Annotated in this window: 30 protein-coding genes (1 of these 30 cut by a window edge); 13 read left to right on the top strand and 17 right to left on the bottom strand. The window is 28.4% G+C overall.

The window, feature by feature from the left end; all coding sequences use genetic code 4:
* Positions 1-497 precede the first annotated feature (497 nt).
* The 3 genes from QJQ40_RS00705 (at position 498) to QJQ40_RS00695 (ending at position 7,183) form a co-directional block, all read left to right on the top strand.
* Positions 498-3,611 carry a P97 family adhesin gene (locus QJQ40_RS00705; protein WP_282861390.1) on the top strand — a complete coding sequence of 1,038 codons (3,114 nt, stop codon included), beginning with the start codon at positions 498-500 and terminating at the stop codon, positions 3,609-3,611.
* Positions 3,612-3,636: 25 nt separating this feature from the next.
* A complete protein-coding gene (locus QJQ40_RS00700) occupies positions 3,637-6,801 on the top strand; it encodes a P110/LppT family adhesin N-terminal domain (RefSeq protein ID WP_282861389.1) in 3,165 nt (1,054 codons plus the stop codon).
* A gap of 247 nt (positions 6,802-7,048) precedes the next feature.
* The gene (locus QJQ40_RS00695; protein WP_282861352.1) at positions 7,049-7,183 is read left to right on the top strand and encodes a hypothetical protein; all 135 of its coding nucleotides are present in this window, start codon (positions 7,049-7,051) and stop codon (positions 7,181-7,183) included.
* 171 nt (positions 7,184-7,354) lie between these two features.
* Here QJQ40_RS00695 and QJQ40_RS00690 read toward each other — a convergent pair whose 3' ends face one another.
* Positions 7,355-8,503, bottom strand: coding sequence for an amidohydrolase family protein (locus tag QJQ40_RS00690; protein WP_282861388.1), 1,149 nt, complete (start codon positions 8,501-8,503; stop codon positions 7,355-7,357).
* 955 nt (positions 8,504-9,458) lie between these two features.
* Between QJQ40_RS00690 and QJQ40_RS00685 the strand changes: the two genes are divergently transcribed.
* Genes QJQ40_RS00685 through QJQ40_RS00675 form a run of 3 tightly spaced genes read left to right on the top strand, consistent with a single transcriptional unit; the run spans position 9,459 to position 12,889 of the window.
* Positions 9,459-10,223 (top strand): glucosamine-6-phosphate deaminase, encoded by a 765-nt coding sequence (locus tag QJQ40_RS00685; protein ID WP_282861387.1) that lies wholly within the window; start codon positions 9,459-9,461, stop codon positions 10,221-10,223.
* Positions 10,224-10,241: 18 nt separating this feature from the next.
* Entirely contained in the window at positions 10,242-12,023 is a 1,782-nt protein-coding gene (locus tag QJQ40_RS00680) for a PTS transporter subunit EIIC (RefSeq protein ID WP_282861386.1), read from the top strand.
* A gap of 35 nt (positions 12,024-12,058) precedes the next feature.
* Positions 12,059-12,889: a class II fructose-bisphosphate aldolase gene (locus tag QJQ40_RS00675; RefSeq protein ID WP_282861384.1), complete on the top strand. Its 831-nt coding sequence runs from the start codon at positions 12,059-12,061 to the stop codon at positions 12,887-12,889.
* Between the two features lie 389 nt (positions 12,890-13,278).
* Here QJQ40_RS00675 and QJQ40_RS00670 read toward each other — a convergent pair whose 3' ends face one another.
* The 6 genes from QJQ40_RS00670 to QJQ40_RS00645 form a co-directional block, all read right to left on the bottom strand.
* Entirely contained in the window at positions 13,279-15,777 is a 2,499-nt protein-coding gene (locus QJQ40_RS00670; protein WP_282861383.1) for a DEAD/DEAH box helicase family protein, read from the bottom strand.
* Between the two features lie 4 nt (positions 15,778-15,781).
* Positions 15,782-17,134, bottom strand: coding sequence for a site-specific DNA-methyltransferase (locus QJQ40_RS00665; RefSeq protein WP_282861635.1), 1,353 nt, complete (start codon positions 17,132-17,134; stop codon positions 15,782-15,784).
* Positions 17,118-17,516, bottom strand: a complete 399-nt coding sequence (locus tag QJQ40_RS00660) for a type III restriction endonuclease subunit M (protein WP_282861382.1) — start codon at positions 17,514-17,516, stop codon at positions 17,118-17,120. The genes QJQ40_RS00665 and QJQ40_RS00660 overlap by 17 nt, the downstream gene beginning before the upstream one ends.
* A 282-nt stretch (positions 17,517-17,798) precedes the next feature.
* Positions 17,799-19,751: an ATP-binding cassette domain-containing protein gene (locus QJQ40_RS00655; protein ID WP_282861381.1), complete on the bottom strand. Its 1,953-nt coding sequence runs from the start codon at positions 19,749-19,751 to the stop codon at positions 17,799-17,801.
* Positions 19,752-19,841: 90 nt separating this feature from the next.
* Positions 19,842-22,160, bottom strand: coding sequence for an ATP-binding cassette domain-containing protein (locus QJQ40_RS00650; RefSeq protein ID WP_282861380.1), 2,319 nt, complete (start codon positions 22,158-22,160; stop codon positions 19,842-19,844).
* Positions 22,161-22,162: 2 nt separating this feature from the next.
* Positions 22,163-23,017, bottom strand: coding sequence for a hypothetical protein (locus QJQ40_RS00645; protein WP_282861379.1), 855 nt, complete (start codon positions 23,015-23,017; stop codon positions 22,163-22,165).
* Positions 23,018-23,433: 416 nt separating this feature from the next.
* Here QJQ40_RS00645 and QJQ40_RS00640 point away from each other — a divergent pair, with 416 nt between their 5' ends.
* From QJQ40_RS00640 to QJQ40_RS00620, 5 genes are all read left to right on the top strand, one after another.
* Positions 23,434-23,766, top strand: coding sequence for a glycine cleavage system protein H (locus QJQ40_RS00640; RefSeq protein ID WP_255030745.1), 333 nt, complete (start codon positions 23,434-23,436; stop codon positions 23,764-23,766).
* On the top strand, positions 23,747-24,610 hold the full coding sequence (locus tag QJQ40_RS00635; RefSeq protein WP_282861378.1) for a deacetylase SIR2: 864 nt from the start codon (positions 23,747-23,749) through the stop codon (positions 24,608-24,610). Before QJQ40_RS00640 ends, QJQ40_RS00635 begins: the two co-directional genes overlap by 20 nt.
* 2 nt (positions 24,611-24,612) lie before the next feature.
* Complete coding sequence (locus QJQ40_RS00630) at positions 24,613-25,644, top strand: lipoate--protein ligase (protein ID WP_282861376.1); 1,032 nt, start codon at positions 24,613-24,615, stop codon at positions 25,642-25,644.
* Positions 25,645-25,646: 2 nt separating this feature from the next.
* Positions 25,647-26,819 (top strand): NADH-dependent flavin oxidoreductase, encoded by a 1,173-nt coding sequence (locus QJQ40_RS00625; RefSeq protein WP_282861375.1) that lies wholly within the window; start codon positions 25,647-25,649, stop codon positions 26,817-26,819.
* Between the two features lie 681 nt (positions 26,820-27,500).
* Positions 27,501-28,010 (top strand): dUTP diphosphatase, encoded by a 510-nt coding sequence (locus QJQ40_RS00620; RefSeq protein ID WP_282861374.1) that lies wholly within the window; start codon positions 27,501-27,503, stop codon positions 28,008-28,010.
* A 34-nt stretch (positions 28,011-28,044) separates the two neighbouring features.
* Here QJQ40_RS00620 and nrdE read toward each other — a convergent pair whose 3' ends face one another.
* The 7 genes from nrdE to QJQ40_RS00585 all read right to left on the bottom strand — a co-directional run bounded on the left by nrdE (position 28,045) and on the right by QJQ40_RS00585 (position 46,671).
* Positions 28,045-30,207 carry a class 1b ribonucleoside-diphosphate reductase subunit alpha gene (gene nrdE / locus QJQ40_RS00615; protein ID WP_282861373.1) on the bottom strand — a complete coding sequence of 721 codons (2,163 nt, stop codon included), beginning with the start codon at positions 30,205-30,207 and terminating at the stop codon, positions 28,045-28,047.
* A complete protein-coding gene (gene nrdI / locus QJQ40_RS00610; RefSeq protein ID WP_282861372.1) occupies positions 30,208-30,663 on the bottom strand; it encodes a class Ib ribonucleoside-diphosphate reductase assembly flavoprotein NrdI in 456 nt (151 codons plus the stop codon).
* A gap of 1 nt (position 30,664) precedes the next feature.
* Positions 30,665-31,711, bottom strand: coding sequence for a class 1b ribonucleoside-diphosphate reductase subunit beta (nrdF, locus tag QJQ40_RS00605; protein WP_080719434.1), 1,047 nt, complete (start codon positions 31,709-31,711; stop codon positions 30,665-30,667).
* Between the two features lie 265 nt (positions 31,712-31,976).
* Positions 31,977-32,312, bottom strand: a complete 336-nt coding sequence (locus tag QJQ40_RS00600; RefSeq protein ID WP_282861370.1) for a hypothetical protein — start codon at positions 32,310-32,312, stop codon at positions 31,977-31,979.
* 120 nt (positions 32,313-32,432) lie between these two features.
* Positions 32,433-36,068 carry a P110/LppT family adhesin N-terminal domain gene (locus tag QJQ40_RS00595; RefSeq protein WP_282861369.1) on the bottom strand — a complete coding sequence of 1,212 codons (3,636 nt, stop codon included), beginning with the start codon at positions 36,066-36,068 and terminating at the stop codon, positions 32,433-32,435.
* Positions 36,069-36,098: 30 nt separating this feature from the next.
* Positions 36,099-39,608: a P97 family adhesin gene (locus QJQ40_RS00590; protein WP_282861367.1), complete on the bottom strand. Its 3,510-nt coding sequence runs from the start codon at positions 39,606-39,608 to the stop codon at positions 36,099-36,101.
* A gap of 1,129 nt (positions 39,609-40,737) precedes the next feature.
* Positions 40,738-46,671: an MGA_1079 family surface serine endopeptidase gene (locus tag QJQ40_RS00585; RefSeq protein ID WP_282861365.1), complete on the bottom strand. Its 5,934-nt coding sequence runs from the start codon at positions 46,669-46,671 to the stop codon at positions 40,738-40,740.
* A 757-nt stretch (positions 46,672-47,428) separates the two neighbouring features.
* Here QJQ40_RS00585 and QJQ40_RS00580 point away from each other — a divergent pair.
* Positions 47,429-49,711, top strand: a complete 2,283-nt coding sequence (locus QJQ40_RS00580; RefSeq protein ID WP_282861364.1) for an ATP-binding cassette domain-containing protein — start codon at positions 47,429-47,431, stop codon at positions 49,709-49,711.
* 77 nt (positions 49,712-49,788) lie between these two features.
* A complete protein-coding gene (locus QJQ40_RS00575; RefSeq protein ID WP_282861363.1) occupies positions 49,789-51,744 on the top strand; it encodes an ABC transporter ATP-binding protein in 1,956 nt (651 codons plus the stop codon).
* 832 nt (positions 51,745-52,576) lie between these two features.
* Here the strand turns inward: QJQ40_RS00575 and aspS are convergent.
* The 3 genes from aspS to secDF all read right to left on the bottom strand — a co-directional run.
* On the bottom strand, positions 52,577-54,289 hold the full coding sequence (gene aspS, locus QJQ40_RS00570) for an aspartate--tRNA ligase (protein ID WP_282861362.1): 1,713 nt from the start codon (positions 54,287-54,289) through the stop codon (positions 52,577-52,579).
* A complete protein-coding gene (gene hisS / locus QJQ40_RS00565) occupies positions 54,282-55,568 on the bottom strand; it encodes a histidine--tRNA ligase (protein ID WP_282861360.1) in 1,287 nt (428 codons plus the stop codon). Before hisS ends, aspS begins: the two co-directional genes overlap by 8 nt.
* A 97-nt stretch (positions 55,569-55,665) precedes the next feature.
* Positions 55,666-57,671, bottom strand: the 3' portion of a protein-coding gene (secDF, locus tag QJQ40_RS00560) for a protein translocase subunit SecDF (protein WP_282861359.1). The gene runs 589 nt beyond the window's last position; only the last 2,006 of its 2,595 coding nucleotides appear in the window; its start codon lies beyond the right edge, outside the window; it ends in the stop codon at positions 55,666-55,668.

The raw sequence follows: 57,671 nt of genomic DNA, 5'->3' as shown, positions 1-57,671 counted from the left end.
CCTAAAAAAACATATGAAGTTTTGAAAGAACAATAAACAAAAGCCATAAATTTATAGATTTCTAAACGGTTAAATTTAAGGCATTCCATCATATTTAAAAATGATGGATGATTTGCATTTTCTGATTTTTTAGACAAAAAACATAATTAATTCCCCCTTAATTCAATATCAAAATTTATTAATTCATTCTTAAGTGGTTTTAATTATACCCTAAAATTTTTTTAGACCAAGCTTTTTTTTTTTTTTTGCAAAAGGCTAATTTCAAAATAATAAAAATCAAGGTTTTAGGGCAAAAAACACTGATTTACCGGTATTTTTGCATATTTATATTCACTAAAAAGTGAATTTTCACCACCAAACTGACAAACTCAACTCTTTTTTTTTTTTTTTTTTTAATTGAAAATTAGTATAATTACTATGTATAATTATGAAAATAAAATTAGTTTATAATTTAAACTATTTATTTTTTTATTTTTAGTACAACATAGGAGGTTTCTATGAATAAATCATCAAAATCCAAAACCCTTTTGCTGGCGGGGGGGATTTCGGGACTTATCGGAGCTGGTATTGTCGGCCTTACAATCGGTCTTACAGTAAATATAAAATATAATTCTGAAAATCCAAGAACTCAAGTAAATCAGTTTGCATCTCGTGTTTCAAATTTGGCCTTTAATTTAAATGCTTTTAACGCTGATTCAGATTATAAAGACGTAAAAAGTGCGCTTTTAGATGAAAGCAATAAAATTAAAAATGCCGAAAATGCGCTTGAATCCTTTTCTTTCTTCGAGAAAAAGGGTGGGAATTTAGAAAAATTAGACTTTTCTGACTCAGAATTTTCTGATGCAAAAATTAGCTACCAAATTCTAGAAATTCTCCCAGATGATGCTAACCAAAATTTTAAAGTTAAATTTCAAGCTAGCCAAAAATTACAAAATGGCGATGTTGCCAAATCCGACATTTATGAACAAGTTGTTTCTTTTGTCAAAGAATCAACTATTTTAATTGCCGAATTTAATTTTTCCTTACAAAAAATTACCAGCAGACTTAATCAGCAAGTTCAAAATTTAATTTCTGCTAGAACCGCAAATTTCGCGGATCAAAATTCAGCAACTTCAAATCCAACAGATCCTAGCACAATTAGACCAGTTGATTTCCAACATGACCTAAATAAATCAAAAGACTCAAAAGAATTTAGTGAAAAAATTAGCTCATATTTTCCTTCACTTAAGAATTTATTAGCAAGCCTTAAAAACTCGCAGGAAAATAAACTTCCAAATTCAATGGATACAATTTTTAATTTCGATTTTGCCCGTGATAAGTCAACCGGTCAATTTGTTAGTCTTCAAAATCAAGTTCCTTCATTTTTCTTAGAGGCAAATCTTACTTCAACTGCTAGACAAATGCTTGACTCAAGTTCGAGTTTTGCTACTGTCGTAAATGCAATTAAATTAGAAAAAAACGATAAAAGTTCTTATTTTTTAAATTATTCAGATTTTTTTGATAATTTAAGTTTGAAAAATTTAGATAAAACAGACTTTAAATCAGAAATGGACGACAAATTGGCTGTTGAATTTTTAGCCCAAATTAAATCTGGATTTTTTAGCGACCCTGCTGAGCGCTCTGAAAGTCTAAAGTCAGAAATTTTAGATCTTTTAAAAGACAAAAAACTTGCTTTTAGTTTTGGTAATTTTGGCCAAAAGTTCAAAAACCACAATTCAAGCAAAACTCTTAAAGTTTCATTTGATCCTTTAGAAGCAAAAATTGATGCAACTGATAAAACTAAAGTTTTAATTCCTTATACAATTTCAGTTAATAGCCAATTTTTCATGCCAAGCAATTCTCCTTTGGAAATTAGTCAAAAAACTGGAACTCTTGAGATTAGCGGACTTAAACAATTAGAAAGCTTAGGTCAGTTAAATAGTGATATTTTTAAAACACGCTTTTTAGAAGGACTTGGAACAAATAATAAACAAAAACAGGCAGTTTTTGACCAATATGGGGCAGGAATCAAATCGTCTTCACGCAAGGTTGCAAAAGAAGAAATTGAAGCTCTTTTTGGAACCAGTCCAAAAACCAATGAAATTCGCAACATTATAGAAAATAATTACGATTTAGACCTTGGGCCTTATATTTCTTTATTAGACTCTTGAGTTGGAAAACTTAAACACCCAAGTTTGTCAGAGATTAAAAAAATGACTAAAGACGGGACTCAATCAACTAGAAATGCTGGAGTTTCAAGTATTGAATCTCGTAATTTTTTCCGTGATGGACACCAAGTTGCTAGTTATTTCCAAGATTTACTAACAAAAGACAGAAAAACTTTCCTTGAAACACTTTTTGAACTTACCAAAAAATGAGGGCTTATTGCTGAATCAAGTCAAATACCTCAAAGTCTTTTAGATTCTAAAGACAATATTTTTGAAGAAGCAAATAAAATTAGTTTGACTCAAGGCGAAATCAAAAAACTTTCATTCAATAATTTATGAAGAGATAGCGAAGGTATCGGGTTTTATGGAACTTTGGTTCTGCCAACAAGTATTAAAACTGAACTTGGAACTAAAAAAGGTGACTCATCAATTTTTGAGTATCTAAAAACTCAAAAAGTGACAACTAAAGAATCGAATGAGTCCGGAACTGAAACTGAAAATTATGCCAAATTTGAAAAATTTGGTGATGTTTTATCAGCATTTTTCCTAAAAGCTGGTCAGTTTGACAACTTTAAGTCTTGAGCAAAACTTGATGACAATTTAAAATATACACTTGAATTTGTCAAAGAAGATCAACAAGAAAAAGATGAAGTTTCTAAAAAAATTCAAGAAGTAGGCAAAGAACAGGAAACTGAAGAAGTTAAAAAAGTCGAGGGAGCACAGAACCAAGGCAAAAAAGCTGAAGGTGCTCAAAATCAGGGTAAAAAAGCAGAGGGTGCTCAAAACCAAGGCAAAAAAGAGAAAGTTTTGCCTGTTAAATTTAGCTTCAAACTCGAATCCAACGACGGAAGTATATTAAATGTTAAAACTCCAGAAATAAAAGCATTTATAGAACTCGAAGATGATGAAATCTATAAAAATAGAAAAGAAATTAACGAACTAGATAAAGCAGTTATTCAACTTCAAAGTCAATTTAGAGAGACCAGTCTTGACTCAAGTAAATATTCAGAATTAACTTTCCCTAAGAAAGTGGAAGGTTCTCAAAACCAAGGCAAAAAGGCTGAAGGAGCACAAAACCAAGGGAAAAAAGCTGAGGGAGCACAAAATCAAGGTAAAAAATCAGAAGGTACTCCAAATCAAGGCACAACTGACCAAAATAGCCTTACAAGTTACCTTCCTGAATTAGGAAAAAAAGTTGAAGAATATCTCGAAACTCATTTTAAAGATAAAAATTATAAAACCCTAGTTGAATCTATTTCTGACTCGTTTGACAAAACTACTAAAATTCTATTTTTTGTTTTAGTAAAAGATGACTCTAGTTCAGATTCAGGTTCATCTGGAACTTCAACAACACCCCCTCAAAAAAGATCTACTCTAAGAGTTAGAATTACTATTAATAAAACTGAAACAACAACAACAACCGGCTCAACCTCAACATCAGGGGAAGTCAGTAGCAGCAGCTAAATAATTTTCAAAATAGGAGAAAAAAATGAAACTATTAAAAAAGCCTTTTTGATTAGTATCAACAATTTTAGGATCAGCAATTGCACTAAGCGCTGTTATTGGGATCCCACTGGGTCTAAAAGCCTATAATAATTCTTATTATTCATTTTTAAATGAAATTCCAACAGAGCACGCCCTTGCAAATACAGGTAGTGTTTCAAGCGAACAATTTAGTACAATTGTCTCAAATTTAAAACTAAATCCAAATATTGCTAATATTTCAGCAAAAACTGCACTTGCAGCGGCCAAAAGTAGACTTTACCAATTTGATCTAAGTTCAGGTTTTGATTTTGGTGATCTAAAATCAAAAGACTATCAAATTAGTTTTAATTTTGAAAATGCTATTGCTGAAGATACTTCAATTAAAAATGTTGTAATTTTTGCCCGTTCAGAAAAAGAACAAATAACTTACTCAAAACAAATTGAACTCAAAGGTTTTGCAGCTAGTGATCAAGCCAGCGGTGATCTTGATAAATTTCAAGTTGATGAGTCAAAATCTTTTATTGATGTCTCAAGAAGCAATCTTTTACAAGCAGAATTTGAAAATAAATTAAAAACAAATTTCCAAAAATCAACAAGTATTATCAATAATTTTTCCAAACTTGAAAGCACACTGGCTACTTCTGGGGCTAGTCTTAGTCTTTATAATTCTTTAGATGAACCAATTTTCTTGGATAGTGATTATAGTCTTGAAGCTGTTGTTGACTCAAAAAACCAATTATCTTTTACAGAAAAAGATAAAAAATTATTTTTAGATGTTAATTTAGTTAATAAAAAAGATAACAAAACTAAAAAATTAAGTCTTGAAATTCGTGGTTTAATTGACCCTGATGAATTTAAATCAACACTTATGACATGACTTCAAGGTCATTTTAGTGGAAACATTAAAATGAAAGAAGCCCTTCAAGAAGCGCTAATCAAAGATAAAACCACATTAGTTGACTTTTTATACAATCAAAAATCAGGAACAAATACTGAAAAAATTATTACAAAACCAGTTAGTGAACTTTTTGAAATTGACTTAAGTCAATTAAGTCCAAGAACAAAATTTGGGACTTTTGATCTCAAAATTGAACCAAAACTTTTTGATGCAACCAAAATTAGCCAAGCTGATCAACAAAAACTTCTTAAAGACAAAAAAGTTCGCTTTGAATTTGATATTAACTTTAGCCGTCAAGACAGTCAGTTAGAACAAAAAATAACCGTTTATCTTGATGTATTTGTTGATTTAAATAAATACGAGCAAGCCCTAGGACAACTTCTTGGATCAGTAAATTCAGTTCAAGAATTTAGTCTTAAAGATCAAAGTGGACCAAGAACACTTTCAACTAATGAAATAAAAGAAACAGTTGACGAACTTTTTGAACTAGCAAAAACTGCTACTAATTTAGAAGAACCTAGTGATGAAGTTGTTTCAAGAGTATTTTTACTTGACAATGGTAGATACCCATCAACTAGGGAAATTACAAAATCTAAAAATGAACTTAAAAAAGTAATAGAAGAAGCTAAAGCAAAAGCTAGCTCAATTAGTTCACAATCTGTAAATGTTTCTAATTTTGCTGATGAAGAATCGGCTACAACTAGTGAAACAGGTACAACTGCTGATACAACTTCAGGTCCTGAATCAACTCCAGGCCAAACCCCAACCCCTGATTCATCCCCAAAAATTGGAACTAATGTTTGGACAACACTAAATACAGCTTCAATTTATAATCTTAGTGATGCAAAAGTTGAATACCAAATTGATGTTAAAGAAGATCACCAATTAGTTTTTGACTTTAAATTAGTTTCAACTAATGATGATTCAAAAGTTCTTGCTTCTTCCCAAATTGTTGTTAATAATGTTATTAACTCCGAAAAATCAGCTTATGATATTGTTAAAAAATATAATCCTTCCTTATTTTTAGATCCAATTAGTTTAGAAAATACTGATAAAGATGGAAAAGTTAGTTTATTTGACCCTGAAAACAAAAATTTAGCTTTCCAATCTGAACAAGCAAGAAGAACTGCTGATGGTCTTGAGCTTACAAAAGCTTTAAAATTTCAAAGTAATCGAGCCGAAACATCTAAAACTGAAGCAACTAAGCCCGAAGCTTCTAAAACAGAAGCCACAAAAACAGAGGCAGCAAAACCTGTAGCCGTAAAAACTGAGGCTACTAAAACTGAAACAGCAAAACCAAAAGTGCCTCCAAAACCATTTTCACGTGTTGATTCAGGTGCAGTTTATTTAGCTTTTAGTGCCAAAGGTATTTCTGATGGAAAACAGCACTATCTTTTGTCAGATAAAGACGGAAAGGGAATTTTTATCCAAAAACTTGAATCAAAAGAGGGTGAAAAACCGGTTTATGTCATTGGAATGGATTATAAACAGCTTGCAAATTATGTTTATTTAAGACAAGAGTTTGGGAGCAAAAAACTCGGAATTAGCGCCTATACTCAATTGTTCGGAGGTTCTACTGATTTATTAAGAGTTCTTGACAAACAACAAGTTCTAGTTACATCAGGAATTTCTAGAAAAAATACAACCCAAGGAAGTAACCGTTCTACTAATTCGCAACTAAAACCTTCTTTATACTTGCATAATTCATGAGACGGATTTGCTTTATTCCCTACTATTCCTCCAAAAATGTTGTATGAAAAAACCGAGATTTTTCTTGGCAAAACAACACCCAAACCAACAGTTCCAACAATAAATGACACTGCAAATAACGTCTATTATAGCCAATCTTTTTACTCACCAAAAGAAGAAACTGATGTTACAAAAAATAAAAATTTAATTGAAGAGGATGCAAATCTTTTATTAGAAATAATAAAAACTCCTTTTTCAATAACCCTAAGTTTATATTCTTCCAACGCTGAAGATCCTAAAAATTACAAAGAAGTTGGCGATGTTATTTATAATATCGACCCTTCAAAAACTTGAAATCCTTTCCCAAACTACTTTAATTTAGATTGAGACCAAATAGGTCCAGCTGAAGCAAAACCAGCTGAACCAGTGGCAGAACAAACTCCTGAATCTGGCAAATCCCAATCTACAATTACTTTAAAAGCTTTTGCCGTTTTTGATCATCCTGATTTTACAAATGGCAAAACTTCTCGTGCTCGTCAGGAAATAACTGAAGCATTTATTGATGCTTACATTAAAAAATAGTTTTTATTAAAGTTCACCAAAAAAACCTATGGATTCATAGGTTTTTTTTGATTTTTGAGAAAGAAAAAGTTAAAAAATTCTAAAATCAGACTCCCGAGTTTCCCAGTTTTAAGGCAAAAATTCACTTTTTAGTGAATATAAATATGAAAAAACACCCGTAAATCAGTGTTTTTTGAACGTAAAACCTTAATTTATATTAATGTCATTTAATTGCATTTTAAGTAATTTTATGGTATAATTATAAATTATGAAAAAACAAAATAAAGATGGTTTTATTGATGTAAACAAATTGTTTGGCAAAAAACCTAAATATTTTAAGGAAATTTCAAACATGAAATTTGAAAAAAGTTATTTGGAAACAATCAATAATTTGATATCTTAATAAATTACTAATAAAATTGTAATTAACTTTTACCAAAAAACTTAAAAAATTGCCTAAAACCAGATGCTTTTTTGAAATTACCTTATCAAACTGGGAAACTCAGGAAAAAGTTAAAAAATTCTAAAATCAGACTTAAGTTTTTTATTTCTAAATTTATTAACAAAAAATTTTTTAAAAATGGAGATAAATTTGCCCAAAAATTACTACCATTTTTAGATTAAAATCGTCATCAACAATAACAAAATTTGCCTTTTGGCCAACTTTTATTGTGCCAAAATAATCTAAAAGATTGTGGGCTTTTGCAACATTATACGAAGAGCAAAAAACAATCTCTTGTCATGAAAGTTTAAGGTTTTGCTTTAAATTTTTGAGAATACTAAGATAACTCATTCCACTTCCGGCGATTTGTTGTGAATTTTTCAAATAAAATAAATCGCCTTTTTTCTCAGTTTCTAAATCTCCTAAGTTATAAAATCCGTCTTTAAGCCCTTTTTGGGCAAGTGAATCTGAAACAGCAATTCAATTTTCTTTTTTGAGATTTTTTATTGTGAATTTTAATGTTGAATTTCTAATATGAAGTCCGTCGGTAATTAGCTCTACTAGAAAATTTCTAGGTAATTTTGATTCAAAAATTAGGTTAGTAAGTGATTGACTTCTATGATCAAAATTAGAACTGCCATTAAAAAAGTGAGTGAATCTACGATAGTTTTTTAATTCATGATCTTTTTCAAAGTCAAAAGAATTTGAATGACCAATTGCAAAATTAATTGATTTATGATAAAAATTAATTAATTTTGCTGAGTTTCTTTCAGGGGCAACTACAACTGTAATTTTCTTAGCAAATTTTTTTGCTAAAAATTCAAAATGAAAATTTTTAGCCGAAATAATTAAGTTTGCATCATGAGCACCCTTTTTTTCAACAGAAATAAAAGGTCCTTCTAAATACCAATTTAGGAAAAAATATGGATATTTTTTAAGTAAAAAACTAAAAAACTCAGAATTTTGTTGAATTTTAGACCAAGATTGAGTAACTGTTGTTCCAAAAATAGCCGCTACGCCTTCAAATTTATGTAATTTTTCCTTATACTCAAGAAAATTTTTTTCTCAATTTAGGATAGAAAAATCCTCAAATGAAAAACCATAACCACCATGAGTGTGCGAATCGATAAAAGCTGGCAACAAAATGTTATTTTTGCAATCAACACCTTCAAAATCGGTATTTCCACGTCCTAAATTGACAATAGTTCCGCTCTCATCTAACTCAATTCAGCCAAAAAATTCTTCTAAATGGCTTATAATTCTTAAATTTTTGTATAACATTTTTGAAATTTACCTTTATTTTTAAGCTATTTTTAAAAATACTTGAATTTTTAAATAATTGTATCATTATTTAAAAAAATAGTAGAAAAATTAACAAAACTGGTGCAATCAAAATCACTGATAAAAACTAGTTGTTTGACTTTTTTCTACTAATTTAATCTGGTTTTGGGCGCTTTTTTAACTTTTTTGGCAAAAGTTAATTACCTATTTTAAAACACTGGCAAAAATCAATTTATGGCTGAAATAACAAAAACCATAAAAAATACAACTACTATTTAAACTCAATGCAAATAGAAAACTCGTTTTTATTTGCATTGAGCCTAAAAAAACATATGAAGTTTTGAAAGAACAATAACAAAAAGCCCTAAATTTATAGATTTCTAAACGGTTAAATTTAAGGCATTCCATCATATCTAAAAATATAATGGATAATTCGCACTATCTGATTTTTTTATGACAAAACATCATTGATTCCTCCCTAATTCAATATCAAAATTTATTAATTCATTCTTAGCAACTGTATTATAACATAATTTTATTTTGAACCAAGCATTTTTTTTTTTTTTTTTGCAAAAGGTTAATTTCTAAATAATAAAAATTAAGATTTTAGGTCAAAAAAACCGGATTTATCGGTATTTTTTGCATATTTTGTGTTCAATAAAAGGCAAATTTTCGCCACCAAACTGTCAAACTCAGGAAATTCTTGCTAAAAACCTAAAGTTGCAATTTTTAACACTTTAAATTCAGCAATTTTGATGTATTTAAATTTGTCTTCAACACTAAATTTGTATTGTTTCATTTTGATACAGTTTTTTTTGAATATGTCTGAAATTAATATACTAACTTTTTTTACTTTCTTATACTTTTTTTTTTTTTTTGTCTGTTTTGATAAAATTATAATTGGGCAAATAATAATAACAACTTTTATTTGCACTTTAAATTGGAGAACATTAAAATGAAAATATTAATTTTTGAAAAATTAGCTGACCTGCACAAATATTGTGCAGACCTTTTTATTGAACAAATTAGAAGTAAACCTAATTCAGTTTTAGGTTTTGCAACCGGAGTTTCACCAATTGAAACTTATAAACTTTTAATTGAAGACCACCTGCAAAACGGGACTTCCTGGGATAAAATTACAACATTTAATCTTGATGAGTTTGTCGGAATTGACCAAGATCATCCAGAGGCATTTATCAAACAAATGAAAACTAATTTATTTGATCATGTCAATGTTCCAATCTCTCAGATTAATATTCCTAACTCAGAAGCAAGCGATTTGGAACAAGAAGTAAAACGTTATGAACAAAAAATCGCTGAAAATCCGATTGATTTACAATATATTAGCATCGGAGTCAACGGGCATATGGCCTATAATGAACCTGGAACACCTTTTGACTCAAGTACTCATGTTACTAATTTAACAGATGAGACAATTATTGATATGGTAAAAAAAGGGAAATTTTCCGACTTTGACCAGTGTCCAAAACAAGCAATGACAATGGGAGTTCAGACAATTTTAAAACACACAAAAAAAGCAATTATGGTTTCTTTTGGTTTACATAAAGCAAGCGTTACAAAACAAATGTTAGAAGAAAAACCTAATTCAGAAATTACTGCTTCTTTTTTACAGTTGCATCCAAATTGTATTTTTATTTTAGACAAAGAAGCTGCCTCTAAATTATCAAAAGAAACACTTGATAAAGCAATTTTTTACTAAAAAATTAAGAGGTGTTAAATGACCGTTAAATTTTCTGGTAAAATTAAAAAAATTACTCCAAAGCAAAAATCACATAAATCAGAAAATTCGGTTTTCAATCGGATTTTAAACCAATTACAACGACTTGGAAAATCACTTATGTTTCCAATTGCAGTTTTGCCAATCGCTGCACTTTTATTAAGAATTGGCGCATTAATTCAAGATCCTTCGGCAAATGGTTCTATCGGAATTTCTGAGGCACAAAAATTTATCGGGCGACTAATTTCAACTCCAGGTGGAATCGTTTTTGATAATTTGGCAATTATTTTTGCAATCGGAATCTCATTTGGTTTTGCCAAAGATAACCGCGGCGAAGCCGCGCTTGTTGGTGCTGTTGTCTGATACGGAATGACGGCGCTTTTAAAACAAAATCAACTTGCTGAGGCAATTTATTCAAAAGTTTTGGTGGCCGACTCAGGCGAACTTAAAGGTCTAACGCAACTTTTGTATTTCCTAAAAGCTGGCAAGCCCGTCTACCAGTTAGACTCAGGGGTTATTGGCGGTATTGTTGTCGGAATTGTTGTTGCGTTTTTGTATAATAAATACAAAAACGTTAAATTACCACAGACACTTTCTTTTTTTGGTGGTAGACGATTTGTACCAATGTTAGGAATTTTATCAATAATTCCGCTTGGTTTATTTTTTGCAATTATTTGACCTTGGGCTCAATACGGACTAATTAAAATTGGTTCAGCCCTTTCAGATCAGAGCGCGAATCGTTATGCCCGGGGATTTTATGTCTCAGTTTATGCATTTCTTAATCGACTTTTACAGCCTTTTGGACTTCATCATATTTTAAATACTTTTGTTTGATTCCAATTGCCAATTGAAGGTGTATTAATTAGTCCTGTTGTTGATTCAGTGGGAAAAACTATTGCAAATGCTGGCGATATTCACACTGTAAATGGAGATATAACTGCATTTAATACCGGAATTATTGGTTCTGGTGGATTTACAACCGGATTTTTTCCTTTATATTTAGGTGGACTTCCTGGTGCTGCTGTGGCAATGATTTTTGCCGCAAAACGGGAAAATCGCAAAACAATTACTACATTTTTGGCAGGCGCAACACTTGTAAGTTTTCTTACTGGAATTGATGAGCCTTTAATTTTTACTTTTATTTTTATTTCACCACTTTTATGACTTTTAAATGCTTTTCTTACTTCATTAATTTATATGTTCGTGACATGAACTGGAATGAGTATCGGAATTGGATTTAGTGCCGGATTTATTGACTATATTGTCTCTTTCCCACGTTCTTGAGCCTTTGCAAAAACTAGTGGAATTTTGGCAAATCCACTATGAATTTGGGCATTTTCAGCAATAATGTTTTTAATTCAAGGCTCAAGTTTTTACTTTTTCATTAAAAAGTTTGATATTAAAACCTTAGGTCGCGAAGACAAAATTGAAACCGAATTAAGTACTAATAATGAAAATTTAGAAACTCAAAGCACCAAAAAAATAGACCCGCATAATGAAAAAATAGCTAAAAACACTGATAAAATTAGTGACAAATATGAAAAAATGGCACTAGACTTTATTGAAATTATCGGCAAAGAAAACATTGAAGAAGTCTCAAATTGTGCATCAAGACTACGACTTATTGTTAAAGATAATAAAAAAGATGAACAGCTAGATGCAAAAATTCTTGCAGCTGGTGGTCGAGGAATCGTTCGTGTTGGCAATAAAGGTTTACAAATTATAGTTGGCACTGATGTTGAATTTGTTGCTGATCACGTTCGCAAAATAGTATGAAAATAATAGGAAAATAATAGGAAAATAATAATAGGAAAATAATGGCACTTATTGATCCAAGATCTGTATTTTTGAAACTAAATGCAGAAAATAAAGCAATTTTTGCTTTTAATGTTTTAAATTTAGAAACACTTTTGGCCGTAATTAAAGCAGGGGAAATTTCCCAAAAACCTTTAATTATTCAGCTAAGCCAAGGGGCGATAAAATATTCACGCATTGAAATTTTAGCACCTATGATTTTATCAGCGATTCAAAATTCCTCTGGTAAATTTATTTTTCACCTTGATCACTGTGATGACTTAAATCTTTTTGAAAAATACCTTGAATTTGGTTTTAATTCTGCAATGTTTGATGGTTCAAATTTTCCAATTGATGAAAATATCGAAAAATCACTAAAAGCTAAATCGATTGCTGATAAAAAAAATGTTTTCCTTGAGCTAGAAATAGGTCAAATTGGCGGTAAAGAAATTGGTCATCAAGAAAATACTGAACAAATTCTTGAAATTGACAGTGTTAAAAAATTCTACCAAAAAACAGAATCAGATCTTCTTGCAATTGCTTTTGGAACCGCGCACGGAATTTACAAAAAAAAGGCTAATTTAGATTGAGATTTAGTCAAAAACTTTAAAAAAGACTATAAAATCCCGCTTGTTATGCACGGAACCAGCGGCCTTTCTCTAGAAGAAATTAAAAAAGCAATCAATTTTGGAATTAACAAAATTAATGTTGGCACTGACCTTTTAGTTAATTTTTCTAACGAAGTTGAAAAATATTTCCAAGAAAATCCTAAAAGTTATGACATTAGAAAAATTAATCAAAAAGGAATTGAAAAAATGATCCAAAAAGTGCTTTTTTACCTTGAATTATCATAAAATCTTATGATTTTATATTTAATTTTTTCAATTTTAATTGCCATTTTCCTCTTTTTGATTGCTGTTTTTCTTTGATTTTATCAAAAGAAACGCAATCAAAACTGATCAGATTTTAAAAAAGAGATAATTAGACTTGTAATTTTTATATTTTTTGTGTTTGGTTTTATCTTTATAATTTCAGGTTTTTATCTTTTTTTTAAAAAATAACCTAAAAATAAATTTCTACACAAAGTTAAATAAATTTAGCCATTTTCAAGTTGGTTTCAAATTTGAAAATGGCTTTAATTAATAATTGAATAATAAAAATATTTAAGCTCTTTTATTCGAAAAACACAAAAAAACCTATGAATTATAGGTTTTTTTGTGTTTTTAAGAAAGATTATTTTTATTTAATTTATAAGTTTGGTTAAACGCATTGACGGAATAAGTTTTTTTCTTTTTTCTTCAAATTCTTCATTGCTAATGTTGTTGATATCGGTCTTTGTTATTTCATTAAAATCAATTTTATTTCGAATTTCATCTACATTAGAAGATCCTGCAAAATAAAGTTCTTCTTGTTCAACATCAACTCAACAAACAGCTACGATTAATTTTTTTTGATTTGTTTGATTTATTTGATTTTCTTCGAAATATTTATTATAACCACTTATTAATAATTGTGTTTTTTTAGAATCATAATCTTTATAATTTTTGATTTCAAAATAAAAATAATTCCCATTTTTGCTAACCAAAAAATCAGGATATGAATTTGCAATTTCATTTCCGTTAATGTATTGAAAGCCTAATTTAGTATGGGCTGGGTTTTTAGCTCAAAAACGAATATTTTTCTTTTTTTTACTAATTTTTATTAATTCTTGTGCAAAAAACTTTTCTGCTTTTGAATCTAACGGAAGATTATCTTTTGATGTTTTGTTATTTTTTGATTTTTTGTCATCAATTTTTTCATAAGCAAAAGAATCATTAGTTTTCACCGATTTATCTTTTTTAGTATTATTAAACTCAATTTCTTCAGGCAGGTGCTCTTTAAAAATAAGTTTATACTGAGCATTTTCAACTTGATCTTTAATTGTTTTTTTATAAATTCTAGCAAGTTCTCGCCCATATTTTAACAAAATAATTAAATCTAAGATTTGTTCTTCATTTGTTTTTTTGCCTGTTTGTTTATTTGTTTTTTTGTCATTTAAAAATTCTTGTTTCATTTGGTCAAAAAACTTTTCAATTTTACAAGTAAAATATTTTTTTAAATTGTTTTTAAGCCTAATAATTGCTAATTCTAATTCAACAATGTTGGAAATTTTGGATTTAATCAATCTTGCTGAACCATACTCTTCAGTATCAATAGAAATAAATTTATTGGCATTATAGTCGTCTTCATATTCTCCCAAGCGGTTTTCAAAAGTTTTTTTAACTTTTTTACGCATAGGGTCATTGTCAAATTCATTTTCAAAATTGTTATAATATTGATCTTCATTAATTATTTTACTTCTATTTTCAACAGGTGTTCCAGAAAATTCGATTTTGCCTGATATAAGTATGTCATTTTTATATTCATTCTTCAAAAAAAGTTTATGCACATTTTTTTTCACAGGATCAACATTACTATAAATAAAATATTTATGAGCAATGGAATCAAGTTTTAAATCATACTTAGGGCAAGGATTTCTTTTTATTCTGCCAATTGTTTGAACACCTAAATTAAAAGATGAAATATTTCTAAGTTGGACTAACATACATGCTCTTGGAATATCTCATCCTGTTGCTGGGCCAATTTTAAAAATTATTACATCAACTGAAGACATATCTTCAGAAATATCACGTAATGTGAAATTAGATTTTTGACGCAAATTACTTTCTTTTTTATTTTCAAAATATTTTACTCAACTAAGATTATATTTTTCGAGTATTTTAATTATTTTTTCTTCATTTTCATAAAATTTTTGCACATATTTTTTAGTTTTACTATCAATTTGGATTAGCATTGCGGGGTTAATACCGACTAAATCAGGCTCTTTAATATTATCATTATATTGTTTTTTAATTTCTTTAAATTTTTGACAAGCTATTTCCAAAATTTGTTCATTATCATAATCTTTACCACTTTCTAAGCCACAATTATGACGTTTTTTGGCTTTTAAAAGTGTAATCCTCTTAAGACCACTTAAATCTGTATCATTTATTAAATCTTCTTCAGATAATCGAACTAATGGGAAATCAGGTTTTGGGGTTGCTGTCATTTTCAATATAAATGTTGCATTTTGTTGCATTTCTTCTTCAAAAGATTTGCCATCTTTGTCTTCTTTGTCTTCTTTGTCTTCTTTGTCTTTTTTGCCTTTTTTTCCTTTTGAAGTTTTGTTAATATCACCAATATGGGCCTCATCTCTTATATAAATAAGAATTTGCCTTTTTTGTTTAATTTCAGACAAAAATGCTTCAATTGCTCCTTGCTCACGTAAAATAGAATTTGATTTAAAAGATGCTCCACCCATAATAAAAACTGAATCAGGCTTGGCAAAAAATTGATAGTTTTTATCAAATTCTGCCGTTCCATTCAAGTTTGAGGGACTTTCAATTCTCTCTATATTTAAATTTTTATTATCTATAAAAATTTTATATTTATTAAATCTTTCTTCCGTTTGTTTAGGTAATTCAGCACTTGATAATGTTACAAATACAAAAACTATTTCTTTACTACCAACTTTTTCTTTATTTCATTCAATTAATTTATCAATATAGTTTAGGATCATGAAAGTTTTTCCTGATCCTGTCGGGGCTTCAAAATAAATTCCTTTTTTTAATTTTGTCTTAATTTCTTCGCTACTAGTGAGATATGAAGTTGTTTTCTCAACTAATTGTTCAACCGCATTACTTTGAGATTTGGTTAATTCCATAATTTTATGAATCCTTTTCTTGTGGTTTAAGTGCTAAAAGATGATTTAAAAGTTCAATATACCTGGTATTTTTAGCATCTTTATGATTTGAGGTAACTTTAATATCAAAATCTTTAAAAAGTTTTAAAAGCGAATCAACCAAATCATCAAGTCCTTTTTCTGAACCAAAAATTTGAGTATTGTAATAAGAAATGTCAAAAACTTTCAGGTTTTGCAAATAAGGTTTGTTTTTTTTGGCTCAATCAAATTCTTGATTTTTAGTAGCTTTTCCATTTGAAATTCGGAAAAGTCTCTCATAGGTTACATCTGTTCCGATTTTTTTTTGATTATTGGTTTTCTCTTGATTATTGGTTTTCTCTTGTTTATTGATTATCTCTTGATTATTGGTTATCAAAGTAAAGGTTCGTTTTCCACCATCTTGGCGGTTTAAATCTCAAACGGAATGACCGGTTGTTCCACTTCCAGCAAAAAAATCAAGAATTTTTGCATTTTTATTGGGATGAATATTAATTAAATACTTAATTAATTCAATTGGTTTGGGATGTTCAAAGATCTTTGTTTGAAAAATATTTATATGTTCATTGGCTCCTTCAGTGCCTTGGGCGAATAATATTAAATTAGAAAATTTCGAAACTCTTACAGTCTTTTGGTTTTTGTTGTCAACAAATTGATACTGTTTTGCATAAACCCTATCATTTTTGAAAACAATAAAGCCATTTTTGATTCCTCAATCTACTTGTTTCCTAGATCAACGCCAGGTTCAATCTTTAACAGCGTGGTTTCCCTGATGCCTGGCCTGTCACTTTTCTTTGTATCTACCAGCATAATAAATTTTGCCATTATATTCAATCGGATAATCTAGTCCTTTAGATCATGTTAATGAAGAAAAATCAAGTTGGGTCAACTTATATTTTCCTCTTTCTTGAATATACTCATCAGAATATTTATATGATCCATCATCAATATTTTGGGGATGAGTATTTGTTGTTAAATGTTGAATGTTTTTTGAATAAGCTAATACATGTTCTGTTAGAACTTTTATAAATTTGGAATCTGCCGCTAATCCTTTATGTTTTTTTTGTCAAATAAAATTAGCAACAAAATTTTCCTCACCAAAAATTTCGTCCATTAAAACTTTTAGATAAGCGTGTTGATTATCATCAATTGAGATAAAAATTATTCCATCTTCTTTTAAAAGTTTTTTGGCTAATTTTAGCCGCTCATTTAGTAAGTTTAGTCAACCATTTCGAGAGTACTTATCTCGATAAATAAATTTTGAAGGTAAAATATTTTCTTTATCATTTGCGACCTGATTACCATCGTCAAAACTAGCCTGGGTATTATAAGGTGGATCAATGTAAATTACATCATACCCGGACGCGGTCTCTCTCTCTCTCTCTCTCTCTCTCTCTCTCGAGAACTACAAGATTTTTAAGAGCATCGTAATTTTCGCCGATTATTAAGGTATTTTCTTCAGATTGACTTTTGTCTAAAACAAAAGATAAATCTTCATTTTTTTGCAAAATTGCAACTCGGTCTGAATCAGATTCAGGAGCTGCATCAAAACGAAAGCCAGTTTTGATTCGTTGAGAAATAAACTGAAAAACGTATTCAAGTTTACTTGGTTCAAATTTTTCTAAAATTTGAATTGCTAAATTTTTTTGGTCTGGATTTAGTTCTTTTGAGGAGATTTCCTCAATTTGCTTTTTATATTTTTCTAAGAGATTATTTTGATTCATATTTTAGGCCTTTTTAGTTGTATTTTGTAATATTTTACCATTTTTCAGCTATTAAAGGAATCTAAACAGAATAAAACTAAAAAAAATGGGCCAATTTTTGCTTAAATTAATATATTGATTTAAAAAATTCAGACACTTTTTTGATTTACCTCAGCAAAATTAAGCCTTATGTTAAAATATGGCATTTTTGACTATGTTTGTCAGGGTGCTAAAAAAAATAAAATACCAAATATTTTGAAAAAAATATTTGGTAGCAAATTATCTATTTTTAAAAAGTAATCGTTAAAATTGATCGAATTTTAGCAATTTTGTGACAGGTTTTCTATAATTAATCCATGAAATCAATAAGTAAATAAACGAAATTATAAAAAACATTGCTATTCATATTATGAAAATTAAAATTACTATTTGTGAAGTCGAAGGATATATGGCATCTTCACCGAGTATTTGAATGTAAATTTTTGGAATTAAGGGGAGAGACACTGATAAGTTAATGACTAAAATTAGAAATGAAATTATAATTATATTTAATCAATGATAAAGAAAAATCTGCCATGTCTTAGCCCGAAGTGCCTTTAGGATTCCAATTAATTTTACTTTTGAATCAGTTAGATTTTTTGTATAAAAAATCGTTTGTATTAATAGAATTGCTATAAAAACAATTAAAATTGCTCCAACAATTATATTTATAAAATTTTGTAAATTATAAGTTAATTTTGATATGCCCTTTAATGAGGATTCAACATTATACTCTTTATTATTTTCAATAAAATTATCAATATTATTTTCCAAATTATCATTTTCAAAATACAACCTTAAAATAATTGGTTCTATTTTTTTGCCTTGACTGGCTTGTGAATTTTCTGGTTTGTTGTTTTTACTTTTCTGTAATTCGATATCTTCACCGAATTTATGATGCAAAAAACTTAGGTTTAAATTTTTTGCATTAAGCAAATTATTTATTCCAACAACTTTTAATGTTTTTTTATCTTTGGGACCAGTTAAGACAGCAATTTCTTGTTCTTTTGGTTCCTTGATATCTAATTCTGTAGCCACTTCTTTTGAAATTATAATTTCATCTACGTTTTCAATGTTTCTTCCTATTAAATTTTTTTGATCAAAATTGAACCTATTTTTAAAAAATTCACTTTCATCAATGTAATCAATATGTGCTCCAAGTTTTCTTTTGTCATTATATTCAAAACCTAATGATGGGAAAGTAAAGAAAGGAATAATTTTTTTTATTGATTTATTTTTTTCTCTGAGATTATTAATGTCATTATGTGTGAAAGTTGCCACATCTCTTTCTGATTTTTTGCTAATTAAAACAGAATCAAGTTGCAATTCATTAACTTTAAGAGAATTAGAAGCAAAAATATTTAAATTTAAAACACCAAATAATAATGTCCCAAAAATACTTGTTAGAAAAAGTATTACAAACAAAATAGTTGAAACTAATTTTGATTTATAATCTGACAGAGTAAGCAATAAACCTGTTTTTAATTCTTGCTTAATTTTCGCAATTTTTGAATAGGAGGAACTCTTAAAAGAAACTAATTGACTACTTTTTTCATTGTTAATTACTAAATTTTGCTCACTTTTGTCAATATTTTCTTCGGAAATTTTTCCTTTTTCAATACGAATGATCTTGTCGGCATATTTTTTTGCAAATTCTAAATTGTGACTGACCACTAATATTGTTTTATTTTTTGCAATATTTTTTAGATTTTCAAATACAGAAACACCGTTTTCAAAATCTAAATTTCCAGTTGGTTCATCAAGCAAAATAAAATCACTATCTCTTGAAAGTGAACGGAGAATTGCTATTCTTTGTTTTTCGCCACCAGATAAATTATTTACATTTTGCTTTAATTGCTGAGTTTCAATTGACACGTATTTAGACTGTTGTTCCAATTCTTTTGGGTCTAAAACTCTATTTATTACATTATTTGCAATTAAAATATTATTTTCTGATGAAATATTAGTGATTAAATTAAAGTCCTGGAAAACAACATCGACTAATGGTTTTTTAATTTCAGTGCCATTTTCATCCAAAAAAGAGATTTTTCCACTATCTTTTTTAGTAAAACCGGCAATTAAATTAATAAGAGTTGTTTTCCCAATCCCTGATTTACCAATTATAAACGTTATTTTTTTTGAAGGTATATCAAGATTTAGATTATCGAAAATGATTTTTTTATCAATCTTTTTCGTTAAATTTTCAATTTTTATCATTTTGCTCCAAGTTTGCTGTATTCTTCTTATTCAACATAATAAAATTAAGACTTTTGATAAAAAAAATATAGTTTTAATAATTTTTAAAAATTATTTTAATAATGTCACAATATCTTTTTTATAAGTTATATAAGAAATTAATGAATATATAATTGATAAAATAAGGAAACTAGCAAACCAGATAATTATAAAAATAACGCTAATTTGCTGATAATCAGGAAAAATTGAATTTTGATGTGAAATTGCACCATAAATTAAAGGCACAAAAGAAATTGAAAATATAATACCAAAAACGAAAACAAAAGCAGAAAGTATTACCAAATTTAATCAATGATACAAGAAAATTTGTGATGTTTTCCCACCAAGAGACTTTAGAATACCAATTGATTTTTTCTTGAATTTAGAAAGATTTGTTGCATATAATGACACAAAAATTAACAAACTTATTCCAAAAATTATTATTGACACAAAAATAATTAATAACAAAACATATTGAGAGGAAATTGCTCGATTTAGAATTTGATCCGGACCGCCATTTGTCGAGTAATAACGACTAACACCGAGTTTGCTATATTTATTTAAAAAATCAGTAATATTATTATATAAATTATCATGATCAAAATAAAGCACAGCAGCTATTGGAAGTAATTCGTTGGAATATTTTTCAATATTATTGTTAAAAATAGCAATATTTTCGTCATCTTTTTCAGGATCAAAAACTCCAACAACTTTAAAAATTAAAGTATTTTTATTGTTAGAAATTTTTAAAAGTTTTCCTGTTTTGTCAGTTATATTCGAGCTAACTGCTATTTCATTAAAATTTTTAGGCAATCTACCATTTTTCAAGTTTATTGAATTGGCTTGATTTGAATTCTCATAGAAAGACTTATGTATTTTATTGGGTTTTGCAAGTGTCTCGTCAGTTTCTACGGTTGTTGGCCTACTAAAAACATACTTTTCAAAGTCTAATGAAAAATAATCATCAGGTAAAAACTCAAATTCATCAAACTTACTTTCTTTTTCATTTTGTTTTGATTTTTGATAAACTGACTTTAGTTTATCTATGTGAACAAGCGAAAAATTGCTACCATCATCAAGAGACTTATCTAAAATTCCCACAATTGTTGCTGATTCAGAAAAGGGATTTAAATCTTCAAGGTTTTGCCCTAAATTTAATGAATTAAGGTGAACAATTTTAATTGTTTTTCCAATTGGATTATCAATTTCTAATTCTTCAATTAATTTTTGTGAGAGGATAACTTCATTTGGATTGGTAATAAACCTATTACTAAAATTTCCATCTTTACTAAATGAGCTAAATCTGTTTTTAAAAAAATCAGATTCATCAGTTGATCGAATAGAGCGATTCTCGAGAGAAACGTTATCATTATAGATGAATGTATAATCTTTAAGGCTACTATATAGTAAACTAGTGTGTTTTATTTTGGGGTTATCCTTTTTAAGTTGGTCGATTTCTTCAGGGGCTAAAGAAATAATATCCTTTTCGCGAATTCTAATGGCGTCAAAATTTGATTGGGCAAGCGTGTCAGTGACTATATTTTTTGCTGAAACATGTAAGTTCATGAAAATAACCATGCTAAAAATTAAAGCAAAAAATGTTACTAAAACTAAAATAAAACTCGTAATTTTTGATTTAAAATCCGCGAGCACAAGCAATAAAGCTACTTTAAATTTTTGTAAGAAACCAGGCTTTTTATAGACCTGGTTTGATATTAGGTTTGAGTGTTTATTTTTTCATTCAATATTAATTTGTTTATTATTTTCTATAACATTAACGGATAAATCTTCTAAATTAATAATTTGATCGGCATATTGGTTTGCTAATTCTAAATCATGACTAACAATTAAAATTGTTTTACTTTCAGAAGCTTTAACTAATAAATCGAGTAAAGCAATGGAATTTTCATGGTCCAAATTACCAGTTGGTTCGTCAAGCAAAATAAAATCACTTTTTCTTGATAAACTTCTTAAAAATGCAGCTCGTTGTTTTTCACCGCCTGATAAATTTTTTGCTACCTGATCTAGTTTGTTGGTTTCAATACCGATAGAATTAGCGGCTTGTTGTATTTCTAAATCATCTGATTCACGATTCAAAATGTGATTTGCTATTAAAATATTATTTTTTATACTTAATGACTCAATTAAATTAAAGTCTTGAAAAACAACATCAACTAATGGTTTTTCCAATTCAGAACCGTTTTCATCAAAAAAAGAAATTTTTCCACTGTCTTTTTTTGTAAATCCGGCAATTAAATTAATAAGTGTGGATTTACCAATTCCAGATTTTCCAATTACGAATGTAATTTTATTTAAAGGAATTTCCAGATTTAAATTATTAAAAATAAATTTATTATCAATTTTTTTAGTTAATTTTTCTATTTTTATCATTATTAAAATTTACTTTTTTTATCCATATAATGCGGGAATATGGAGGCTCTGTAATTTGAATTTTTGTCGCGAATCAGCGGGTTATTTGTTGCGATTGAAGTATATTCATAGTCATCTATCACTAATCCGGTTGCATATTGACCAAAATCTGATATTTTGTAATTCCATCCAACACCTTGATAATTCATTACTAGTCTATCAGTATTTCTTTTTTCAAAAGTTTCTATTAATTCATAGGAATTAAATTCAAATTTTACTGATGCGCCAAGTTCAGCAGCTACTTCCCTTTTTTTAGTAGCATAAGCTACCTTACCATTTATTACAAAAGACGGGGTAGCTAGTCCAGAAATTCAAGAATGCGTCTTTAAATTAATTTCATCTGGTTTGTAATTATAGTAATAATTATAATAATTGGAAAAATTTCTGTTTTTGGTGTACTGAATTTCCGCTCTTCCTAATCACGCAGCTTTATCTTGCCAAAATAATCCACCCCAATATACAACTTGTTTAACACCCTTAATAAGAATTTCTAATTCTCCTTGATCGGTTGTTCGGATTTTGTGATTTTCTTCAAAATCAAGTTCTTCTGGATTAAAATCATCTGGATCAAAGTAACCGTTGTAATCATTGTTTTTAGATAGTCCCTTGTGATTTGATTCGCGAAGTTCATCTAAAATACGCTTTGCTTTTGTTGCTCTTCATGCTTTGTCTAGTTTATAATATGAAAATAATTGAGGTTGTGATTTTTCGTTTGTTAAATTTATGTTGTTGTGGACGCTACTATAGGAAAAAAATGTTGCAGGAATAAGGCTAATAAATGCGAAGCCTAAAATTTTTTTTAATTTTGAAATAGTCATGATTGTACCTTTCTGAAAAATAATAATGATAATTGTTAATAATGTTTTTTTTAAAACTTTTACTATTATACCATTTTCGCAAAATATTTTTCCATTCCAAATTATTTTTTTAATTAATGTCTATAATTAGCTAAGAAAGTAAAAATTATTTAATTAGAGCCATGCTGAATTTTAATTTTATCTACAATAATTTTTTATAATTTTATAAAAAAGTAGTGAATGTTTATAATTTTGTTTTTAAATGTGATTCTCCATTCTTTCTATTTGACGCCGTATTCTTGATTTTTTTTGAAATTAATATAGTAATTTATCGAATTTTTGAACTGATTTATTTATATTTATAGATTTTTTGCCATTAGTTGCTTTTTTGTGGTAATATCATTTTAGATATTAACAAAAAATTTAAGAGGATTGCTATGAAAAAAATTGCTAATTTCTTGATAATTGAACAAAAAAATGAAATTTTTACTATCTATTTAACGGCAGAATTACAAGATGATCTTGGAACAATCGGATTTTTAAAATTTACGAATAAAAAACAACTAGAAAAAAATGATGTTGTCGCTAAAATTGAAGCTTCAAAAACTGTTTTTTCAATAAAAACACCATTAAAATGTAGAATTATTGAACTAAATCAATTAGCTGAAAAGGATCCAAAAATTTTGAATTCGCATGAGTCAGATAAAAATTGACTTTTTAAAGCAAAAGATATAGACCAAAGTGAATTTGATGAACTTGAGGACTTTTAGTACACTAGATCAAGCGATAAAAATCAAGAAAATCCTTGATTCAGCTGATGCAATTGTTGTTGGAGTTGGTTCGGGACTAACAAGTGCAGATGGAAATAATTATTATGGATCAAAATTCAGTGATAATTTTAAAGATTTTATCGAAAAATACCATTTTTTAGATATGCTTCAAGCTTCGCTTTATGATTTTGGATCATGAGAAACATACTGAGCTTTTCATAGTAGATTTGCGAAAGTTAATTTTTTAGATCTTAAAGAATCAGAAAGTTTTTTGAATTTGAAAAAAATTTTAGAAAATAAAAATTTTTTTATAATAACCACAAATTCTGATAGTTTTTTTGAAAAATCAGGATTTGACAATCAAAAAATTTTTTACATCCAAGGTAAATATAATTTAATGCAGTGCTCAAAAATGTGTAAAAATTTTTTATACCAAGATGATGAATTGATTCTAAAAATGGTAGAAAATCAAAAAAATATGAAGGTTGATTATAATTTATTGCCAAAATGCCCAGAATGTAATGCCTTTTTAGAAATAAACAAAAGAATTTCGTTTAAAGGAATGGTTGAAGACCAAAACTTCGACAACCAAAAAGCAAATTACAATAATTTTATTGAAAAAAATAAAGATAAAAACTTAGTTTTTCTTGAAATAGGGGTTGGATTTACGACCCCGCAATTAATTAAATTGCCGTTTCAAGAGATGACAAAAAAATTCAAAAATGCAAAATATCTAGTTATAAATCAGAAAAAATACCGTACTAACAAGGATATTCTTGAAAAATCCTATTTTTTTCATGAGGATGTTAAATTACTGCTACAAAAAATAACAGAACAGGAATAAAAATGTACTTAATCGAACCAAAACGCGATGGAAAATGAGTTTTTGACGGTGCAATTTTGCTCGCAATTCAATATTGAGCAATCAAAAACTTAAAACTAGATGAAACAATTGTTTTTCCTTATATTTGTGATCCACACGTCCAAATTGGTTATTTTCAAAATCCAAGTGTTGAAGTTAATCTTGAACTTTTAAAGCAAAAAAACATTGAAGTTGTTAGACGCGACACTGGTGGTGGAGCAATTTATTTAGATAGAAATGGAGTAAATTTTTGTTTTTCATTCCCATATGAAAAAAATAAAAATTTACTCGGGAATTATACACAATTTTACGAACCTGTTGTTAAAGTTTTGCAAAACTTAGGGATAAAAAATGTGCAATTTAGTGGAAAAAATGACCTTCAAATTGAAGGGAAAAAAGTTTCTGGTGCGGCTATGTCGCTTGTAAATGATAGAATTTATGCAGGTTTTTCACTTTTATATGATGTAGATTTTGATTTTATTGGCAAAATTCTAACTCCAAACCAAAAAAAAATTGAAGCAAAAGGGATAAAATCTGTTTCTCAACGGGTAACTAATTTAAAAAATAAGCTTTCAGAAGAATACCAAAATTTTTCAATTTTTGAAATGAAAGACTTATTTTTGACTGAATTTTTGAAAGTAAATTCAGAAGAAAAGTTCAAAAAATACGAACTTACTGATAGTGATTGAGTCCAAATTGACAAAATGGTTGCTGAAAAATACAAAAATTGGGATTTTGTTTGAGGACTTAGTCCAAATTATTCGTTCAACAGATCAATTAGAACAAAAGTTGGAACAATAACATTTTCTTTAGAAATTGATGAAGGAAAAATTAGCAAAATTAAAATTTCAGGCGATTTTTTCCCGAAAAAATCGCTTTTAGAGTTAGAAAATTTCTTAATTGGGACAAAATTAAATCAAGATCAACTATTAAATCGGCTAAAATATGCAAAATTGGATGATTATTTTAGCCAAAAAGTTGATGAAGAAGAAATTTGTAACTTACTTTTAAACTAAATATGAAAAACAAACTTTTTAAACCGTATCAAATTGGTAATTTCACATTAAAAAACCGATTTGTTTTTAGTCCAATTAATCTTAATCTTTCTGAAAATGGCCAAGTTTGCCAAGCAGATTTAGATTTTTTTAGTGCAAGAGCTCATAGCGCACCAATGACAATTACAGGTGGAGTTTACGTTTGTAAATCAGGTAGTTTGTTCAAATACGGTCATAGTATTGAAAATGACAGCGATATTGAAGGTCTAACAAAACTTGCAAAGGCAATAAAATCAAAGGGAAGTATCGCAATTTTACAATTAATTCATGCTGGTTCTCACTCTGTTTCAAAAATTGAAAAAGATGGTTTTTGCTATGGACCTAGTGCAGAAAAGCGAAATTATCCCGTAAAATACAAGGTTTTTCGTCTTACACAAAAGCAAATTCAAAAAATTGTTAGTCAATATGCGGATGCTTGTCTAAGGGCAATTAAGGCTGGTTTTGATGGGGTTGAAATTTCTTCAGCGCAAAAATTATTACCACAAGAATTTTTCTCACATTATACTAACAAGCGAAATGATAAATATGGCTGTCAAAATATTGAAAATAGATCTCGATTTTTGGTAGAAATATTAGAAAAAGTGCAAAAAACTATTTTAAAATCAAAAAATCCTAATTTTTTGTTAGGTTACCGGGCAACTCCTGAGGAGCGAAGAGGCGATAATTTAGGTTACACAGTCGAAAATTTTCTAGATTTCTTAGATCTAATTGAAAAAAGAGGAATAAAAATTTCTTACCTTGCAATTGCCGGTTGGGGCTTTGACGTTTTTCGCGACAAAGTTCGGTCAAAATCAAATAATTTTAACCGTTTAATTTCCGATGTAGTTTATGAAAAATTGCAAGGAAAAATCCCGGTTATTGCTAGTGGTTCAATAAATTCCTTAGAAAAATCAGTCGAAGCTATTCAATTTTCTGATTTTGTCGGAATTTCTTCAGCATTTGTGCCTGATCCTGATTTTGTTGAAAAAATTGAGAAAAATCAGCCAATAAAATTAAGTCTCGAACCGGAAGAATTTGAAAAATTAAAAATAAGTAAAAATGCCTTTAAGGAAATTGGCCATTATTTTGAATATGGCAAATCTTTACCTGAAAATGCTCGAAAAACTATTTTAAATAATTCAAAAAAAGCAGAATAATTTTTTTCCCGACTTTCCCAGTTTGATGATATAATCTTAAAAAGTGTCCTGTTTTTGGGCACTTTTTTAACTTTTTTGACAAAAGTTAATTACAATTTTAAAACACTGGCAAAAATCATTTTATGGACAAAATAACAAAAACCATAAAAAAAATACAACTACTATTTAAACTCAATGAAAATAGAAAACTCGTTTTTATTTACATTGAGCCTAAAAAAACATATGAAGTTTTGAAAGAACAATAATTAAAAGCCTTAAATTTGTAGATTTCTAAACGGGTAAATTTAAGGCATTGCATCATATTTAAAAATATGACGGAAAAGTCGCATTTTCTGATTGTTTTATGGCAAAAACATAATTAATTCCCCCTTAATTCAATATCAAAATTTATTAATTCATTCTTAGTGAGAGTTATTATAACATAATTTTATTTTAGGCAAAGCATTTTTTTTTTTTTTTTTGCAAAAGCCTAATTTCAAAATAATAAAAATTAAGACTTTAGGTAAAAAAACCTGGATTTACGGACATTTTTTTTATATTTATATTCACTAAAAAGTGAATTTTTGCCACCAAACCAGGAAACTCTGGAAAATGCAAAATAATTTTTTTTCTTTGAAAAATAAACAAAAAAATATATAATTATACATTTATTAATTATATATTTTTTTTGTGTGAAGTAATATGATTGTTGATTTAAAACTAATTTTTGAAAAACAAAAAATTTTAGATAAACTTTTTGCCGAATATAGTTATGGTAATGATTTAATTGCAAAGGTTGATCACCAATGGCAAGATAAGGTAATAATTGCTGCCATAGTCGAAATTGCTGAATTTGCGAATGAAATTGAAAGCTTTAAATATTGAAAAATTAACAAAAAGTCTAATTTTGATAAAACTATCGAAGAATTTGTTGATGCAATTCATTTTCTTGTTTCAGCCGGAATTCATTTTCAAAGCCAACAAGTTTTTGAAACAAAGTTTGTTAAGAACAAAGATATTAACGAACAATTTAAAAAAGTCTTTATTTTAGCCACTGAGTTTTTGCATAAAAAGGAAAAAGAAACTCTTGTTAATTTGTTTGAATATTTCCTTGGCTTTATTGAAATTTTGAACTGAAATATTGATCAAGTAACTCAAGCTTATTTGGAAAAATACAATAAAAATCTTGAAAGAATTAAAAATCAATATTAAACATTAATTTTTCAAAATATTTTATTTTGAAAAATTAAATGGAACAAGACTCGCAAAATTCATAGTTTTCTGAATCTTCAAGGACATCTTGGCGAATTCTTACATAATAAATTGACTTGCAACCTTTTTTAAAGGCATGAATATATGCTTTATTTAAATCGCGAGTTGTTGCTTTGTCAGTTAAAAATAATGTCATTGAAATTGACTGATCCACGTGTTTTTGGGCTTCGGCAACGATGTTAATAATTGGAATTGGTCCAAGTTCATATGCTCCTTTTTGATAAAAGTCGTATGTTTTTGGACCTAATTGGTATGAAGGAACATAAATTCGCCCTAGTTTTCCTTCTTTTCTAACTTCAACAGGGGCAACAACTGGCTGAAGCGAAGGGGTACAAGAATTAAGATAAGAAATTGACCCAGTTGGAGCAATTGCCATTAAATGTGAATTGGCAATTCCGTGAATTTTAATTTGCTCTACCAGTTCAATTCAGTCTTCTTGAGATGGAATTGCAACTTGATAGTCTTCAAAAAGTTGCTGAATTCTAGCGGTTTTAGGTACAAAAGTGGACTTATCAACTTTTGTATATTTTTCAAAATATTTGCCGCTGGCAAATGTGGTTTTTTCAAAACCAGCAAAAGGCCCAAATTTTTTTGCCAATTCTAAAGAAGACTTAAAAGCTGAAAAAGCTAGACAATAAAAGAAAATATTTGTAAAGTCAAGGGCTTCTTCTGAGTCATACATTATTTGGTTTTTGGCTAAAAAACCGTGTAAATTCATAGCTCCAAGTCCAATTGCATGGTTTAGATTATTCCCTTTTTGAATTGAAGGGGCAACTGAAAGATCAGAATTTCTTGAGACACTATCAAGGCCAACAATTGAATAGTGAACCATTTTTTGAAAATCTTTACCTGATTCCATGGCTTTGTCAATGTTTAGTGAACCTAAATTACAGCAGATATCCTGGCCAATTTCTTTAAAACTTAGGTCAGGAAAATAAGAACTTGGAGTTGAAGGTTGAGTAATTTCTGAACATAAATTTGACATTACAACCCGATCAGGATGAGCATTTGCATCATTAACAGTGTCTTCAAATAAAATATAAGGATAACCGCTTTCAAATTGTAATTCAGCAATTGTTTGAAATAATTTTCTTGCTGAAATAAAGGTTTTTTTAATTTTGGGATTATCTAACATTTTGTAGTATTCTTGACTGATTGAAATGTCACTAAAAGGTTTTTTATAAAATTTTTCGGTATCATAGACAGAAAAAAGTGCCATTTGCTCGTTGTTTTTGGCCAGTGTTAGTGTTATATTTGGGATTATAACGCCCAGAGACAGCGATTTTATTCTGATTTTTTCATCAGCATTTTCCCTTTTTGTATCAAGGAAAGACAAAATATCAGGATGGTGAACATTTAAATAAACAGCGCCAGCACCTTGACGTTGTCCAAGTTGGTTTGCATACGAAAAAGAGTCTTCAAGTATTTTCATGACAGGAATTACACCTGTTGCTTGATTTTCAATGTTTTTAATTGGCGCCCCTAATTCACGTAGGTTTGTCAGTAAAACACTAACTCCGCCACCACGCTTTGAAAGTTGCAAAGAAGTTGTGATTGCCCGCGAAATTGATTCCATATTGTCTTCAACTCTAATTAAATAGCAAGAAACAAACTCTCCTCTTCTTAGTTTTCCTGCATTTAAAAAAGTTGGGGTAGCTGGCTGAAATCTACCTAACATTATTTGCTCAAGAATTTCTTTGGCATCTTCGAAATTTCCATTAGCCAAAAATAAACTATTTAACAAAGCTCGGTCAGGAAAATGTTCTAAATATGTTAAATTATCATCAGATTTTAGGGCATATGAAGAATAAAATTTAAAAGCACCCATAAATGAAGGGAAAAAATGATTATAACTTCAAGCTTTTTGGTTTAATTCTTCAAGTTGTTCAAATGAATATTGATTTATGACTGCAGGGTCATAATAATTTTGGCTAAGCAAAAAATTAATTCGGTCTTTGAACGAATTAAATACTTTAAATCGAGGCTCAATATGTTCACTAATATATTTTTGCCCGGCTAAAATATCAAATTTATATGCATCTGGATTTTTTGAAAATAATTTGGCCTTTGCATTTAGGCTAATATAACTTTCAGAGCTACTAGAACTAAAAACGTGATTTTTGTCGTGTGTTTTCATTTATTTTTCCCAAAAATTATTTAATATTGTCTTAACATTAATAACATCATCAGAAGTCCCTAAGAGCTCAAAGTGATATAAAAAAGGGACATTCAATTTTTTTGACAAAACCGGGCCAGCAAGAGCGTATGTATCGCCAAAATTAGTGTTTCCAGAGGCGATAACTCCTTTACAAAATTTACGGTTTTGTTCATTATTTAAAAATTTTATTACCGGTTTTGGTACCGATCCGCTTGTGTCACCTTTTCCGCCGCTGTAAGTAGGGCAAAAAAGTACATAATCTTGACTGACTTCAATTTGAGAGTCAAGATCAATTGGAATTCTTTGATTTTTAAAGCCAAGTTTTTCAATAAAACGGTGAGTATTATTAGAAATTGAAGAGAAATAAACAAGAAAAATTTCACCTTTAGGTTTAGAATAATCACCTAATTCATAGGGTTTTTGGTTATTTTCCATTTTAGAACTCCCAGTCTTCATCTTCAGTTTCTTCAGCAAGAGCCATTACATAAGAAGAGCCATTTCCTGAGAAAAAATCATGATTTTCGTCTGCCCGAGCCGATAATTGGCTAAAAACTTCAGGTTCAATTTCAGTTTCTTCTTTTGTAAAAGGTGAGTCATATCCTAAATTTTGTAAAAATTTGCCAGCATTATAAAGACTAAATTTTATTGCAGATTCGGCAATTCCAACTTCAGAATATAAGTCATATAAGTAATCTTTTTCTAAGTCGATTAATTTATAAAGTAAATCAAAAACAAAGTCTTTCATTTCTTTTTGTTTTTCAGGGCTTAATTTTTCAACCTTTCTTTGATATTTATAGCCTGAATAATAATTGTGGATCACTTTGTCGCGTAAAATTAAACGGATTATATCAGAAGTATTTGGCAGTTTTGATCTTGAAGAAAGGTAAAAAGGAAGATAAAAACCGCCATAAAGTAGAAAACCAGGCATTAGTGCGGCAGCAACTTTTGATTTTAAAGGATCTTTTCCAACATAAAAAGGGATTAGAATTCTTGCTCTTTTTTGTAATTTTTCATTATTTATTACTCAATTGTGTGCCTCTTCGATTTCTTCACTTGAACAAAAAGTTGAAAAAATCGAACCATAAGAACGAGCATGAACCCCCACCATAAAGGCAAAATTAGCATATATAACTTGCTCGTGATCGGTCAGAGAATGACCAATTTGGGCTACATCACCAATTGTTGCTTGAATTGTATCAAGCAGAGTTAGACCTGTAAAAGTTCGGGTTACAAGTTGTTGTCATTCTGGTGACAGACTTCTTCATGATTCTAAATCGTTTGAAAGGGGAATTTTTTCTGGAATTCAGAAATTTTGAACTACACGGGTTCAAACTTCTAAATCTTTAGGATCATTGATGACATTTCAGTTTACTGAACGCATTTTTCCCGAAAAATTATTATAGGCATATTCCAGAGGCGAAACTGAAAGGTTATAGTAATCATTTTTTTGTTTAATTTTTAAATTGTTGTTTTCTTGACTCATTTTTTCACCTCTAAATAGCTCTTTAAATAATTAAAAAATTAAATGGATTATAATTTTACCAAAAAGAAAATTTTTTTAACAAAAAATTTTCTTTTTAAAATATTTTTTTTCTTTTTTTGCGAAAAAAAATAAAAAAACCCTATGAATTTATAGGATTTTTTGGTATTTGGGGGTCGAAAAGGATAAAAATTTTTTTATTTGTTTTGAAGCTTTTGGAAAAAACTAAGAAAAAATAATTTTAAAGACAAAAACAACAAAATTAGACTTATAAAGTTGTTAGTGTGTTGCCAAATGCAAAAACAAAACCGCCAACAACAAAAATTACAGACAAAAAAATATGGGCATTGTATTTTGCTCTTTGCCAAGCGGGTAAAAACATTTTTGTCTGCTCGTAAGTAAAATGTTTTTTGCCCGGATTTTCTCTTTTTCAATCTTCCATTTGAAGTTCTTTGTATTGTTGAATTTTTTTTCTTGTATATTTGTGAAATGAAATTGAAATAATCGCAAGAACAAAGAAAATAACAGATAGAGTAATTAAAACTGGTTGGGGAAGATCTATTAGTCTAATTCCAGAATAAAAAGGATTTATGTTTTTTTGCATAATATAATAATTATAATGATTTATTTTATATTTTAATATAAACTGTTGTTATTAATATAAAAAAGTAAACTTTTGTCTCTAAAAGTTTACTTTTTATTTTCTCTGTTTTTTATTAAAAAATTATTTAATGAATTTTTTAATAAAAAGATTATTTAAGGTTGAAACAGTTTCAACATTGGTTGCTAAAGTAGGTGAGTCATAAACTGCAAAACCTTTGAACAAGATTTGAGTTGGAGATGCAGTTTCAGTTGTGGCAGTTTGAGTTTGTGTTTCACTAGTTGCAACTGCAGTTGAAGTTGATTCAACTCTAGGACCTAAATGAGTTCAAGTTAAACTTTTGGCGTGATCAACAGGACTTCCTAAACTTAGGTCTAAAACACTAGAAATTCTTTGATTATAAGGATTTTTTGCTTTTGAAGAAGTTAGTCAAATTGTCCATTTTTGCTTATCTTTTATTAAAGTTAAGAACATTAAATCTCCATCTTTAATAAAGTCAAAGTCATCGGATTCTTCTTTATTTACATTAGTTTGTCTGAAAGGTTCAGGGGGAACGGGCGCAAGTGTAAATTCAACTCTATTTCTTACTTCACCGGTAGAAGTACCATTAGTACCAGAAGACTCATCAAATAGAAGTCGAGTGTCGGCTTCTCCATCAATTCCGGAAACTAAAGCAACAAATGAGTCAACTTTGGGACCTGAACCATCGCTAGAGGAAGTATCTCCCGGGTTTTCATCAACACCTAAAGCAAATTTCTCATTTTTGCCACCATCTAGTTTGATTTTTTTAATGAAAATACCTTTACCATCTTCGGATGCAATTAAATAATGCTTTTTATTATCACTAATATTATGCGGTTGGAAAGCTAAAAATATTACTCCAGATTCAAGAACTTGTTTTTTAGGTTCAACAGTAGGTGTAGCTGCAGTTGTCATTGTTTCTGTTGTAGCTGTTGGTACTGTCGCTGTTTCACTTGCTGGCACAGTAGCTGCTGTTTCACTTGCAGCCACTGCAGTTGGCGCTGGCATTTCAGTACTTGCTGGCATTGTGGTTGCTGGCATAGTTGGCGCGGTTGGTTCATTCGCCGCAGCTTCCTGTGGACTTGCCGGAACCTCTCTAATTTCAACAGCTTTAGTTACTAATAATCCATCTTGACTAGCAACATTATCTTTATCATTTTCAAGATCAATTTTTACATCGCCACGGTTAAGTGGTTGTATTTTTGTAATTTTGTCACTTCCATCTGTTTTTTGATTTTGGCGAAAATCAAAAAATACGGTTGGATTATAACTTCTTAATACATCATAATCAGCATCGTTTTCTAATTGTGTAATTGAGAAAATAGCTTTAGGATTTGAATCTTTTGTCTCTGTTTCAGTTTTTGGACCAAAACTAAGAATTACATCAATTTGACTATCAGATTTTGTAACTACTTCTGCTTGATAATCAGTTTGACCAAGTGCAGAATAATTAGATTTTTGTAAAAATGCTCAAAGTTCAACACCTAAACCTTTAAAAGTTGAAACTTCATTTGTTTCAGTTTTAGTTTTAGCGTCTTGATCATCTTTAGTTTTAGTATTTGGATCATCTTGGAATGCTGTTGTTGATGAGGTTGTTTGGGATCCAGATGTTGAAGTAGCGGCAGGAGCTGAACCAGCGGCTGGAGCGGCTGCAGGAGGTTGAGCAGGAGCAGGAGCAGGAGGGGTTGGAGCTGGAGCGCCAGTTGATGGTTGAGAATCTGCTGGTGGTGTTGTACCTGCTCCTTCTTCTGGTTTTTTCTCGCCTTCTCCCTCTGTTTTTTTCTCATCTTCTTTTGGTTTTTCGCTACCAGTGTCTTTAGAAGTAGGTTCAAATCTTGGTTTGTTTCTATCTATATATTTTTGGAGAGCGCTGGCACTTTCAGGTTCCATTCCTAAATCTAAAATGAAAAGTTTTTTAGCTACTTCAGTAAAAGTTTTTTGTTTTTTAGCATCTTCAACTACTTCTGAAACTAGAGATTTAACATATTCTAAAGTTAATTTTGGACCATTAGGATTTTCTTTGAATTCAAAAGTTTTAACTAGAGGATTAAAGTTTTCAAACTTTGGATCTTCAAGATCAATTTTGTCTAAATTTGTAAAGTCAACTTCTGAGTTTTGTTCTAGAACAGCATTTAGAACTTTTCGCTGATTTTCATCATAATCAAGTTGAACTTCAACATTAGATTTTGAAGAACCAAGGTCAACTAAAACAAATTTAGAATCATTTCCTTTTCCTAAACTTGCAAGAGAAGATTCAAGAACTTTTGGATAATTTGACTTAACAAATTCATTTTCAAGGTAAGGAGCTTCAATATTTAGTTGTTTTTCTATTTGAAAATCAACCTCAAAAGAAACTTTATTTTCTTGTACAAGTTTATCTTTTTGCGCTTGGGTTAAATTTTCTGCTAATTTAATGCTGTTAATTTTAACATAATAACCATCAAGTCCAGGAACTTGGAATTTTTCAGACTTTAAATTGAAAAAAGCGCTTAAATCTTGGCGGTTTATGTCAACTTTGGCATTATTAGCTTGTGAATTTTGGCCTGGATCTTGGAAAAGTTGGGTCGAAACTTGGCTCTGTCGTCCATTTTGTTGTGAGTTTTGCGTAATTTTGCTCAAGACTGTGGCGAGATTAACGGGGTTATTATCAGTTTTGTAGACAATTTGGGCCAAACTTAGATTATCTTTGACAAGTGCAATTTGAACCAGTGGTTTTAATTGAACAAAATTGCTAAATTGTGAAAGAATTTTTTCCTCAACAGTTTTTACATCATCGCTTAATTTTTTAATTCCTAAAATTGGAAAGTCAAATTCTTTGATAAGTTTACCAGCTGGATCTTTTAGTTCAAAAGCAATTGAAAGAGTTCCGGCATTATCGTTAAGATTTTTGAAAACTAAGTTTTCAACTTTCATTAGACTGTCAACTCTTTTGGTGTCTGAATCGCCAACCATAACTATTTTTTCTTGTTTAGCTTTTTGGTTTTCAACTGTTTTTGGTGCTAAAACATAACCTTTTTCCAAAATTGAAGGCAGACCTAAAGTATTAACTAAATTATAAGCCAGTCCATTTTGGAACAGAGCATCAGAAAAAGCTTGTGATTTTGAACGTGTTCTTTTATAAAAAGCTTGAAAGTCATTATCAAGTTTGAAAGCAACTTCTGAGGCTACTAAATTGGAGTTTTTTGTACCTGTAAGTTCTAGTTTTGACTTTTCAAGATCAATTTGGAATCCAACTAAATCACCATCAGCCTTATCGCTTTGGGCAAAACCTTTAAGATCAGTTTGTTTTGAATAAGTAAGTTTAAATTGATCTGAATGAGCATAAACTACAACATTTTTTACTTCAGTGCCAGAAGGACTTGCTTTTTCAATATCTAAAACTACCCGGAAATTGTGCTTTGTTATTGGACTAAAGTCATATGCATTTAAAAAATTAAATGCATATGAAGGATTTTTAGCCAGTGAAAGGGCTGTTTTTGCTGATAAATTTTTATACTGGTCGTGTAATTTTAGTTCATTAAGGACTTTAATAAAATCTTCTTCGCTAAAGGTAGACTGAGTTTTTAAACTGACAACTTCATTTTTATCAACGTTTCCAAAAATTTGTGAACTATATGATCTCTCAAAAATTGTTAAACCAATAGGAACTGCAACGATTGTTGTAAGAATTGCGGTGATCGAAAAACCTGTGGAAATTATTGTTTTTATACTTTTTGACTTATTTTCTTTATTTAACATTTTTTCTCCTTTAAAATGGTAGAAATTTTCTTATTTTTGTTCTGTATCATCTAGTGCAATTCTAACTTGGAAACTAAGACTTGACTTAACTGACTGAGCAGGTGCAGAACCTTCGGAACCAGTTGTTGGTGTAGTTTTTTCGATTTGTAAATTCACAACTTTAAATCTTTGCGGACTGATTTTATCTTCATCTATTGAAACAACTGAGAGTTTGAGATCTTTATTGTTTTCTTGAATTTTTGTTTGAATTTCTTTGAATACTGAAGTTTCTTCGAATTTTTTATTGTCTGTAGTTTGATCAGATTGACCTTTTGCGAGCTTCTCAAATTCATCTTTTTTAAGGTAAAACAGTGAAAATGATGGTGGAATACTTAAAACAGCTTTATTTAATTCATCTCTTTCAGTTCTTTGAGTATCTTGTTTATTAACTCATAAATTTAAGTCAATTTTTGGAGTTTGATATTTATCAACGCCTGTATTTTTGTCAAAAACCTTGTAATAATAGGTTAATTTATAGTCCTCAAGACCAGAAGGTGCGGTAAGAGTTTCACCACCACCTGATGAAGTTGTTGAACCTGTCTGTTTTTCAAAAACAATTTTATAATCTAGATCACTGCCTAATTTTGATCAAGCATTAAAGTTGCTTAATTCTTTAGCTTTAAAGTAAAATGCTAGCAATAAATCTTTTAAAGTGCTAAGTGATTGTGTTTTTTCTTCGAAGAATTTTTTGATTTCAGCTTGAATTGAAGTTTGAGTAGTTGACTCTGAACCTGAACTTCCTGAGCCACCACCACTACCATCACCGGCTTTTAAAATTGAGGAACTTTGTTTTTTAAGATTTTCTTTAATTTTTTTAGCAGCTTCTTGCAATGATTTATAAAGATCATCGCCTGTTCCTGAGCTAGTTGTTGATACTCCTCCTGAACCAGTTGCTGAATCTGCTTCAACTTTAACAGGTGAATATTCATTTAACTGTTTAAAAATATCACTGTCATTAATTAAAGTATTTGTTTTTTCTCAAACAGTTTTTGGTAAAAATAGATTAGAAATTCAACCACGAGAGTCAAAACCTAAAAACTGGTTGTTAAAATCAAGTGAATAAACTGGATTGTCTTGGGTTGTCTTAAGCTTAACATCTGATGCAATTTTGAAAATATTGTCATCTTTTATATCATTTAGATTAATTGAAGCATCTTTATCAACTAAGCCATTTGCTTTAGCAATTTCAAATAGATAATTTAAAACCTGAGCAGGTTCCATTTGGATTAAATACGCATAAAAGGAAGCAACATCATATTCATTTTTGAAGAATTTATCAGATTTCAATGATTTTATTTTGTAATCTGATGCAATAAAATTATTTTCTGTAAAGTTAGCAAAATCTTCAGGTTTAGGGAATTTTTGCTGTCCAACTCAAGCTCTTAGCATTGACTCATTTGCATCAAAATCATATGCATATTGGAAAGGATTTCCAATAATTTTCTTAATTTCTTCAAATTTAGGTGCTTTTGATTCAGTAGTTTGCTCGGTTCCCTCGCTAGTTCCACCGATTAAATTTTCTAATTCAGCTTTAGAAATATAAGCTGTTGTTGAACCGATTCTAATTTGTTTATTTTGGGTAGTTGCTGTTCCTGCTGTTGAAACAGTAACTGAAGTTGCCTGAGAAGAAGTTGAAGGTAAACCATCAAGATTATAGAATGTTTTTCGCTCTGTATCTAAATTAGATTCAATATTTACGCCCGCTGTCCCAGTTTGTGTTCCAACCTTCTTGAAATTAGGAATTTCAAAAACTGAAGTTTTAGATCCTAAAAGTTTGTTTTCTGAGTCGCCAAAAAAACTTGAATAAAGATTAATTACAACCGGGATTTCAAGATTTGAATTTTCTGTATTAACACCATCTTTTTCTTGTGCTTTAGAAAGATCTAAGTAAAAATCAACGCCCTCAGGTTGTTTTTTGTCAAAATATTTATTAAAATCACCAAAATCAAGGGAAATTGGCTTAATTAATAATTCAGAATTTATTTTATCTACTACTTCTTTGGATTTTTCTCTAATAGAAGAATATATTTTTTTATTAAAACTAGCGAAAAAATCATTTACAGTGCGAGTTGAAATTTCAAGATATTTGACTAATTCTTTTGTTTTGTCTTCAGGTTTAGCTGGAGCAGTTTCAGGTTGCTCAGCGCCAGATTCTCCGTTAGATTGATCTGTGGTTCCGCCAGTTGATGTTCCGTCTGTTCCAGCTGCGCCATCTGCTCCTGCCCCAGTTGATCCTGTAGTTGCTCCTGCTCCTCCGGTCCCTTGTTCACCAGTTTGCTGCCCAGATGTTTCAGTTTGAGGTTGGGTCTGAGCTTGGGTAAGATCGGTGGCAACCTGAACTAATTGTCTAACTTCTGAACCTCCAGAGGCTAATAAGCTAGCTTGAACTGAAGCTTGAGTTTGAACCGGCTTACTTCCAGCTTTAAAATCAGTAAACTGTAATTTTCTGAGTGAAATTTTAGACAAAATATCGTCTACATCAGCAAAATAAGTTGGTGGTTTAGCTTGTTTTTCTGCAGTTTCTTCACCTTGACTTGACTCAGAACTTGAACTAACCTGCGGCACTAAATCAATTTTTTCAAGCAATTGGGCATCTTCAATATTGAAATTTTTAAGTTCAAATTTTGCATCATCACTTAATTCAGCCTTAACTAAAAAACTTGGAACTGAATTTGGGCCAACTGAAATAAAATTATTTGTTCCAGGGTGTTTTTCTAAACTAAAATTGTAAATTGTTCCTTGTTTGAAAGGGAAAAAATTATTTTTGTCAAAATTTAATTCATTAATTAATTTTTGAAAATCAGGGAAATATTGACTTATTTTTTCAATAGCCTCTGCTTCAGTTCCAGATTTATTAATATCAGCGGCAAAATCTTCTGCACGAGTTAAAGATGCAATTTTTTGATCAGTTAAACTTGGATTTACAACACTAGAGCTAAAATCTTGTCTTTTTAGATTTTGGATATTTTCTTTGAAACTTTTGGTTATTTTTTCTAAGTTTGAATTAAATTCAGCAAGAGCAAATTGTGAACGTTGTGCGTAAGACACTTTTTTTGAGATAATGGTTGAAAATGCTGTGTGATTGTTATCAACTTGGTGCTTTGCACGGAAACGGAGCTCAAAACTTTGATCATTATCATTTGGAATTAAGTCAATAAATTCTAAAAATGGCTTATTTGGTGCAAAAGTTGGCTCAAATTTACGTAGTTTGGAGTTAACCTGTGTGTAAAAAGATATAAATTTATTTAAATCTGTACCAGCTATTAATTTTCCACTTTCGTCAAAAAGTTGTGATTTTATTTGGCTATATGTGGTAGAATCATCAAAGACATCAGATTTAAAGGCAACATTTTGGACTCGCGAAACTAGACTTTCTAATTCAGCTCGGGGATTTTCTCCTGTATAGCGAATTCGAGTTACAAGCCCAATAGTCGTTGCAAAAATAGCAACACCGCCAACAGCGGTCAGTGCTATTGCTAATCTATTAGTATTTTTAGGCATATATATTTTTCCTCTATGTGGTTTTTAATCAAATATTTAAAATTATAGCACTACAATGGTGTTTTTTTATGATTTTATTAAATAAAAAAGTAAAATTTACTTCATTTTACCTTTTAAAAGTAAATTTTACTCTTTTTTTTGTATTTTTTTTCAAATTTTTGCGACTTTTTAGATTAAATTGATTTTGAACTTTTTAGCTTTAATGTCAATAAAATCGACAAAAATAGAAAAATTTAAGTAAATAGACTAAATTAATAAGCTAATTTTTCGACTTTAAAATTATTTTACTTTTGAAAATCTTTGAAAAACCAAGGAGGATTGTATTTGACTGGATTTTCCTGAGTTTGTCAGTTTGATGGAAAAATTCACTTTTTAGTCAATATAAATACGCAAAAAATAGCCGTAAAACTGTGTTTTTTGACCTAAAACCTTAATTTTTATAGTTTTGAAATTAACTTTTTGCAAAAAATAAAAAAAATGTTTGGTCTAAGAAAAAAATATGTTATAATGAACCTCACTAAGAATGAATTAATAAATTTTGATATTGAATTAAGGTGGAATTAGTTATGTTTTTCTCATAAAAAAATCAGAAAATGCGAATTTTCCATTGTATTTTCAAATATGATGGTATGCCTTAAATTTGACCGTTTAGAAATCTATAAATTTAGGGCTTTTGGTTATTGTTCTTTCAAAACTTCATATGTTTTTTAGGCTCGCCGCAAATAAAAACGAGTTTTCTATTTGCATTGAGTTTAAATAGTAGTTGTATTTTTTTATGATTTTTGTTAGTGTTTTAAACTAAAAAAGTAGTTTCAAAATTCATAATTTTGGTTTTTAAGTTAAAAATTTTAGCTTTTTTAGTTTACTTAGTAGTAGATTTTTCTTTCGTGATGGCTAGATTTAAAACTTGCTGTTTTTGGGTTGATAGTTATTTTTCTTGAGTTTGCAAAAAAGTTAAAAAAGTGCCCAAAACTAATAAACCAGGACACTTTTTTAAGATTATGTCATCAAACTGGGAAACTCGGGATTTTGAACCTTTTAGTTTTAATGTCAATAAAATTAGCAAAATAGAAAAATTTAAATAAATAGACTAAATTAATAAGCTAATTTTTGTGACTTTAAAATTATTTTATTTTTCAAAATCTTTGAAAAACCAAGGAAGACTGTATTCACGCGGATTTTGAGCATTAAGTCTCATTATCATCGATGATAAACTATATTTACTTTTTAGTTCAAGTGGTTTTTCATTTTGTCAATTTATTCCAAAATAATTATGAGTTGCTGTTGAATAATTCCAACTTTGTAAAAATGTAAGTGGTGAACCTCCATTAATTGTTGAAATATACTCATCATCTGGTCCTAATACTCCAGTTCCGGAATTACCAGCATTAAAATATGATGGAGTATAACCTTTTTGATTCAAAATAGTAACATTTTGTTGATCTGAATTAGCCCTATTTATTATATAACCACTTTGTTTTGCATAAGGAAATCCATTCATTCCAAAATGTTTAACGTTTTGACCAAAAAATGTTAAATCTGTTTGACCATTTGAATTTAATTTTAAGTTAGGTAATTTATATCAATTCAATAATCAGGCTGCTTTTTGGAACTCACCACTTTCATAAGCTGCATTAATTAAAGGTTTAATATCAACTATTAAAACAGTTATGTCAACATTTTTTACATTTTGTTGATTTACATCCGGTTGTTTAATACCGGTTCAAACTATTCAAGTAGGAACATTTTTGACACTGTTTGGTCCACCTCAATAGCTATAACCGCCATCAATTGAATTAGAATAATATTTACTTGCAATAGCCATGTAACGATTATTTGATAAAGAATGAGTTAAATCTTTACCAAAAAGGGTATTTAAATCAAATTTTGCGCCACCTTCTACGTGATTATTTGTGATTATGTAAAATTTACCATCATCTGGGTCATCATTTACTTTTGCAAGCATAGTTGCACTTCCAAAACTAAAGCCAAAGGTTCTGCCTAATAGATTTTTTGCTAGTGGGAATTTTTTAGTATCCCAAGATTTATGTAAAAATTCTAAATCTTGTAAATATCCTTCATGTAATTTATAAGGAACATTTTGGTTTGGATTATATTTTTCTAAATTATAAGCATCTGAATTGGTGAAAAATGAAATTGGTTGCTCTTCATTAGTGTAGTCAATATTTTTATAATCAAATTGATTTGTTTTAGAACCAAAATCTTCATTTTCAAGAGAATTTGTGTATTCAATATGAACTCTTGCTCCAGCTTTATGTAAAATAAAGGCTTTTTTTGGATCAAAAGTGTCGAATTGTGGGCTATTATAAAAGGCGAGACCTTTTTCAACATGATTATAAACATTATCAACAACTAAACCAAGATTTGAATCATTTAGTCATAATTTAAATTCAATCCCTTGATCTTTGATATATTCAGCACTTAAATTGAAACTAAAATTCTCAAATTTTTTCCTTGAATCTTCAAAAAATACATTTTTGGTAGTTTCAGTAATTGCTATTATTTCACCTTTTGCTAATTTTTCGAAGTCAAAAACAAAATCATAACCGCCTTTAATTGGTTTTTTTGTGATTAAGTCAATTCCTCCACTAATTCGGTTAAGCCTTTGAGTATTTTGAACTAAAGCATTTCCAAATAATTGTAGTTTTATTTTGCGGTTTTTAGGATTATTCTTTAAAAATGTTTCAGAAAAATATTTTTCTTTTAATGTTCATTTAGCTGTTTTTGTAGAAGTGTCGTAATTTCAATATAAATCTTTATAATAAGGTTCAATTTCACGACTTCTAGTTACTTCTTTTTCGGAATCAAATAAAGTAACTAATGGCTTTTGTGTGTCTAAATCTATGTTGGACTGAATATTTTGGTTATTTATATCTGTTAAAAAATATCAGGTTGAACCATCAACAACATGTGATCCATTAACATATTTTAGACGGAAATATAATTTATTATTATGTTTTTTTGTCTCAAGAAATTGTAAATTTTCCTTTGAGATTTTAAAATTGTTATATTGAAGAACTTGCTCTTTGATATCAAAAAGATCTTTAAAATTGTTGTTATTTAGCGCGTTTCTTGCAATTGAACTATTATTTTTTGGAACAAGATCAGAATATTTGATTTTATTTAGAATTACTTCAGGATAAAGTTTATTTTTATAATCGTTTACTAAGTTTTGTAATTTTATGACTTTGTCAGAACTATAGCGGATATTTGTGTTATGTTTATTAATAAAACCAAGTTTAAAAGTCATTTCACCTGGTATATTAGTGGTTTTAGCATCATAATAATAGACAAAATAATTATTTAAAATCCTTGAAGTGTCAAGTGTAACTTCAGGATCAGTATTAAAAAATATTTGCTTTTCGACAATTTTTGGTAATTTTTCACTATTTTTTACACTTTTTTTGTCTTCACCCTCAAGTTTAACTTCTTCATTTTTAAAATTATTTAAATCACTATTTTTAGCAGTTTCATTTTTAGCTTTAATTTGAAGTAAGTAATTTAGCTTTGATTCAGCTTTTTGTTCAACAATATCAGCCGGGTCAATTAGTCTATATTTTATGTCTATTTGCTCTTTTTTATAAAATTCGCCGGTTACTCTACGATAATCAAAGTGGCGACTGTTAATTTTATCAATTATTGATTTATCATCATCTGAAATCACATTTGGTTTTAAAATTGCTTTACCATTACTTCTATCCCTTTCGCCTGTTTCTTCTGGAATAGGCACAAAATCTTGATTGGTGAAATTGGAGCCATTTTTAGGCTTGATATCACTATAAGTGGCTGGCAGTCAATTTGAAAAACTAATAGCTTTTTCAGTTTTGAACGTTTTAATAGGTTTAGTTCCTTCAACAATTAGTGGAAATTCTGAACCGTTAAATTTGTATCAAAAGAAAATTTTTGCTTGACCTTTTAAAATGTCTGTAGAAATAACATCTTTTGCAAAAATTTCAAATTTTCCAATTTTAGCAAATGTATAAAGCTTGTTAAGTGAGTCAATTATTTCTGAGTTCGTTTTCCCAGCTAGTGAAATTTGACCGTGGGTATGATCAATATCGTTAATTTTTGTGTTTTTAAATAATTTTTTACCAGTAGAATCACTTAAAATGTCTTCAATTAACGATAAATCAGCTTTATCACGTGGTGATAAAATCGGTTTTAAGAAATCTTTAGGTGCAAATTGTAGAATTTCTTCTCTAGTGTGTTGGCCATTTTTGATTAATAATTTTAGGTAAATACTTTGAGTAGTACTTGAGGTTAAAACTCTTCTTTTTTCATTTTTTACATCAAAAGTTGAAAACGAAATTGTCGCATTTGTAGGAATTTCGTAGTTAAAAAATTCTTGATCTTTTAAAATTTTATCAAAAATTTTATCCAGCTCAGCCCTACTTAATTCATCTGGTTTTGCTGGGGTTTCTGAACCCATTTCTGAAAATTTGACAGCTTTTGGAGCGTTTTCAAAAGTTTTAAATTTTTTAGTTGATTGAATTTCCCCTGTTCGTTGCAATGATTCTAAAGCTGGTTTTAATAAATATTTATAAAATCAATAACTACCAACCCCGCCGGCACCTGATGGTTCTTCAAATTGTCAATAATAAGCTGATAGGTCATTTGTCTTTGTATAATCATAATCATCATATTCAGAATCATTAAGGTAAGTTTGATTATAAAAACTGGTGTTTTTAAATTTTTGAGTATATCCAATTTTTACAGGCAATTTTTCTTTTTCTTTGAAATTAACCTGATTCTTGGATTTTACAGTGATTGTTTTAATAACCTGGTTATTAAATTTAATATCTAATTTTAGAGATATTTTATTATCACTGGTAAAGGTTAATTCAGGTCGGTCTGGTAATGCAACATTGAAAAAATTTCCGATTGTTTGTTTTGATTGGGAAAAATTTTCTGAAATAAATTTTTTTATGTCTTGCTTGGGGAAATCTTCTTTTTCAAAATCAAGAAATGAATTATAGTAAATATCAAAATAGTCATCAAGAAAATCTATGTTTAATGAAGAGATTATCTTGTTTAAGTCAACATCATCATTAGAAATTAAAAGTTCGGCGGATAAAGTTGTTGAATGTGAAGGGTTTTTTGTTGAAGTTGCCTCATATTTAAGGACTAAAATATTTTTGTTGTTACTATCTAATGATAAGTCTAATAATTTGAAATTTATTTCATCATTTTGTGGTTTTTTTAATCAAAGATTTGCATTTTGAAGGTTAAAAGAAGCAGAAGTAAGATATTTTTTTATACTATGACGGTCAAGACCTTTGTCATCAAGACTAATTTTTAGGGCTTTTTGGGCCTCTTGTTTAAAATCTGATAAATTTTGTGCAACTTTTACCGGTGGTTTTTCTTGCACAATTTGCTCATTTTGCGCTTTTGAATCTAAAATTGTCTGTGAAAATGAACTGACTAAATTAGCAAAATTATCAGCAAATCCGGGCAAATTTTCACTATCAATTTGATTGAGTCGGAGATTTTGGTCTAATTTTTGTTTAATTTCGTTATTTTTTTCTTCAAGTTGTTGCTTATTTTCTGCAGATGTGCTTGAGTTTTTCAACAATAATTCAAAGTTTTTAACTTCAACATTATACAAATCAAGCGAATCTGCTAATTTTAAAATATGGGTACTTATATGTTTAATATCAGAAACTAATTTTTTTGAATCTGCCAGTGTTTTAATATTAGAAATAAAATTTGAACTAAATTTGTTCGGTAATAATTGATTTTCCAAAGTTTTTTTAGCTTCGCTTAGTTTTGCATCACCATTAAGACGTGCTATTTCTGATTTTACATTGTCATGAACTGTTAAAACATTAGATAAAAAAAATTTTGTATTAGTGGAAATATCATCACTTAATACAAGTTTATTTTGTTCATCTAGAAAATTTAAGGAGCTCATTAAATTATCTAATTCTGTTTTATTTTCAGAATTTAAATAATTAGGCTCATTTTCTAGCTTTGCTTTTTCAGTTTTCAATGAAGATAGAAGCGATGCAACATGCTCTAATTCTGAAATAAATTCCTTAATTTGACTAATTTGTGATTCAGTAATTGATTTATTTATTTTTTCTTTAAAATCACTTTGAACACTTTGGGATAAATTAGCAACTTTTTCAACTTCTAAAATAGCAGATTTCTTTAATTCTTGTAATTTTTCGTTTTTTCCTGCTGACTCATTAACAATTTTTTCTAAATTAGTTTGGATATTTTTAAGACTTTGAATTGAATCAGTGACATTGTTAATTAAATTACCAGAATTTATATTTGAATTAAAATTTGTAATTAAATTATTGAAAGTTTCATTGCTCTCAGTTGAATATTCATTTTTTATTGATTTAATTTGAGCAATAATATTTTCCAAAATGAGTAAATTTGAGGTGAAATTTTCAATTTCTTGTTTATTATCATTTTTATACAAAGTGGTAATTTTGTCATTAATTTGTGAACTTAAGGCTTTAAGATTAACAAGGTTTGCGTGTTTTAAAACCGTATTAAATCAACTAAAAGTTGAAAGTTCCTGACTAAGTGTGTCATTGGTTTTAGTAATTTCTGCGTTTAATTCACTTATTTTTGCTAAAAACTCATCCAATTTAGTTTCAAAATTAGATGAATTTAGAATTTTTTGATTAAATGTCTCAATTTCACTTTTTAAATTATTGTATTTTTCCTCGTTAACACTAAAAGAATTATCAATTGTCTTAGATTTAAAATTCGACTCGAATTTTCCAAACAAATCTAATGTTGATGAGTATTGTTCTACAAATTGAGAAAGTTTCGGCATATATTCTGAATTTGCAAAATTTTGTGAGGAAATATTTAAGGAATCTTTTATTTTATTTTTAATAGCTTCAGGAAAATTAGGATACTGAAGAAAAAAATTATCTACCTGATTTTTTTGAAGACTTTGATTTGGATCGATGTAATTTTGAAATGAATTTGAGTTTGAGGTTGAACAAGAGGCAACAACAAGTGAAAAAATACCAACCCCGAATAAAAATATTGGGTTGGTTTTTGCTTTTTTTCTGTACATTATTTTTCCTATTTCGTGAGAGTTTTAATTGATTAATTAATTATATAATTATATAACAAAAAATTAAAAAAACTATATATTTCAATTTAAATTAGTGTGTTAAATTATTTTTAAACACTCGTATTAAATTCTCATGGCACTTTGCAGCTAGAATTAGTCAATGTTTAACACTAAAATTTTGAAAATCTTACTATTGCTTATCAAAAAATAAGTTCATTTATTTTTGTATAACAATTCAAGACTTTAAAGTCGCTTTTCATATAAAAACCAAGCCTTCATATGACTAAATTATTTTCACATTTTTTAAGTTCAAATTTCAGAAAACATAAATAAAAGGCTCCAGTCAAAATCGTTGATAAAAAGGCTAATGGTTCAAATTTTTTGTGTAATTTATTTTAAAAATATTTAATTTTTTATTTTTTTAAATTTTTTTTCATTTAATAAAAAAATGTATTCAAAAAACTAAAAATTTGTTATAATTTTTTTATTAATTAAATTAATAATATGCGAGGTTTATCATGAACAAAGTGAGATCTAAATTACTACTTAATAATTGCATCCTTTTCGATATTCACAATAACTGCTAAAACCTAAAAAATAAACACAAATATTAAAAACTAACAACGGTGAACTCAATATTAATGTCAAATATGTCGGTGCACATTGATTTTTATACTAAAGAGTTTATTAATTCCCTTAAAAAATATGACCAAAGTTGCTATTAAATCATTTAATTCCAAACAAGAGGTTTATTTAGATGATAAAAATTGAAAATTTATCAAAAAAATTTAACAATAAAATTATTTTTAACTCAATAAATCTCGAGATTCCATCAAATAAAATAACTTTTATTGTTGGAAAATCAGGAATTGGGAAAACCACTCTGATTAACTTAATTGCTGGTTTTACAAAAAAGGATAGTGGTGAAATTTCTTTTTTTAAAAATGGTAATGAAATTGAAAATCCTTTGGTGGACGTTGTTTTTCAAGATTTTAATTTGATAGAATCACTGTCAATTAAAAATAATATTTTAATTGCAAATCATATTCTAAATCGTTATGTTGAAAATAACCAAATCGAAAACGAAGCTAGTGCAATTAACATAAATAGTCAAAAATTAAATCGATTAGCTAAGAATTTATCAGGTGGTGAAAAGCAAAGAGCTGCATTTTTGAGAAGTTCATCAAGAAATGCCGACTTTATTTTACTTGACGAGCCAACTGGGAACTTAGATAAAGAAAACTCAATTGCATTGCTTGATTTGTTAGTTAAAATATCACAAAATAAGACTGTTTTAGTTGTAAGCCATAATTTAGAACTTGCAAAAAAATATGCTCATCAAATTATTTATGTAGAAAATGAAAATATTCAATCAGTAGAAAATAAAGATAAACCCCAAAAAAATCTTCAAATATCTACGAATAGTTTTTTAGAAAATACTGAAAATAAAGTATATAAAAAATCGTCTTTTTACCAAAAAGCAAAAGTCGCCTTACTTTTATCTTTTGCTGATTTTAGATCGAAAATTACTACTTTTATTCTTGTTTTAGTTTCATTTTTAGCAATGATTTTTGGTGTAGTTTTATTTGTTAACTTAAATATTTCCGCTAAAAATATTAATTTTGACAACGTTGTTCAATATAATTTAGACACTTTAGGTGTAAGCGAAAAGGGACTTTCTTCCTTACATATTAATGAATTAGAAAAACTTAAAAAAGAAAACCCAAAAATAGAGAAAATAATACCGATATATTCTCATTTACAATTTTTTAAATTTAGTTATGATGATAAAAAAATTTCAACAGGCGAAATTTTCCCTGTTGATGAGTCAGATTTTTTTAAAAATAGATTTGCTGACATTATTAAAAGCCAAAAATTTAATAATAATTTTATATCTAATCAAGACGAAGTTATTTTACCTGAGAAAATTATTAACCAACTTAAAATCCAAAACCCAATAGGAAAAAAAATAAAAATTTCTTATTCTAAGTATTTTGAAGAATTAAAAATTGTTGGAGTAATTGAAGAAAAAAGTTTTGATCAACCCAAGTTCTCTTTAATTCATACAAATAAATTAAAAACAATATATGAAAAGGGATATGGAGAAACATTCGAAAATTTTCATGACTTCAGAATTTTACCAGATAATTTTTATTCTCTTGACTTTAGTGGTTTAGTAGCAGGCAGCGAAACAATATTTGATCCTCCGACTATTAGTAAATATTTTTATCAAAATTCAAGCCAGGCAAATTCAATAAATTTAACTCAAGGTAATTTACCTCAAGCATTCGACGAAATTGCAGTTAGCTCTAGTATTGCTGATAAAATTGGAAAACTAATACAAATTAATACACCTTTTGATAGTCATTATATTTTTAAAGTTGTTGGTATTTTTGATGCTGATAAAACTACTAATAATACTTCAGAAGTATCCGGGAATGTAGTAATTTTTAACAGTGAAGCCGAAAATTTTTTCAGCCAAGCACATCCTAAAGAATTTTTAGTCTTTTTTAATCAAGAAAATCTTTATAATAATATTCAAGATTTTTTAGATAAATATAGTAAATCTGGTGTCAAACGTTATTATTCAACCTCTGGAGGGATTGATGAAATAAGACACCATCTCTTTGCCACCCAATTTACTTCGATTGCGATTATTTTTGCTTCAATTATTGTTCTTGGTATTACTTTATTGATTTTTATTAGCGTTTATGCTGTAAATCTTTCTAATTTTAAGAAAAAATCGATAGCAGTTTTAAAATCACTAGGTGGTAAAACGCTAGAAATTTTCATGTACCATTGATTAAATTTAATAATTATTAGCGTATTTGTATTTTTTGTAGGTATAATTTTATCAACTTTGATTGTCCCGGAAATTTACAAAATAGTTCTGAATCAAAACTTATTTCAGCCAGATTATTCGCAAATTGTCGTAATTTTTCTTTTAACTTGGTTAGTCAGTTTTGTTTCTATGTCTTTTATTTACCTATTAATTTCTTATAAAACATATCGAAAAGATGTCGCAACTTTATTGAGATAATCTAAAATCACATTCGTGATTTTTTATATTTATATAAAAAAGATTTACAAGTTTTTTAATTTTAGACCTGAGGAAAAATGATAAAAATTCAAAATTTAACAAAAAAAATTGATGACAGATTTATTTTTAGTTCACTAAATCTTGAAATTCCTTCGAACAAAGTAACTTTTGTAGTTGGCGAATCAGGAATTGGTAAAACAACTCTTATTAATTTAATTGGCGGTTTTACAAAAAAAGATAGTGGAAACATTTCTTTTTTTGATGAAAATGGTTCTGAAATTAAAAAACCATTAGTTGATGTTGTTTTTCAAGATTTTAATTTAATTGAAAAAATTACATCTAATGACAATATTTTAATAGGAAATAATGTAATAAATAAACTTTTAGACAAAAATGCATTAAATCAAAATGCAAATTTAATGTCGATAAAAACTGAACAACTTGAACAAAAAGTAAATAATTTATCTGGGGGTGAAAGGCAAAGAATTGCAATTTTACGTTCACTTTCACGCGATAGTAGTTTTATATTACTTGACGAACCAACAAGAAATTTAGATATTGAAAATGCAAAAATTGTATTTGAAAATTTAACTAATATTTCCAAAAATAAAACTATTTTAGTAGTCAGCCATAACCTTGATTTAGCAAAAAAATATGCCGACAAAATTGTTTATATTGAAAAAAACAAAATTACTGAGGAAATTTTTGACAAAAATAGCCAAAATCAGTCATTAATTTCTAAAAACGGCGATTTAAATTATCAAAATACCGCTAAAAATTCAAAACTTTCAAAAATTAAACAGGAATTTAAGACAGGTTTTTTATTAACAATTACTGATTTTAAATCAAAACTTACTTCAAGTATTTTATTTTTATTGCTTTTTTTAACCAGTTTTTTTGGGACATTATTATTTGGGGTCTTAAATTTAAATATTAGCAGCACTAATTTGCAAAACACGATTGAATATCAATTAGATTCGGTTGTAATAACCAAAAAACCAAATGCAGAAATAAACACATTTTCTACTAATGAAATCACAAAACTTCAAGAAGATAACCCAAAAATTGTAAAAATTGTTCCTATTTTTACCTTTCCTAAGGTTACTTTCACTTATGGCGATAAAGTAGAGTTTGATTCTTCTGTTGACTATATTGATGAAAGTGATTTTTTTAAAAAAAGATTTATTTTTGACAACAAAAATTTAGTAGGCAGAAACATTCAAAACAAAGATGAAGTAATAATTTCAAAATCGCTGGCAACAAAATTTAATATAGAAAAACCGAACAATCAAAAAATTAGTGTCTCAAGTTTTCGCAACACAGCCGTAGATCTAAAAGTAGTTGGTATAAGTAGTTTGTCTACTTTAGACAGACTAAATTTTAGCTTTTTACATCATAAATTTTTTGAATCAGCAAAACCTGTGCAAAAAAATAGTGGGCCGCCAAATGAAAATCTTGACAACAATAAGCCAGAAAAAATTGACCCTTGAGTATTGAAACTGTATTTTAAAATTGATGATGATTTAGCTAATAATATTGAAAACTTTGCTAAAAACAACAAAGAATTTGAAACCCAATCGTCTCTAGGTGGCATAACAAAATCAATCTTAAATACACAATCATTTACAAATATAGTTATTGGTGCTATTTTAGTTTTATTTATTATAATTTTACTAATTCAGACAGTCTTTTATGCTAAAAACCTGAGTGATTCAAAAATGAAATTAATTGGAATCCTAAAGGCACTAAATGCTAAAACCTGACAAATTTTCTTTTACCATTGACTAAATATTATTATAATTTCACTTTTTATTTTATTTATTAATTCAGTTGTTTTCATTCCGTCAATGGGTAAAATTTATACCGCAATAATTGGTCAAGATATTTTACTACCCTCGCTGAGCCAAGTTGGGGCTTTACTTATAATAATATGACTTATAATGTTTGGGTCTATTTCGGTAATTTACCTAATAATTTCTTGACTAAGTTATCGTAAACCGGTAATTAAATTGCTAAAATTTGAGCAATTCTAATTTTTGAATTTGACTTATATAGTTAAGACTAAATTTGCAAAAATTTACCTTTTGTTGCTTTAGTGAAAGAAAATTTGGGATTGTTTCAGGAAAATCTCTTTGTTATTTATAATAAATTCCTAAAGATTTAAAGCTGTTCAAAGCTTAATTCTTTAGGAATTTTTTGCTATTTTAAAAGCAAAAATTAGTTGCTTTTTGCTTAAATCCTGGGTTTCCCAGTTTTATGGTAAAATTCACTTTTTATTGAATATAAATGTGCAAAAATACCAATAAATCCGTGTTTTTTTGACCTAAACTCTTAATTTTTATTATTTTAAAAACAACCCTTTGAAAAAAAAAAAAAAAATGTTTGGTCAAAAATAAAATTATGCTATAATAAATCTTACTAAGAATAAATTAATAAATTTTGATATTGAATAAGGAAGGAATTAGTTATGTTTTTGTTATAAAAAAATCAGAAAAAGCGAATTATCCATTATATTTTTAATATGATGGAATGCCTTAAATTTAACCGTTTAGAAATCTACAAATTAAGGCTTTTGATTATTGTTCTTTCAAAACTTCATATATTTTTTTAGGCTCAATTTAAATAAAAACGAGTTTTCTATTTGCATTGAGTTTAAATAGTAGTTGTATTTTTTATGGTTTTTATTAGTGTTTAAACTAAAAAAGTAGTTTAAAAATTTCATCATTTTGCTTTTTAAGTTAAAATTTTAACTTTTTTAGTTTGATTTATTTGAAACTGGGAAACTCGGGAAAAATTAGTTGCTTTTTGCTTAAATTAATATTCTAATTTGTCTATTTATTCAAAATTTGTAAGCTTTTTTAGAAATTATTCTTTATCTGTGTCGCTAATTTTGATATTGTATTCAGATAATGACTCAGGATTTATTGATGAAGGTGAATTTAGCAATAAGTCCAAGCCTTTTGAATTTACTGGGAAAGCAATAACATCACGAATCGAGTTTGTTTGTAATAAAATCATAATTAGACGGTCAAGCCCAAAAGCAAAGCCTCCATGAGGTGGAACTCCAAAATTAAAAGCTTTTAAGAGACTGCCAAATTGAAGGTTAATCTGTTCTTGATTAAGACCTAAAATTCTAAAAATTTTGCTTTGTAATTCAGAATTATTAATTCTTATTGAGCCAGAACCAAGTTCAAAACCATTAAGCACAAGATCATAAGATTGAGCGCGAACTTTTATAGGGTCAGTATCTAAAAATTCAATATTTTCAGCAACAGGCGCCGTAAAGGGGTGGTGAGCGGAAGTTATTTGCTGATTTGAATCAAGTTCAAAAAGTGGTCAGTTAATAATTCAGGCAAATTTAAATTCATTTTTATTAATAATAAGGTCGTATTTTTGTGCTAATAAATTTCTCAAAGCACCAAGAGCTAATGATGTTTCTTGATAACTATCAGAAATTAAAAATAAAGTTCCATTTTGATAATTGTTGTCTAATAGTCAACTTTCAAGCTTAGATTTCAAGGCAGATTCATCAGTTTTAAAAGAAAAATACGAAATTTTGCCAGATTCAATATGAACATATAAAAGTCTGTTTGCATTATGTTGGCTTATTTTTTCAGAAAAAATTCGGTAATCTGCTTTTGAAATTAAAACATTTTCAAGAAAAATTCCGCGCGTTTTACCTTGGAAAAGCGGGTCTTGACCATCAAGAAAATCAAGAGAAAATAATTTATTTTCAAATCGCAAGTCAGGTTTATCGGTTCCATATTTGTCAATTACAAAATCATAGTCAAGCCGCGGAAATTCAATTTCTGAATTAGAGTAAATTTTTTCTCACAAATATTTTATAAGGTTTTCAATTTGATTGGAGATTTGCTCAAAATTACTAAAGCCAAATTCTAAATCTAGTTGACAAAATTCAAATTGACGGTCCTTTCTTAGGTCCTCATCACGAAAGACGCGCGCAAATTGGAAGTATTTTTCAAATCCAGAAACCATTAGAAGTTGCTTATAAATTTGAGGTGACTGCGGTAAGGCAAAGAATTTTCCTTTTTGGCGAGTAGGAACTAAAAAGGATCTTGCTCCTTCAGGTGTTGATTTTGACAAAATCGGAGTTTCAATTTCAATAAAATTATTTTCAAAAAGGAAAGAGCGAATATAGTGAAAAACTCTATAACGAAAAGTCAAATTTTTCTGCATTACTTCCCGACGTAAATCTAAAAATCGGTATTCCAAACGTAAATCTTCATTGGCATGAGCCTCATTATGAATTTCAAACGGAATTGGCTGCGAAAATGAAAGTGTTTCAAAATTTATTGCATTTATTTCAAGATCACCGTTATGAATTTTTGTGTTTGGATTACTTCTTAGTGATAAAACGCCTTCAACACGCACAACAGATTCTTTTGAGTATTTGTCCACTTTTTTGGTATTTTCATCAATAATTACTTGAAAAATTCCGTGATAATCACGGATTACCACAAAGGTTTTACTTTTAATTTTACGAATATTTTGGACTCAGCCTTGAATTGAAACTATATTTCCAATTTGTTCTTTGGATAAATTTTTTGAATTATACATGAGTTTCTCCGTCTATAATTGTTCTTAAAAATTCAAAATCAATATTTAAAAGTGAAATGACTTTATTAATAGATGTTTGCAGATTTTTGATTGATATTTGGCCAGGTTGTTCGTCTTTTTCAAAGAAAAAAGCAAATTTTGCGCCTGATTTTTTTGCTTTTTGAAATCCATCTTTAATTGATAGGGGCGATTTATTTAAATCAACTTGAAAATTTTGCTCGCGAAGTAAAATTGCAAGTTCAAAATTTTTAAGAATTTCATCTTGACTAAACCCGATTAAATAAAAATCTAAATTTGTTAATTTAGTAGGGGAATTAGATTTAAAAATTTCTATTAGACGCTCAATTCCAAAGGCAACCCCGATACTTTTAAAATTAGCCATGCCAAATTTTTGTGGTAAATTATTATAACATCCTCCACCAGCAAAAGTTAATTTTGAACCTAAAATTTTGTCATTATCAATAAATTCAAAAACAAATTCATCATAATAATCAAGTCCTCGAACTAAAGAATAATCAACCACGTAATTAATTTTAAATTTTTCAAAAATTGAAATTATTGAGTTGAAATTTTTCTTGTCCTCAACTGATCAAAAGTCGCTTATTTTTGGGGATGATTTAACAAAATCTTTCAAAGATTCTATCTTGTCATCAAGAATTCTCAAAGGATTATTCCTGAGTCGTAATTTAGAAATAGCCTCAAGTTTATCGATATATTTTTCAAAATATTGACTTAAAGCATTAGAATATTCTTGTCTTGTTTGTGAATTTGAAAGGTAATTAATTTTAAGTTGGTAGTTTTGAATTTTAAGATTTTCAAGAATTTTAATAACTAAAAGAATAACTTCTAAAATCTGTAAAGAAAATGACTCTGACTTATAGTTAGTAATTTCAAATCCGGCTTGATAAAACTGACGAAAACGTCCTTTTTGTGGCTTTTCATAGCGAAACATGGGACCAAAATAAAAAAATTTTTTTTCAACTTGGTGCAATTTGTGCTGTCAAATTGCCCGCATAATTGGTGCAGTTCCCTCGGGTCTTAAAGCTAATTGTCGATTTGATTTATCTAAAAATTTATAGAGTTCTTTAGTTACTACATCTGAATCTTGGCTAGTTTTTTCGAAAACTTCTGAATACTCAAAAATTGGCGTTTCAATATATGAGAAATTAAATTTTCTAGCATATTGAAAAAAAATATTACGTATTTTTAGGAATATTTCACTTTCTTGCTCAACAATATCATAAGTACCCTTAGGACTTGAATTTAAGAATAATTTCATTTTTAACCTTTAATTTTAAACCATAGAAAATTTTAACAAAATAAAAACCAAAAATTAAAATAGATGCTTTTTAGTAATTATTTTAATTTTTGGTTGCTTATTTCTCATAGTCATTAATGCTTGCAAATGTTTGTTCATGAACTTTTTGGATATTTCAGTATTTAGCGTTAATTCTTTTTTGTTTTTTATAGTTTCGATATGCTTCTAATTTATTTCATATTCTAGTTGCGACAAATAATGAAGAATATGTTCCGATTATAACACCTATAAGCATTGTTAAACTGAAAACTACATCAATTGACTCATAAAAAATCATTAAAACTATGATTGTAAAAATTGTTGTTAGAGATGTAAAAATAGATCTTTTAGCTGTGTCTTTAATTGCCTCTAATGAAATTTGGTTAATTTTTTCACTTTTGTAAACATCAACGTGATTTGTTTCGCTAAATTTTGTCTTAATACGGTCAAAGACAACAATTGTATCATTTACGGTATAACCAATTAGAGTTAAAATTGCAACAACTAAATTTTGCGATATTTGAATTCGAGTAATAATAATCGCAGAAAAGACCATTAAAACATTAAATAATTGAGAAAGAATAATTGCAAATGAAAAAGTTCATTTAAATCTAATCAGTGTAAAAATACTTACAAAAACAAGTGCTAAGCCAACTGAAAGTATTGCATTAAAAATTAATTTTTGTGCTTCTTCATTTGAAATTGAATAATTTGTCATTCGAATATTTGAAAAATTACTTTGAATTTCTGAATTAAGGGTCGAAAGTCTGGAAGCTAAATCTAATTGGGTTTTGACTTCAATATTAAAAACAGAAGATGACTCGTTTAAAGGATTTAACATTATTAGTGAATTTGTACTATTAATATTATGTGAATTTAAAAAATCAATTATTTTATTAGCTTTTTCTTGGTTTATCAAATCAAAACTTGAATTTGATGTTTCAATTAATAAGTTTGTACCACCACTAAAGTCAATAGCTAAATTAAACCCTGAACCAAAAGACTTATAAATTCCGGCAAAAGTTGCAAAAACCACTAGCGAACCTACAAACAAAACAAGCGGAGTTCATCTAGAATATTTATAAATTTTTTCATAATTAATTCGTGAATAAACTGATTGGTAACCCCGTTCATATTTTTTCAAGTAATAATTTTTTATACCTAAAAGTCAAAATCTGTTACTTTTTTGGAAATAATCAGCTTTAAGAATAAAGCTTGTGAAAAATTTTGTAAATCCAATTGTCACTATTAGTGTAAAGACAATTGAAAAAATAAGAGTAATTGAGAAACTTTTTACATTTTTGGTTCCAAAAAAGAACAAAACAAGTGCAGCTATTAGTGTTGTAACATTTGAGTCAATAATTGCATTAAAAGAGGTCCGATTAGCCTGGGAGTTTGCTTTTATTGCTGAATTACCGGCATAAATTCTCGATTTAAATAGTTCAAAACTAATGACATTTGCATCAATATTCATCCCAATTCCAACAACAAGTGCTGAAATGGTTATTGGAGAATATTCACCTCGAACAATTGTGAAAAAAAGTAATGTCAAAAAGACATAAAGTGAAAGTGAAATTGTTGCAACAATTCCTAAAAGTCCGTAATTTACAATCAAAAATAGCGAAATTATCGCAATTGCTAGACCAATTGCGATTCATCCAGCAATAAATGCTGATTCAGACTTGGTTTTGCTAACAAACGAAGCTGACAAAAAATCTAATTTATAATCAGCAGTACCATAATTAATATCTAGCGCTAATTGTTTTGCCTCTTGAGGAGAAAAATTACCTGTAATTACAAAGGATTTTCCATTTAAAGCTTGACTAACTGTTGCATCAGAAATTAAATACCTTTTTGCATCAATTTGGAATTTTTTAAGTGAAGGTTGTAAAATTTTTCGGTCTGGCAAAAAATCAGGGGTAGTTTTTTCGCCAACGTGCAAAAAATTATATATATTTTTATTAGCTCTTTCTCACTGAAGAGGGAATTTTTCTTGGGCAATTTTTTTAAGTTCAGAAACATTAGACCAAATTAAAATTCTGTTTTGACCACGGGGCAATTTTGAAATATGTTCAGTGGCTTTAG

The sequence above is a fragment of the Mesomycoplasma ovipneumoniae genome (assembly GCF_030012565.1).
Lineage (GTDB): Bacteria > Bacillota_I > Bacilli_A > Mycoplasmatales > Metamycoplasmataceae > Mesomycoplasma > Mesomycoplasma ovipneumoniae_D.
Note: the sequence above shows the minus strand (reverse complement) of the source record. Positions and strands in the feature narration are given on the sequence as shown.